At 41.7% G+C, this 57,671-nt stretch carries 46 protein-coding genes and 1 tRNA gene (1 of these 47 running past the window's edge); 19 read left to right on the top strand and 28 right to left on the bottom strand.

Annotated features, from left to right (window positions below; translation table 11 throughout):
* Positions 1-564, top strand: the 3' portion of a protein-coding gene (locus HMPREF9304_RS08895) for a glycoside hydrolase family 25 protein (RefSeq protein WP_036928297.1). The gene continues 120 nt to the left of window position 1, outside the view; 564 of the gene's 684 nt are visible here — the last part of the coding sequence; the start codon falls outside the window, past its left edge; the stop codon is at positions 562-564.
* Between the two features lie 73 nt (positions 565-637).
* On the opposite strand, the gene HMPREF9304_RS08890 is transcribed toward HMPREF9304_RS08895, so the two are convergent.
* The 7 genes from HMPREF9304_RS08890 to HMPREF9304_RS08860 all read right to left on the bottom strand — a co-directional run bounded on the left by HMPREF9304_RS08890 (position 638) and on the right by HMPREF9304_RS08860 (position 6,095).
* The gene (locus HMPREF9304_RS08890; RefSeq protein WP_036928295.1) at positions 638-1,387 is read right to left on the bottom strand and encodes an exodeoxyribonuclease III; all 750 of its coding nucleotides are present in this window, start codon (positions 1,385-1,387) and stop codon (positions 638-640) included.
* Between the two features lie 90 nt (positions 1,388-1,477).
* Entirely contained in the window at positions 1,478-2,071 is a 594-nt protein-coding gene (gene folE, locus HMPREF9304_RS08885) for a GTP cyclohydrolase I FolE (protein ID WP_008122827.1), read from the bottom strand.
* 21 nt (positions 2,072-2,092) lie between these two features.
* Positions 2,093-2,764, bottom strand: coding sequence for an SPOR domain-containing protein (locus HMPREF9304_RS08880; RefSeq protein WP_036928294.1), 672 nt, complete (start codon positions 2,762-2,764; stop codon positions 2,093-2,095).
* A gap of 84 nt (positions 2,765-2,848) precedes the next feature.
* A complete protein-coding gene (gene tpiA / locus HMPREF9304_RS08875) occupies positions 2,849-3,610 on the bottom strand; it encodes a triose-phosphate isomerase (RefSeq protein ID WP_036928293.1) in 762 nt (253 codons plus the stop codon).
* A 3-nt stretch (positions 3,611-3,613) separates the two neighbouring features.
* Entirely contained in the window at positions 3,614-4,960 is a 1,347-nt protein-coding gene (locus tag HMPREF9304_RS08870) for a BT_3928 family protein (protein WP_052046046.1), read from the bottom strand.
* On the bottom strand, positions 4,935-5,477 hold the full coding sequence (locus HMPREF9304_RS08865; RefSeq protein WP_036928291.1) for a DUF1599 domain-containing protein: 543 nt from the start codon (positions 5,475-5,477) through the stop codon (positions 4,935-4,937). The genes HMPREF9304_RS08870 and HMPREF9304_RS08865 overlap by 26 nt, the downstream gene beginning before the upstream one ends.
* Before the next feature lie 180 nt (positions 5,478-5,657).
* On the bottom strand, positions 5,658-6,095 hold the full coding sequence (locus HMPREF9304_RS08860; RefSeq protein WP_036928290.1) for a hypothetical protein: 438 nt from the start codon (positions 6,093-6,095) through the stop codon (positions 5,658-5,660).
* A gap of 181 nt (positions 6,096-6,276) precedes the next feature.
* On the opposite strand from HMPREF9304_RS08860, the gene HMPREF9304_RS08855 reads away from it, so the two are divergent.
* From HMPREF9304_RS08855 to lpxA, 5 genes are all read left to right on the top strand, one after another.
* Entirely contained in the window at positions 6,277-7,704 is a 1,428-nt protein-coding gene (locus HMPREF9304_RS08855) for a CCA tRNA nucleotidyltransferase (protein WP_036928289.1), read from the top strand.
* A 772-nt stretch (positions 7,705-8,476) separates the two neighbouring features.
* A complete protein-coding gene (locus HMPREF9304_RS08850; RefSeq protein WP_036928287.1) occupies positions 8,477-9,667 on the top strand; it encodes an efflux RND transporter periplasmic adaptor subunit in 1,191 nt (396 codons plus the stop codon).
* Positions 9,668-9,743: 76 nt separating this feature from the next.
* Positions 9,744-12,941 carry an efflux RND transporter permease subunit gene (locus tag HMPREF9304_RS08845; protein ID WP_036928285.1) on the top strand — a complete coding sequence of 1,066 codons (3,198 nt, stop codon included), beginning with the start codon at positions 9,744-9,746 and terminating at the stop codon, positions 12,939-12,941.
* Positions 12,942-12,954: 13 nt separating this feature from the next.
* Positions 12,955-14,346 carry an efflux transporter outer membrane subunit gene (locus HMPREF9304_RS08840; protein WP_036928284.1) on the top strand — a complete coding sequence of 464 codons (1,392 nt, stop codon included), beginning with the start codon at positions 12,955-12,957 and terminating at the stop codon, positions 14,344-14,346.
* An 83-nt stretch (positions 14,347-14,429) separates the two neighbouring features.
* On the top strand, positions 14,430-15,212 hold the full coding sequence (gene lpxA, locus HMPREF9304_RS08835; RefSeq protein WP_036928283.1) for an acyl-ACP--UDP-N-acetylglucosamine O-acyltransferase: 783 nt from the start codon (positions 14,430-14,432) through the stop codon (positions 15,210-15,212).
* A gap of 53 nt (positions 15,213-15,265) precedes the next feature.
* On the opposite strand, the gene pdxT is transcribed toward lpxA, so the two are convergent.
* The 3 genes from pdxT to HMPREF9304_RS08820 are packed head-to-tail and all read right to left on the bottom strand — an operon-like array spanning position 15,266 to position 17,791.
* Entirely contained in the window at positions 15,266-15,838 is a 573-nt protein-coding gene (gene pdxT / locus HMPREF9304_RS08830; protein WP_036928281.1) for a pyridoxal 5'-phosphate synthase glutaminase subunit PdxT, read from the bottom strand.
* Positions 15,839-15,842: 4 nt separating this feature from the next.
* A complete protein-coding gene (pdxS, locus tag HMPREF9304_RS08825; RefSeq protein WP_036928279.1) occupies positions 15,843-16,715 on the bottom strand; it encodes a pyridoxal 5'-phosphate synthase lyase subunit PdxS in 873 nt (290 codons plus the stop codon).
* An 8-nt stretch (positions 16,716-16,723) separates the two neighbouring features.
* Entirely contained in the window at positions 16,724-17,791 is a 1,068-nt protein-coding gene (locus HMPREF9304_RS08820; protein WP_036928277.1) for a hydroxymethylpyrimidine/phosphomethylpyrimidine kinase, read from the bottom strand.
* A gap of 534 nt (positions 17,792-18,325) precedes the next feature.
* On the opposite strand from HMPREF9304_RS08820, the gene HMPREF9304_RS08815 reads away from it, so the two are divergent.
* From HMPREF9304_RS08815 to folK, 6 genes are all read left to right on the top strand, one after another.
* Positions 18,326-19,207 carry a cell division protein FtsX gene (locus HMPREF9304_RS08815; RefSeq protein WP_036928276.1) on the top strand — a complete coding sequence of 294 codons (882 nt, stop codon included), beginning with the start codon at positions 18,326-18,328 and terminating at the stop codon, positions 19,205-19,207.
* A 75-nt stretch (positions 19,208-19,282) separates the two neighbouring features.
* The gene (locus HMPREF9304_RS08810) at positions 19,283-19,507 is read left to right on the top strand and encodes a DUF3098 domain-containing protein (protein ID WP_008122798.1); all 225 of its coding nucleotides are present in this window, start codon (positions 19,283-19,285) and stop codon (positions 19,505-19,507) included.
* A 15-nt stretch (positions 19,508-19,522) separates the two neighbouring features.
* A complete protein-coding gene (locus HMPREF9304_RS08805) occupies positions 19,523-20,374 on the top strand; it encodes an undecaprenyl-diphosphate phosphatase (RefSeq protein ID WP_008122796.1) in 852 nt (283 codons plus the stop codon).
* Between the two features lie 132 nt (positions 20,375-20,506).
* Positions 20,507-21,214 (top strand): tRNA pseudouridine(55) synthase TruB, encoded by a 708-nt coding sequence (gene truB, locus HMPREF9304_RS08800; RefSeq protein ID WP_036928275.1) that lies wholly within the window; start codon positions 20,507-20,509, stop codon positions 21,212-21,214.
* Between the two features lie 3 nt (positions 21,215-21,217).
* On the top strand, positions 21,218-22,384 hold the full coding sequence (gene queA, locus HMPREF9304_RS08795) for a tRNA preQ1(34) S-adenosylmethionine ribosyltransferase-isomerase QueA (RefSeq protein ID WP_008122793.1): 1,167 nt from the start codon (positions 21,218-21,220) through the stop codon (positions 22,382-22,384).
* A 20-nt stretch (positions 22,385-22,404) separates the two neighbouring features.
* On the top strand, positions 22,405-22,836 hold the full coding sequence (gene folK, locus HMPREF9304_RS08790) for a 2-amino-4-hydroxy-6-hydroxymethyldihydropteridine diphosphokinase (protein WP_036928274.1): 432 nt from the start codon (positions 22,405-22,407) through the stop codon (positions 22,834-22,836).
* Positions 22,837-22,921: 85 nt separating this feature from the next.
* On the opposite strand, the gene rpsO is transcribed toward folK, so the two are convergent.
* Both rpsO and HMPREF9304_RS14695 read right to left on the bottom strand, forming a co-directional pair.
* Positions 22,922-23,191, bottom strand: coding sequence for a 30S ribosomal protein S15 (rpsO, locus tag HMPREF9304_RS08785; protein ID WP_008122789.1), 270 nt, complete (start codon positions 23,189-23,191; stop codon positions 22,922-22,924).
* Between the two features lie 566 nt (positions 23,192-23,757).
* Complete coding sequence (locus HMPREF9304_RS14695) at positions 23,758-23,985, bottom strand: hypothetical protein (protein WP_036928273.1); 228 nt, start codon at positions 23,983-23,985, stop codon at positions 23,758-23,760.
* Positions 23,986-24,164: 179 nt separating this feature from the next.
* Between HMPREF9304_RS14695 and typA the strand changes: the two genes are divergently transcribed.
* Positions 24,165-25,967 (top strand): translational GTPase TypA, encoded by a 1,803-nt coding sequence (gene typA, locus HMPREF9304_RS08775; RefSeq protein WP_036928272.1) that lies wholly within the window; start codon positions 24,165-24,167, stop codon positions 25,965-25,967.
* Positions 25,968-26,182: 215 nt separating this feature from the next.
* Here typA and HMPREF9304_RS08770 read toward each other — a convergent pair whose 3' ends face one another.
* A complete protein-coding gene (locus tag HMPREF9304_RS08770; protein WP_036928270.1) occupies positions 26,183-26,989 on the bottom strand; it encodes a hypothetical protein in 807 nt (268 codons plus the stop codon).
* Between the two features lie 354 nt (positions 26,990-27,343).
* Between HMPREF9304_RS08770 and HMPREF9304_RS08765 the strand changes: the two genes are divergently transcribed.
* From HMPREF9304_RS08765 to HMPREF9304_RS08755, 3 genes are read left to right on the top strand one after another with little or no spacing between them, the layout of a single operon-like run.
* Positions 27,344-28,639 carry a replication-associated recombination protein A gene (locus HMPREF9304_RS08765; protein WP_036928269.1) on the top strand — a complete coding sequence of 432 codons (1,296 nt, stop codon included), beginning with the start codon at positions 27,344-27,346 and terminating at the stop codon, positions 28,637-28,639.
* 14 nt (positions 28,640-28,653) lie between these two features.
* Positions 28,654-29,640: a D-2-hydroxyacid dehydrogenase gene (locus HMPREF9304_RS08760; RefSeq protein WP_052046043.1), complete on the top strand. Its 987-nt coding sequence runs from the start codon at positions 28,654-28,656 to the stop codon at positions 29,638-29,640.
* Between the two features lie 60 nt (positions 29,641-29,700).
* Positions 29,701-30,354 carry a trimeric intracellular cation channel family protein gene (locus HMPREF9304_RS08755; protein WP_008122780.1) on the top strand — a complete coding sequence of 218 codons (654 nt, stop codon included), beginning with the start codon at positions 29,701-29,703 and terminating at the stop codon, positions 30,352-30,354.
* 76 nt (positions 30,355-30,430) lie between these two features.
* Here HMPREF9304_RS08755 and HMPREF9304_RS08750 read toward each other — a convergent pair whose 3' ends face one another.
* The 14 genes from HMPREF9304_RS08750 to HMPREF9304_RS08685 all read right to left on the bottom strand — a co-directional run bounded on the left by HMPREF9304_RS08750 (position 30,431) and on the right by HMPREF9304_RS08685 (position 52,561).
* Positions 30,431-31,054 carry an outer membrane beta-barrel protein gene (locus HMPREF9304_RS08750; RefSeq protein WP_036928266.1) on the bottom strand — a complete coding sequence of 208 codons (624 nt, stop codon included), beginning with the start codon at positions 31,052-31,054 and terminating at the stop codon, positions 30,431-30,433.
* 901 nt (positions 31,055-31,955) lie between these two features.
* Positions 31,956-32,029: transfer RNA gene (locus tag HMPREF9304_RS08745), tRNA-Arg, on the bottom strand.
* A 170-nt stretch (positions 32,030-32,199) separates the two neighbouring features.
* On the bottom strand, positions 32,200-34,254 hold the full coding sequence (gene htpG / locus HMPREF9304_RS08740; protein ID WP_036928265.1) for a molecular chaperone HtpG: 2,055 nt from the start codon (positions 34,252-34,254) through the stop codon (positions 32,200-32,202).
* A 162-nt stretch (positions 34,255-34,416) separates the two neighbouring features.
* Positions 34,417-35,721, bottom strand: coding sequence for a dihydrolipoyl dehydrogenase (lpdA, locus tag HMPREF9304_RS08735; protein WP_036928264.1), 1,305 nt, complete (start codon positions 35,719-35,721; stop codon positions 34,417-34,419).
* A complete protein-coding gene (gcvPB, locus tag HMPREF9304_RS08730; RefSeq protein ID WP_036928263.1) occupies positions 35,708-37,150 on the bottom strand; it encodes an aminomethyl-transferring glycine dehydrogenase subunit GcvPB in 1,443 nt (480 codons plus the stop codon). Before gcvPB ends, lpdA begins: the two co-directional genes overlap by 14 nt.
* Positions 37,147-38,463, bottom strand: coding sequence for an aminomethyl-transferring glycine dehydrogenase subunit GcvPA (gene gcvPA, locus HMPREF9304_RS08725; protein WP_036928366.1), 1,317 nt, complete (start codon positions 38,461-38,463; stop codon positions 37,147-37,149). The genes gcvPB and gcvPA overlap by 4 nt, the downstream gene beginning before the upstream one ends.
* Before the next feature lie 7 nt (positions 38,464-38,470).
* On the bottom strand, positions 38,471-38,851 hold the full coding sequence (gene gcvH, locus HMPREF9304_RS08720) for a glycine cleavage system protein GcvH (protein WP_008122768.1): 381 nt from the start codon (positions 38,849-38,851) through the stop codon (positions 38,471-38,473).
* A 104-nt stretch (positions 38,852-38,955) separates the two neighbouring features.
* Positions 38,956-40,038, bottom strand: a complete 1,083-nt coding sequence (gene gcvT / locus HMPREF9304_RS08715; RefSeq protein ID WP_036928261.1) for a glycine cleavage system aminomethyltransferase GcvT — start codon at positions 40,036-40,038, stop codon at positions 38,956-38,958.
* A gap of 63 nt (positions 40,039-40,101) precedes the next feature.
* Positions 40,102-41,085, bottom strand: coding sequence for a lipoate--protein ligase (gene lplA, locus HMPREF9304_RS08710; RefSeq protein WP_036928259.1), 984 nt, complete (start codon positions 41,083-41,085; stop codon positions 40,102-40,104).
* A gap of 168 nt (positions 41,086-41,253) precedes the next feature.
* Positions 41,254-43,689: a bifunctional aspartate kinase/homoserine dehydrogenase I gene (gene thrA / locus HMPREF9304_RS08705; RefSeq protein ID WP_036928257.1), complete on the bottom strand. Its 2,436-nt coding sequence runs from the start codon at positions 43,687-43,689 to the stop codon at positions 41,254-41,256.
* A 1,325-nt stretch (positions 43,690-45,014) separates the two neighbouring features.
* A complete protein-coding gene (locus HMPREF9304_RS08700) occupies positions 45,015-46,700 on the bottom strand; it encodes a C10 family peptidase (protein WP_231564503.1) in 1,686 nt (561 codons plus the stop codon).
* A 125-nt stretch (positions 46,701-46,825) separates the two neighbouring features.
* Positions 46,826-47,677 (bottom strand): hypothetical protein, encoded by an 852-nt coding sequence (locus tag HMPREF9304_RS08695; protein WP_036928255.1) that lies wholly within the window; start codon positions 47,675-47,677, stop codon positions 46,826-46,828.
* Positions 47,678-47,704: 27 nt separating this feature from the next.
* Positions 47,705-49,312, bottom strand: a complete 1,608-nt coding sequence (locus HMPREF9304_RS08690) for a RagB/SusD family nutrient uptake outer membrane protein (protein WP_036928253.1) — start codon at positions 49,310-49,312, stop codon at positions 47,705-47,707.
* 18 nt (positions 49,313-49,330) lie between these two features.
* Positions 49,331-52,561, bottom strand: a complete 3,231-nt coding sequence (locus HMPREF9304_RS08685) for a SusC/RagA family TonB-linked outer membrane protein (RefSeq protein ID WP_036928252.1) — start codon at positions 52,559-52,561, stop codon at positions 49,331-49,333.
* Positions 52,562-52,924: 363 nt separating this feature from the next.
* On the opposite strand from HMPREF9304_RS08685, the gene HMPREF9304_RS08675 reads away from it, so the two are divergent.
* Entirely contained in the window at positions 52,925-54,535 is a 1,611-nt protein-coding gene (locus HMPREF9304_RS08675; protein ID WP_036928249.1) for an NAD(P)/FAD-dependent oxidoreductase, read from the top strand.
* A 152-nt stretch (positions 54,536-54,687) separates the two neighbouring features.
* Here HMPREF9304_RS08675 and HMPREF9304_RS08670 read toward each other — a convergent pair whose 3' ends face one another.
* A complete protein-coding gene (locus HMPREF9304_RS08670; RefSeq protein ID WP_036928247.1) occupies positions 54,688-55,863 on the bottom strand; it encodes a hypothetical protein in 1,176 nt (391 codons plus the stop codon).
* Between the two features lie 366 nt (positions 55,864-56,229).
* Between HMPREF9304_RS08670 and HMPREF9304_RS08665 the strand changes: the two genes are divergently transcribed.
* Both HMPREF9304_RS08665 and HMPREF9304_RS08660 read left to right on the top strand, forming a co-directional pair.
* The gene (locus HMPREF9304_RS08665) at positions 56,230-56,568 is read left to right on the top strand and encodes a type II toxin-antitoxin system RelE/ParE family toxin (RefSeq protein ID WP_036928245.1); all 339 of its coding nucleotides are present in this window, start codon (positions 56,230-56,232) and stop codon (positions 56,566-56,568) included.
* A gap of 5 nt (positions 56,569-56,573) precedes the next feature.
* Positions 56,574-56,912, top strand: coding sequence for a helix-turn-helix domain-containing protein (locus HMPREF9304_RS08660; RefSeq protein WP_036928243.1), 339 nt, complete (start codon positions 56,574-56,576; stop codon positions 56,910-56,912).
* Positions 56,913-57,671: the final 759 nt, after the last annotated feature.

The raw sequence follows: 57,671 nt of genomic DNA, 5'->3' as shown, positions 1-57,671 counted from the left end.
GCAAGTGATACCTGTATTCAGTTTGTTTATGTCAAAGCAACAGAAGGGAGTACCCACGTAGATACGTTCTATCATCGCAATATGAGTGGTGCCAAGGAAGTGGGACTCCATGTTGGTTCTTATCATTTCCTTACTTCTACCAGTTCTGTGCATCGTCAGTTCAACCATTTTAAGGCTCATATGAGTCAACATCCGCAAGATTTACTGCCGATGGTTGATGTAGAATGGGCTGGAGTAAAAGGTTGGAGCAAGCAACAGCTGCAAGACAGTTTGGCGGTTTTTCTATGGTTGGTGAAGCAACATTATGGTCGTTATCCATTGTTGTATGCAGACTCGCGTTTTTATAATGCGCATCTATCGCCACGTTTTGACAAACTTCCTCTCTTTATAGCACGGTACAGCGAGGAAGCTCCGATAGTAAAAGGAGCACATCGGCACTTCATTTGGCAACGTGATCAGTATGGTTGGGTGGATGGCATCAATCATCAAGTGGATTTGAATGCCTTTGCGGTGGGAACAACCTTAGTCGACATTTTGCTTCCACCTACACCGGCAGGGCAGTGAATGAAGTGGAGCAATCGTACTGGAGACTGCTGCGGCTCCTTCTTTTAGCTTTTATTTCAGCACCAATTATCTTTTATTTCAGCTCCAATTCCACGGGGCAATGGTCGCTACCCATTATCTCGGTGTGAATCTTTGCATCGTGTAAGCGTTCTTTCAAGCGTTCTGAAATAAGGAAATAGTCGATACGCCAGCCTGCATTCTTTTCTCTTGCCCTGAATCTATACGACCACCATGAGTATGTAATCTGCTCTGGATAAAGGTAACGGAATGTGTCTACGAAGCCGTTGTCCAGCAATCTGGTCATCTTATCGCGTTCTTCGTCTGTAAAACCAGCATTGCGTTTGTTTGTCTTTGGGTTCTTCAAGTCAATCTCTTCATGCGCAACATTCAGGTCACCACAAATGATTACTGGCTTGATTTGGTCAAGTTGGGTAATATAAGCACGGAAATCATCCTCCCATTTCATGCGGTAATCCAGTCTTCTAAGTTCATCTTGTGAGTTCGGAACATATACGGTGATCAGGAAAAAATCTTCCATTTCAAGCGTAATCACACGTCCTTCTTGGTCGTGTTCCTCTATTCCCAAGCCATAGCTCACATGAATAGGTTTGTGTTTTGTGTAGATAGCCGTTCCTGAATAACCTTTCTTTTCGGCATAGTTCCAGTATGAAGTATAGCCCGGAAATTGCAAATCCAACTGTCCTTCCTGCATTTTTGTTTCTTGAAGGCAGAAGAAGTCAGCATCAAGTTGTTGGAAAGATTCTTGAAAATTCTTTTTTACGCAGGCTCTAAGACCATTTACATTCCAGGATATGAATTTCATAAAGTTACGTTTTTATAGTTTGTTGATAGGATGAATATTGTATTTCGTGGCTTGAGGTGTTCCACTCATCCTCCTCATCTGATTTCTTGATTAAATTTTCCTCGACTCTCCACGAAGAAGATTCATAAACTCTTCACGTGTTTTTGCTTGGTTAAAAGCACCAGAAAAGGCACTCGTTGTGGTGATAGAATTTTGTTTTTCGACTCCTCGCATCTGCATACACATGTGTTTTGCTTCGATGACAACCATCACGCCCAAAGGTTGCAATGCCTCTTGTATGCAATCTTTCACTTGTTGGGTGAGTCGTTCTTGCACCTGAAGTCTGTGACTGTATATGTCTACCACGCGTGCTACCTTGCTCAGTCCTGTGATATGTCCATGAGGAATGTAAGCTACGTGTGCCTTTCCATAAAAGGGCAGCATGTGATGTTCGCATAAAGAAAAGAAGTCTATATCTTTTACAATGACCATTTGATCATACTTTTCTTCAAACAGTGCATCCAATAACACTCGTTTAGGGTCTTGTGTATATCCCCGAGTGAGTACCTGCATTGCCTTTGCTACACGCATCGGTGTCTTTTCTAATCCTTCTCTATCTGGATTCTCACCTAATAATTGTAATATTTCTTGATAATGTGATGCGAGTTCATCCAAACCTTCGCGAAATTCATTTGTTTGATTCATGCGGATTGTGTGCTTCTATGATTAATATTGTACGGTAATTTTTCCTCGAACAATGCAAGCTTGTTTATACCCAAGTCCTTTGACTTGTTTTAGTATTCTTGCAGCTTCTTCGTAGCTACGATAGTTTCCAACACGGCAAATCCATCTTGGCGAGTAGAAATGTACATAGATCGGTTCGTTTGGAAGTACTTGTTTGATGTTGTCTCTGATGCTTTCAGCTCTAAGTCTGTCTGCTCGCGAGTTACCTCCAGCAAATGCTTGTACCCGATAGCCATTGATTTTATAGCTTTTGCGCATTACTTTTTTGCGCATATCTATGGTAGGAATGTCCAACTCAAAGGTAGACGTATCTTCTTTTGTAACTCGTCTTTCGGTGGCTTTGGCAGAACTTTCCTGCTTATTATTCCTGTCTTCTTTCGTCTTATCCGTAATCTTATCCTGCTTATGTGGTGTCAGAGGATGGATTGACGGCTTGTCATCTTGTTTCGATTTGCTCGTAGTTGGTGCTTGAGGTAGCGTAGTGATGGTGATTTTGACTTTTCCGTTAACCAATTCGTCTATATCTTTACTCTGGCTAACTTTCACAGACGCTTTTCCTGGCTCTTTCTTCTGTAAGTGATCCAAGAATGACTGTGCTTCGCTATGAATTGTAGCACATGTCAAAATAAACAATAAAGTGACGAATTTTTTCATGTGAGTTTTCCTTCAAATAAAAATGATGAAGCGAGACATAGCAATGAATTTGCTCACTTATGTCTCACTTCATGCTAAGCGTTTTTACTTCTTCCATGCATCGATGATGCCCTTAAAGTCAGCGCACTTCAATGATGCACCACCAATTAAGCCGCCATCTATATTCTCTTTAGCAAAGAGTTCGGGTGCATTACTTGCCTTGCAGCTGCCACCGTATAAGATAGTTGTGTCTTGTGCTACTTCGTTTCCGTATTTCTCTGCTACGATAGAACGAATGAAAGCGTGTATTTCTTCAGCTTGCTCTGCTGTAGCTGTCTTTCCTGTTCCAATCGCCCAGATAGGCTCATATGCAATAATGATGTTCTTAAACTCATCTGCGGAGAGATTGAATACCGAACCTTCAAGCTCTGCTTTCACTACTTCGTTCTGCTTGTTGCTTTCACGCTCCTCTAAAGTCTCACCAATACAGAATATAACTTTCAGTCCATTCTTCAAAGCCAGCAATACTTTTTCTTTCAAAATCTCTGGAGTTTCCTTATAATATTGACGTCTTTCAGAGTGCCCAAGAATTACATATTGTGCACCAGTGCTTTTCACCATCTCTGCTGAAACCTCACCTGTGTAGGCTCCCTTCTCTTTGTCAGCACAATTTTCTGCACCCAATGCAACCACATTTTGGTCTAATACTTCGGCTACACTTGCCAAGTGGATAAAGGGAGTGCAAACAATTACACCGCAATTAGGTTTTTCTGCCTTTAACACTTCATTAATTTCCTTTGCCAAGGCTACACCTTCTTGCAGGTTCAAATTCATTTTCCAGTTTCCTGCTACAATTTTTTTTCTCATATACTAATCATTGTTTAAAGTTGAAATACTATCTTCTGTTTTCTCTTGTGTCAGTTCTTTTTTCTTTTGCTTAAATCTTAACCATCTGCTCCATGCCCATAAACGGTCGGCAACTGTAAGTAATAATAAGGGAAGTACGAACCACAAAAAGATAATCATCATTCTTTTGGGAATGCTATTCTCTTCTATTGTACCTATTTTTGACAGATATAACGGCTTTTGAAGTTCTGCTTCCTGAGGCAAATCATGATGACTCCACTTCCTGATAATGATGCCCTTCTTCAGTAATATCAATCCAGGGTTACTGCGAATGATGGTTTTCAGTGTTGTTTCATCCGTTCTGCAAAACGGATATTCGGCTCCTGTTAAGTCTTGCCAATGTTGGATGTTTTCTTTCGTACTTGCCGTTAAACAGTAGAATGGATAGTCATAGGTTTGTGCATATTCGTAAATTCGGTCGATATTGCCAAAATTCAAGTCGCTTGCATTCTCCACATGTGGCGAAATGAGCAAGAAAGTATAGCTCGTATCTGCAAGAATTTCCTCTGTTAAATCTTCTCCTTCCAAGGTCTGAATGCTGAAGTCATGAATGGGAGGCACGTATCCTTCTGTTAATTGTGTTGTTTTACTGTCCACAAATTCCCATGTGGAGTCAGGGTAATTGTCAAGCGTAAACTCTTTTGTTTCTCCATTCTTCTTCAGCAAAAACGTTGTTTCAAACTTAGGTTGTTCTGCATCTTCTGGTATTTCCATACCCTTTGGAATGTTCGCTCCTATATGATAAGGACGGAAATCAAAGAAAGGTAATTTATATAAACAATACAAGCTGGAGGCGATGATGAAGAGAATGGTGTAGTTGAAGACAATCCATTGGTTTGTTTTGGAGATAAATCTCAACATGCGCAACGGCCATAACGCAATGATGATAGAGCACACCAGCAGCACAATGTTCTTGACTAAAGTCTCCATGTTGCTCAGATGAATGGCATCGCCAAAGCATCCGCAATCGCTAATGGGGTTGGCAATGACAAGCCAAAGCGTGACGATAGTCATTGCAACCATGAACGTCAGCGTTATCTTGGACACCAGTCGTCTGCGAATAGCCAACAGAATAAACACCCCAAGACAGAACTCTATGGCAGATAATCCCACGGAAGAAGCCAATGTTATCCAGTCTGGAACCATTCCTTGGCATGACAATGCTTCCAAATAGTCTTGTATCTTGTATTGAGTTCCTAATGGGTCAATGGCCTTTACATAACCCGAAAAGATGAAGGTTATGGCTAATACCAGTCGGCACACATTGGTCAAGATAGTCTTCACTTTATTCACTAAGCCTGATAACGCCAAAGACAGCGTAGTTGATAATATCCATTAAATTTGAGTCAATGCCTTCAGAAACGATTGCTTGTCCGTGAATATCCTCCAATTCTTTCATCCTTTGAATTTTTGTAAGAATGAAATCGGTGTAGCTACTCACACGCATCATTCGCCAAGCCTCATCATAATCATGATTTTTCTTGAGCATCAGTTCTAAAACTTCCTGTACATGTCGGTCGTATAGCGTCATGGCTTCCGTGGTGTTGATATCAACTTCGTTGACAAAGCCTTTCTCTAATTGTATCAATCCAATAATACCATAATTAATCAATGCCATGAATTCAGGTCGAATGCCTTCTTCTATCATGGCTTTCTTTTTCATTTCGATAGACCGAATACGCTTGGCTTTGATAAACAATTGGTCTGTCAATGAAGACGGACGCAGGATACGCCACGATGCACTGTAGTCGTGGAGCTTATTCTCAAACAGTGTCCGGCATTCTGCCAGTACATTCTTAAACTGCTCTTCTGTCTTTGTATGGTTCATATTATAGTGTGCAAATTTAATCAATTCTACTGGAATAGCCAAAGAATGTGACGAGTGAATTTTGTGTTTGTTATCGGGTAGAAGTTTTGAAGTGCGTAGATACAAAAAATGAAGAAAGCGTTAGGATGCCCTATTGATTAACAATCTTTCTTCAATTCGTATGATGTCTGGCAGAAATTGTTACTGGTCAGCTGCGTGCTGATATTCTTTTGTATCTTGTTTCTGCCTCATTCGTATCATTCTCACCACGCCACACATGGCTTCGTATCTGGCTTTTAGGGAGTCGCGCTCTACTCTCATCATGTTGGCTTTGTACAAGTTAGCTTCTTCAGGAATCTCTCTCAGGATAGCTTGTAGTGCAGAGTCGGTTTGCGCAATGTCGTGTTGCGCTAACTTCAGCGATGCTTGTTGCCAGAGGCGCAAGCTTTCTCTTCTGCTCTTTATCGCTTTTGGGAACTGCATTCTCAAAGCGGTAATAGAGTCGAGTGTTTGCATATATTCGCCTCGCTCATAGAGAGCCTTGATTTGAGCGAGCAAGTGGGCTGCCTGTTCGTCTTCAGATGGAGCGCACGAGACGATGGTCAAGGCGCACAATATCAACCATGTAAAAATCTTCATGTCGCAAAAATACTAATTTTCTGCATGAACGCATCCAAAACGTTGCTTATTTTTAGTAACTTTGCAGCCACTTAAGAAGTTTTATCATTCAAGACGGTTGTTGTCTGTCTTCATTATTAAAATTAAAATAACCTTGAGAGCTTCATCCCGAAAGTGATAGGGATAGTCTCTCGTTTGACTTATGCGAAATCTTTCGAATGCCGATTTGGCGCATCTTTTAGATAATGATATCTTTCATCAAATATCCGCTGTTGCCGACCATTTAGATGTAGAATGTTATGTGGTGGGTGGTTATGTTCGCGATCTTTTCTTGGAACGTCCATCCAATGACATTGACGTGGTTGTTGTCGGTAGTGGAATTGAGGTTGCAGCAGCTTTGAAACAAAAGTTAGGCAAACGTGCCTATCTCTCGGTGTTTCGCAATTTTGGTACAGCTCAGATTAAGTTCAAGGGGATGGAGATAGAGTTTGTGGGTGCCAGAAAGGAGAGCTACAGTCACGATTCGCGTAAGCCTGTGGTGGAAAATGGTACGTTAGAAGACGACCAGAATCGCCGAGATTTTACCATTAACGCCTTGGCGGTCTGTCTCAATCAGGCACGTTTTGGAGAGTTGGTAGACCCATTCGATGGATTGTTAGATTTAGAAGACGGACTGATACGCACACCTCTTGGGCCTGATATCACCTTCTCTGACGACCCTCTTCGTATGCTTCGATGTGTTCGTTTCTCCACCCAACTCAAGTTCTTTATTGAAGACGAAACCTTTGAAGCATTGAGGCGCAATGCCGAACGTATAAAGATTGTGAGTGGTGAACGCATTGCAGACGAGCTGAACAAAATCATGATGACCGATCATCCCAGTAGAGGATTCATAGAATTGTATCGCTGTGGTTTGTTAGAGTTAATCTTACCCGAGCTGGTGGCAATGGATCAAGTGGACACTAAAAATGGCAGAGCACACAAAAACAATTTTTATCACACGTTGGAGGTGGTGGATAATATCTGCCAGCACACCGACAAATTGTGGTTGCGTTGGGCTGCTTTGTTTCATGATATAGGCAAGCCACGCAGCAAGCGTTGGGATTCGTTGGTGGGGTGGACATTCCATAACCACAATTTTATTGGGGCTAAAATGGTTCCTGGCATTTTTAGACGACTTAAATTCCCGTTGGATGCCAAAATGAAATATGTGCAAAAGTTGGTGGATATGCACATGCGACCTATTGCAATTGCTGATGATGAGGTAACGGACAGTGCTGTGCGCCGGTTGATGAATGATGCCGCAGACGATATAGATGATTTGATGACTTTGTGCGAAGCCGATATTACCAGCAAGAATTCACAGCGCAAAAAACGCTTTTTGGATAATTTCAGAATTGTTAGAGCAAAGCTTGATGACTTGAAGGAGCGTGACTACAAACGCTTGCTGCAACCTTGTATTGACGGAAATGAAATCATGGAGCTGTTTCATCTCAAGCCTTCTCAAGAGGTGGGAGCGCTGAAGCAGGCGTTAAAGGATGCGGTGTTAGATAACAAAGTGCCTAACGAACGCGAACCCTTGATGAAACTTCTTTTAGAAAAAGCCAAAAAGATGGGGCTTGAGAAGTAATGCTTTTCAAGCGGTTGTGAACTGTCTGCTATGATTTTTTATGCGAGCAGGTCTTTATTAGGCGCTTTTTCATCTGCTTTTTGTGTAGATTTTTGACGAGAAGGAAATTTTAATTTTGTAAATCTTTTTGGTAGTTTTCAATTCTGCAAAATAGAATTTTTGAAGGTGTCTCAAAGCTTCAAAAGGACTGTTTTTTAGCTCTTGTGTTGTTAACTCAATGAGGTAGTCTCTCTAAAGACACACTCTAAGGTCCTTATGAACATACTTTAGTGGGCTTGAAGTAATGAGTTAAAAGGGCTAAAGCATGTCTTCAATTCAAGAAAATGCGGCGTTGTTTTTATAATCTATTGAGGTTTAAGGAGTTGTAAAATTCGCGTATTTGCGAGCAAAGGCGTACCTGTTTCCAAATATGCGAGTATTTGGCAAGCAAATCAAGATTTTTTACCATTTTTGTGAACTATAATGAAGTCCTTTTGTCCTATTTTTTACAACTTCAAAAGATAGGTTGGTTGGCGGATAAAACTCACTATTTGTCTTCTCGTTCAATGCTATTAGATAATCATGTAGCAAGGAGCAATCATGTATAAAACTGTTCGCTTTTTTATCAGAATCAATGCAATATTTGTTAAAAATACCCTATGGGTACGGCATTTCTCATAAAAAACAAGTACTTTTGCAAAGTAAAAACTTGAATACATATTAGAGTTTTCTATTGTATTCAATTCAGGATGACAAAGATAGAAACGAAGAAATAATAAAAAATACATAGGATATGAGACGAAAAAACGTGTTTTTGTTGGCTGCTTTTGCTGCGCTTTTAGCCGCCTGTGGAGGTAAGCCGAATCTGAAGTTTGGCGACAACGAATTTCCAGTACAAACGGTTGAAAGTACAGGTTCATCCACTCAGACCACTTATCCTGCGGTCATTAAGGGCATTCAGGATGTGGAGATTCGCCCTAAAGTTTCTGGTTTCATCACGAAGTTGCTCGTACAAGAGGGACAAACCGTGAAGGCCGGGCAACTATTGTTCGTGATAGATAACAGTACTTTCCAAGCTTCAGTGCGCCAAGCTCAGGCAGCGGTCAACTCTGCAAAGTCGCAACTGCGGACCGCAAAGCTAACGTATGAGAATAGTGAGCAACTGTTTAAGCGTAATGTCATAGGGCAGTACGAGTTGCAATCTGCACAGAACACGTACGAAACGGCAAAGAGTGCGGTGGCTCAAGCACAAGCAAGTTTAGCCTCTGCTAAGGAGATGCTCAACTTCTGTTATGTGAAAAGTCCTGCGGCAGGAGTGGTTGGTAGCCTACCTTTTAAACAAGGGGCCTTGGTGAGTGCGTCCAGTCCACAGCCGTTGACAACGGTTTCTAATATTAGTACTGTGGAAGTGTACTTCTCGATGACCGAAAAAGATGTTTTAGAGATGACAAAAACTGCTGGCAACGTGTCAGCAGCAATAGCTTCCATGCCTACGGTAAAGTTACAACTGGCAGACGGTACGATTTACAATCAGCGGGGTAAGGTGGTAAAGATGAGCGGTGTCATCGATCAAGCGACAGGAACACTGTCTATGATAGCACGCTTTCCCAACCCTGACAAACTGTTGAAGAGTGGTGGGGCAGGCTCTATTGTTGTGCCAAAGGTGAGCCAAGGTGCCATTGTCATTCCACAGTCTTACACCGCAGAGGTACAAGACAAGGTATTTGTGTACACGGTGGGTAAGGACAACAAAGTGAAGTATCAGGAGATTAAGGTTGCTCCACAGAATGATGGGAAGAACTTTATTGTCACTGGAGGTTTGAAAGTGGGCGACCGAATCGTTACCCATGGTATTACGAAGCTAACCGATAGCATGGAGATTAAGCCCATTACCGAAGCACAGTATGCAAAGAAAATAGCTGAAGCCGAGAAGTTGGGGGAGATACAAGGCGACTATGGTAAGATGAAGGAGGCTTTCAAATAAAGATGTTTCAAGTGCCGTGTTTCGTTGACAAGGCAAAAATGTTGGCTATCAAGCCAACGACAACATACTATAAATTATGACATTAACAAGATTTATTAAGCGGCCAGTTCTTTCAACGGTTATCTCGGTGGTAATCGTTATCTTGGGATTTATTGGATTGGCAACGCTTCCTATAGAGCAATATCCAGACATTGCTCCTCCTACCATTTCGGTATGGACCACTTATATTGGCGCAGATGCTGAAACAGTGAAAAACTCTGTCTTGGCTCCTCTTGAGGAGAGTATCAACGGAGTGGAGAACATGGAGTACATGACTTCATCGGCTACCAATGCAGGAAGTGCACAAATTACCATCTACTTCCGACAGGGAACTAATCCCGACATGTGTGCCGTCAATGTTCAAAACCGTGTTTCGCAAGCCCAGGGACTATTGCCCGCAGAAGTGAACCGTGTCGGTGTAACGGTTTCTAAACGCCAAACCTCGCAGGTGATTATGTACACGCTCACCTCAGAAGACGGTAAATATGATGACAGGTTTTTGACCAATTATAACAATATCAATATTGTTCCTGCCATTAAGCGTATCCAAGGAGTCGGCGATGTGCAGAGTCCAGGCATGAAAACCTATTCTATGCGTATATGGTTAAAGCCAGATGTCATGAAGCAATACGGCTTAATTCCAACCGATATTGCAGGTGCATTGGCAGAACAGAATATCGAAGCGGCACCTGGTTCATTTGGTGAGCAAAGCGATATGGCGTACGAATATGTGATGCGCTATAAAGGTAGACTGAAGACAGCAGAGGAGTTTGGCAATATTATCTTGCATAGTACACAGACAGGACAAACCTTAAAGCTGAAAGATGTTGCAAAGATTGAACTCGGAGGACTGACGTATGCGGTCAGTATGCGTAACAACAACAACCCTTCATCTATGGGTATGGTGCAACAAATTGCGGGGTCGAATGCCAATGTCATTGCTAAAGCGGTGAAAGAAGAATTAGACAAGCAGGCTAAAAACTTCCCTCCGGGCATGGAATATAAGATAAATTATGACGTAACCGAGTTTTTGTACGCCTCCATTGAAGAAGTTGTCAAGACACTTGTTATCACTTTGTTGCTCGTTTTCTTGGTGGTGTACATCTTCTTGCAAGACTTCCGCTCGACCATCATCCCAATGATAGCAGTTCCAGTGTCATTAATTGGTGCTTTCTTCTTCTTGAAGATGTTTGGCTTTTCTATCAATCTGCTCACCTTGTCGGCACTGTTACTGGCTATCGCCATTGTGGTTGACGATGCCATTGTGGTGGTAGAGGCGGTCCATGCCAAGTTGGATTTGGGCTATAAGAGTACTATGACTGCCAGTGTTGATGCCATGAGCGAGATAGCAGGTGCCATTATATCCATTACGTTGGTAATGGCTGCTGTGTTTGTCCCCGTTTCTTTTATCGGTGGAACGTCAGGTACGTTCTATCGAGAGTTTGGAGTTACCATGGCAGTATCTATCTTTATTTCTGCCCTCAATGCGCTGACGCTGTCACCAGCTCTATGTGCCATTTTCCTCAAGCCCAAGAATGAGGATGGGTCGGAACGTAAGATGAGCAGGATAGACCGCTTCCATACGTCGTTTAATACGAGTTATGACAAGGTTTTGGGTAAGTATAAAAACAGGGTAGAAAAGCTGGTCAGAAAACCTATCCTTACAGGAGTGTTTGTTTTGGTGGGTGCCATTGCCCTGTTCTTAACGATGAAAACCACTAAAACAGGATTGGTTCCTAATGAGGATACGGGTACACTGTTCTGTACGGTGTCTATGCCTCCTGCAACAAGTGCAGTGCGAACACAAGAGATAGTAGACCAAATTGATGCAATGCTGGCAAGTAATCCTGCCATTCAGAGTCGTGAACAATTGCAAGGATTTAACTTCATTGCAGGACAAGGCTCTGACCAAGCCACGTTTATCATTAAGTTGAAGCCTTTTAAGGATCGCAACATGGGGCAGAGTGCCATGGCTGTTTTGGGTATGATATATAAGCAAACGGCTCAAATAAAAGATGCACAAATCTTGGCATTTGCGCCTCCAATGATACCGGGTTTCTCTCTTAGTAATGGTGTATCGTTGGTTTTGCAGGATAAGACAGGTGGAGATTTGAGCAAGTTCTTTGACATTACGAAGCAATACTTGGCAGAATTGAACAAGCGCCCAGAGATACAAATGGCGATGACCTCATACAATCCTAATTATCCTCAATATATGATTGATGTTGATGTGGCTAAATGTAAACAGGTAGGTATATCACCAGCCACGGTGTTAAGCACGCTTCAGGGGTATTATGGAGGTATGTACGTGTCTAACTTCAATGCTTATGGCAAGTTATATCGTGTGATGATACAAGGAGACGTGGATAGTCGTGCACGACCAGAGGGCATGAATGACATCTTTGTGCGTACTCCAGCTGGCATGGCTCCTATCAATGGATTCTGTTCTATCAAGCGAGTGTATGGCCCGTCCAATGTGAATCGCTTCAATATGTTTACCAGTATCAACGCAACCGTAACCGTCAATGACGGTTATTCTTCGGGTGAAGCCATCGAAGCCATTAAAGAGGTGGCGGCTACTACCTTACCGCAAGGATATGGATATGATTTTTCTGGCTTGTCAAGGTCTGAAAACAGCTCCAGTAACTCAACGGTGATGATCTTTGGTTTGTGTCTGTTGTTTGTTTATCTCATTTTGGCGGCACAGTACGAGAGTTATCTTTTGCCCTTCGCTGTCATCCTTTCCATTCCTTTTGGCTTGGCAGGAGCGTTCCTGTTTACCCAACTGTTTGGGCATAACAATGATATCTATATGCAGATTTCCTTGATTATGTTGATAGGATTGTTAGCAAAGAATGCCATTCTGATTGTGCAGTTTGCACTGGAAAGGCGACAAACAGGTATGGCTATCACATGGGCTTCTATTCTTGGTGCAGGTGCACGTTTGCGCCCAATCTTGATGACATCTTTGGCAATGGTGATAGGTTTGCTCCCTATGATGTTTGCCATGGGCGTTGGTAAGAATGGTAATCAAACCTTAGGAGCGGCAGCTGTGGGCGGTATGTTGATAGGAACGTTCTGCCAGTTGTTTGTAGTTCCAGTCCTGTTTGTCATCTTCCAAGCTCTTCAAGAGAAGATAAAGCCATTAAAATTTGATGATGAAGAAAATTTGGAAGCGGCAGCTGAGCTGCGTCAATATGCACGGAAACCTTTGCCAGAACAAGTTGAAGCGTAAAAAATAGATAGATATGAAAATACAAAATATCCTCTTGATTGCTATTTCTGCAATGAGTTTGACAGGCTGTAAAAGTCTCTATGGGGTGTACGAGCGACCAGCTGTGAAGACCGAAGGACTGGTGCGTGACGTTCAATCTCCAACAGATACATTGGTAGTGACCGATACTTTGAGTTTCGGCTACATGCCATGGCGACAAGTGTTTACAGATGTTCAACTACAAAAACATATAGAGCAGGCACTTGCCAATAACTTAGATTTGCTCAATGCAGCACAGAATGTGAAAATGGCAGAAGCCCAGCTCAAGGCTGCGAAATTGTCTTTTCTGCCCTCGTTCACCTTCGCACCCCAAGGAACTATCGCGTCATGGGATGGTGGAAGTGCTACAACAACCTATCAACTGCCCATTGCTGCGAGTTGGAATGTCGACCTTTTCGGAAATCTTTTAAGTCAGAAGCGTTCCTCTCAGGTTGCCTTGTTGGCGTCACAAGATTATCAGAAATTGGTTCGGATTAACATCATCAGTGGTGTTGCCAATCTCTATTACACCTTGTTGATGCTGGATAGGCAGCTTGCTATTGTGGATGACATGCACGGTTTGACGAAAGAAACGTGGGAAAAAATGAAGGTGTTGATGGATTTAGGGCGTGGAATCCGATCTACTGGCGTACAGAGTGCCGAGGCAAATTATTATGCTGTTGAAGCAAAGCGTGCGGATTTGTTGCGACAAATACGAGAGACAGAAAATGCGTTGTCACTCCTCATGGGGCAACCTGCACAGAGTATTGTGCGTGGAAAGCTCGAAAATCAAGCCTTACCGCAGCGTTTTTCCACAGGGATAGCTGTCCAGTTGCTCAATAATCGTCCTGATGTTCATGCGGCGGAGATGCAATTAGCTCAATGTTTCTATAACGTGCAGACGGCTCGTAGCAGATTTTATCCCAGTCTAACCATCTCACCTACAGGCGTTTTTACCAATAGTATGGGCGGCATGGTGGTGAATCCAGGCAAATGGTTGCTATCGGCTGTGGGTAGTTTGGTACAGCCTATCTTCCAACAAGGGAAGATAGTAGCGGGCTTGCGTGTTGCCAATGCACAATACGAAAAAGCCTATAACACGTGGCAAAACAGTATTCTAAAGGCAGGAAACGAGGTAAGCAATGCCCTTGTGCTTTATCATTCTTCCGATGAAAAGAGCAAGATAGAGGCGAAACAAATAGAGGTGTTGCAAAAAAATGTAGAAGATACCAAACTTCTGTTGCATCAATCAAGCAGTACCTACCTTGAGGTAATAACAGCGCAGCAAGCACTCTTAAATGCTCAAACAGCGAAGATTAGAGACGACTTCAATAAGATGCAAGCCATTGTAAATCTCTACCAGGCTCTTGGAGGTGGTGTACAATAGCGGTTTACGATGACAAAAGGCAAAAAGTGAATGTTTCATGAGCCTTATCAATTTATTTATTCATTCAATTATCATTAACAGATATGGCAAGCGACATCAGTGAAAAAGCGCAAATAGCACAAGGTGCAAAGATAGGGAACAATTGTAAGATATATCCATTTGCATATATCGAGGATGACGTGGTGATAGGTGACAACTGCGTGGTATATCCCTTTGTGAGTATTATGCATGGAACTCGTATGGGTAATGATAATCAGGTTTATCAAGGTTCCGTGTTAGGAGCGGTTCCACAAGACTTTGAATTCAAAGGCGATGATACCGAATTGCGCATTGGCGACCATAATATCATTCGAGAAAATGTAGTGATCAACCGAGCTACTCATCAAGGTGGACAAACCATTATCGGTCATGAAAACTTCCTCATGGAAGGCTCGCATATCTCTCATGACACCAAAATGGGAAATCAGTGTGTGTTGGGATATGGAACAAAGATATCAGGCAACTGCGAAATAGGGAATGGGGTGATCTTTAGTTCAAGCGTCATCGAAAGCGAAAATACACGCATTGGCGATTATGCAATGATACAAGCAGGCACTACTCTCTATCAAGATGTTCCACCATATATTATTGCTGGTGGCATACCTGCTAAATATGCTGGACTGAACAGTATGATGTTACAAAGCTATGGCATCTCAGAAAGGGTGCAAAAGCACATAGCCAATGCTTATAGATTGGTGTTTCATGGCCAGACAAGCGTGTTCGATGCCGTTCTACAAGTACAAGAGCAGGTGCCAAATGGTGAGGAAATTAATGAGATAGTGCGCTTTATTCAAGCGACAAAGGCTGGGATTATTGGAAAATTGTAACAGCCCTAAGAGAGCTGTTACAATTTTATGCGGTGGATAAGCGAGTTGCTGACCTACCTTTTCAGAATGCTATTCAAGAAATAAGCGTGAACTCTGGTGTCATTATCCAGTTCTGGATGAAAGGCTGTTACCATTTGGTGATGCTGCCTTGCTGCGACAATATTTCCATCAACACTTGCCAATATTTCTGCGTCTCCAAATACTTCATTGATATAAGGTGCGCGGATAAAGGTCATAGGTATCGTTCCTTCGATTCCCTTGAAAGCTTCTTCTGTATGGAAACTCCCTAATTGTCTGCCATAGGCATTTCTACAAACGTCGATATCCATGGTAGAAAGTCGGTTTGATGGCTTTCCGTTCTCTTTGCGAGCCAGCATGATCAATCCTGCACAAGTACCAAATACGGGCAATCCTTGGTTGATTTCTTCCTGAATAGGTAACAGTAAATCCAACTCATTCAAGAGTTTTGTCATGGTTGTACTCTCTCCTCCGGGGAGAATAAGTCCATCTTTGGGCTTTTCCCAATCGCATTTGTTTCGCACTTGGAATGTTTCTACCCCCAAAGAGTGAAGCATTTGCTGGTGTTCAGCAAATGCTCCTTGTAAAGCTAATACGGCTATTCTCATTACTCTATTTACCCCTTTCTGCCATCAACACTTCTATTTCGTGTTCGTTGATGCCAACCATGGCTTCGCCTAAGTTCTCGGATAACTCAGCTAACCGCTTCGGATCGTTGTAGTTGGTTACTGCTTGAACAATGGCAGCTGCCCGTTTAACAGGGTCGCCAGACTTGAATATGCCCGATCCAACAAAGACTCCTTCGGCTCCAAGTTGCATCATCAAGGCGGCATCTGCTGGTGTGGCTACGCCTCCTGCAGCAAAATTAACGACAGGTAACTTACCGTTTTCATGAACATACTTTATTAGTTCGTAGGGAACTTGCAATTGTTTGGCAGCTTCAAACAACTCGTCTTCAGCCATAGCCTTTATTCTTCTCATCTCTGATTGCATCATGCGCATGTGCGTTACCGCCTGTACAACGTCTCCAGTACCAGGTTCGCCCTTGGTTCTAATCATAGTTGCGCCTTCTGCAATGCGTCGCAAAGCTTCTCCTAAGTTCTTGGCACCACAAACAAAAGGTACTTCGAATTGGGTTTTATCAATGTGGTAAACATTGTCAGCGGGTGACAAAACTTCGCTCTCATCAATATAATCAATTTCAATTGCTTGTAAAATTTGCGCCTCTGCAAAGTGTCCGATACGGCATTTTGCCATTACAGGAATGCTAACCGTCTCTTGTATGCTCTTAATCATGTGTGGATCGCTCATGCGCGACACGCCTCCTGCAGCACGAATATCAGCGGGAATACGCTCAAGTGCCATTACTGCACAGGCTCCTGCATCTTCTGCAATGTGAGCTTGTTCGGGAGTTGTAACGTCCATGATAACTCCTCCTTTGAGCATCTGGGCTAAGTTTCGATTTAAAATTTGTCTTTCTGTCATTTTGTTTATTATTTATTGATTCGATATATACTCGGTGTAATTCCTTCAGCCTTCTTAAAGAATTTGCTAAAGTGTGACTGCGAATGAAATCCTAATGCGTATGCAACTTCTTGAACAGTCTTACTGGTGGTGTCTAAGAGTAATTTACTCTTGGTCAATAGATGCTCATCAATAAGACTCTTGGGCGTTTTTTGCCCAATTCGTTTGGTGACCTGTGCTAAATATCGACTGCTTACGCCCAATTGATGGGCATAAAATTGTACATCATTATTGGTGGTACAATGAAGTTCTATGGCTTGTATAAATTCGTTGTACAGCTCACTGCTTCGACCTTTTAAGGCTCCAAAGTGACTCAACTGTTGTTGGATATAACTTTTTCCCTCGCATACTGCTTCATGAATATCTGTTGAAACAGATAGGTAATAGGCTATTGCGGAAGATAGACTGCTACCCAGTCCGTGTGAATTTGTGAGGTTTAATGTTGGAAATTCATGCTGGTTGATTTTCTCACCTGAACGCCATATCAGCGTGTCGTTCATGTTTCCACTATGTAACATGACCCCTTTGCAACCTAAATTCAGAAATTGTGTCATTCCTGCTTTCATGGTTTCTTTTGTCACTTCGGCACTATTGATGAACACAGCAGCATCCTCTTGTTTCATAATTACCAATGAACAGAGTGGGAAGAGGCGATCTTTCACGGCATGAATCATGTCGGGTGTCATCAATGGCTCACCCTGGCTGGAGGTTACAATGGGGTCGTAAATAATGGTGGAAGCGTGATGCTGATGTAACATCTCAATGATAGCATCCAGCGTTTTGCTATTGCGAACCATTCCAATCTTAATAACTGCGGGTTCAAGGTCGTCAATCAATGCTGTTAACTGTCCTGCTACAATGTCAGCAGGAATATCGTAAAAGCTCTGAATGCCCAAGGTGTTTTGAATCGTGATAGAAGTAATTACCGACACAGCATATCCACCCAAAGCCGTAATAGTCTTGATATCGGCTTGTACTCCTGCACCTCCAGTTCCGTCCGAACCTGTAATCGTTAGTATGGTATGTCGATTTTTCATTGCTAATTATTCTCAACGAGCAGACTTGACAGTTTGATAAGCTGCCATTTTCTGCTCGTACAAAGGAAATGAAAAAATATGAATGCCACAAATATAATTCGCAAATTTACAATGAATAGGTACTTTTATATAAGCTGCGACATGGAACACGAGGCTTGCAAGCAGGATGTTTATTAGTCTATCCAACTCATGAAAAAAGGTTGATGAAAAGGAAAAGGTCTAATAGGGCGATAACCTACAGAAATTGGAGCATCGCTTTAGTCTCCTTCATCTCTATGGGTAATGCGGTTGAAGTAAGGACTTCTTATTGAACCTAACGACGAACTTGTTTCAAATGTTTGGCATGAAAGAACCTATGTGGTGATCATCGTTAAGATAAGGTGTTACAACCTTCACTCTTATATGAACAAAATCGATCAGGAATGTAGGCGATATTTTTATTGAGCAATCACGTTAATAGTAGTTAAAGCATCGTTTTATCCCTAATTTTTTTGTTACTTTGCGAGAAATTTGGTGCATTATATCCATAAAAGAATGGGAAAGAAACAAAATAAGACCAGTAATCATCATGGATTACAGGCTATTACTCTTTGTATAAGCACAGCTTTGGTACTCATCTTGTTGGGGTTAGTTGTATTCTCAACCTTAACAGGAAGAAACCTTTCCTCTTATGTAAAAGAGAATTTAGTTGTGCAGTTGATATTAGAAAATGAGATGACAAATTCTGAAGCACAGCGAATGTGTGCGGTGATTCAGAAGCGTCCATATATCAAACAGCTCAAATATATTAGTAAGGAACAAGCTCTGAAGGAGATTACATCCGCTATGGGGAGCGACCCATCGGAGTTTACAGATGGTGAAAATCCTTGTCCTGCATCTATCGAAGTAACCTTAAAGTCGGTTTATGCGAACAACGATTCTCTGAAATGGATAGTGAGTGAGTTTGAAAAATATCCACAAATCAACCAAATTAATTACCAGAAAGAATTAGTAGACAGCGTGAACCGCAATCTTGCCAAAATAGGTTTGGTGATGTTAGTGTTGGCACTGTTGCTTACCTTTGTATCTTTCTCCCTCATCAACAACACTGTACGATTGGATATTTATGCCCGAAGATTTTCCATACACACGATGAAATTGGTTGGTGCTTCATGGGGATTTATCCGCAGACCCTTTGTAAGCAGAGCCGTTTGGACAGGTTTGATAGCTGGTTTGATAGCCAATTTAGTGTTGGCGGGTTGTATTTATGCGTTGTATCTATCCGAGCCTGGTATCTTGACCGTTGTGACTTGGCGCGACATGGTCATTACTGGTGCAGCCGTATTCTTGTTCGGACTCGTGATAACGGCTATTTGCGCCCACATTTCGGTGAACAAATTCTTGCGAATGAAGGCAGGAGATTTATATAAAATTTAAGAAAATAACGTTGAAAATCAATTCAGAACTCCACCTTATTATATATAGGTAAGTTCGAATAAACAAATCTATCAGATGGATAAAAGAAATTTTGCGTTCGATAAAGTCAACTTTATGTTATTGGCGATTGGTGTCGTTGTCGTGATTATCGGATTTCTGTTGATGAGTGGAAGTGGCTCGACGGAGACAGCATACAATCCTGACATCTTTAGTGTGCGACGTATCAAAGTAGCTCCAGTAGTATGTTTCTTGGGCTTTGTATCTATCATTTTTGCAATTATCAGAAAGCCAAAAGACTAATACGTTGTGTGATTTATGAGCTTACTTGAGACCATTATTCTGGCAATCGTTGAGGGTTTGACCGAGTTTCTGCCTGTTTCTTCGACAGGACACATGATTATTACCCGCGACTTGTTAGGCATGCAGGCAGACGATCCGTTTATCAATGCCTTTATTGTCATTATCCAGTTTGGTGCTATCCTTTCGGTGGTGACACTTTATTGGAAGCGTTTTTTTCGCTTAGATAACACTCCTGTGCCTGAAGGAACGCCAGCCGTGAAAGCATTTATTCATCGTTGGAATTTCTATTGGAAGCTATTGGTGGCTTTTATTCCTGCTGCTGTTATCGGATTGTTAGCCAATCATTTGATTGAAAAAATGCTGGGGAGTGTCATTGTCGTGGCAGTGATGTTGGTAGTTGGTGGCATCTTTATGCTTTTCTGCGATAGAATCTTTAATCATGGTCAAGAGTCGACCTCGTTGACAGATAAGAAAGCCTTTATGATAGGTGTATTCCAATGCATTGCCATGATACCGGGAGTGTCGAGGTCAATGGCAACTATCGTAGGAGGTATGGCACAAGGACTAACCAGAAAGCGTGCAGCGGAGTTCTCATTCTTCTTAGCTGTGCCCACCATGTTTGCAGCTACTTGTCTTGATGTATTCAAACTCATCAAAAACGGAGGCGTAGATGCCTTGTCGTCTCATGTCCCCACCTTGCTGTTGGGTAGCGCTGTTGCCTTTGTAGTTGCGCTATTGGCAATGAAGTGGTTTGTTAATTTCTTGACGAAATATGGCTTTAAGGTCTTTGGAGTTTATCGAATCATCGTCGGAGGCTTCATCTTGATTTGGCTCATGATGGGACATAGTTTGGCAATGGTCGATTAAGTCCTTAAGTTGAGGGGCTTTTTAGTAAAATTGTTTTGTACACATGAATGAATGGAGTTGTTTACTTTGGAGAACGCTTACATGCTGATGAGTTGAAAAACTCACCCACTTGTCAACTCAAAAACGCACAACATGAACTTTTATAAAGGAGAGATATTTGCAATAGATAAGCCGTACGGTATGACAAGCTTTGGGGCATTGGCACACGTTCGCTATGTCATATCTCGAAAGTTGGGCATCAAGCGCATTAAGATAGGGCATGCAGGAACACTCGATCCATTAGCAACAGGCGTTTTAGTGCTGTGCACGGGGAAGGCTACCAAACAAATAGAGCAGTTACAAGCGCATACAAAAGAGTACGTATGTACGATACAATTGGGGGCTACTACTGCCAGTTACGATTGCGAACATCCTGTAAATGCTACCTATCCTACTGAGCATATCACGCTTGAGCGCATAGAGCAGGTATTAAAACTCTTTGTTGGAGAGATTCAGCAAACTCCTCCAACCTATAGCGCATGCAAGGTTGCTGGTGAGAGAGCATACAATTTAAGGCGAGCAGGCGAAGAGGTAGCACTACAAGCGAAAACGGTGCGTATTGATGAAATAGAGCTTATTCATTTCGACTCCAATACCATGCAGCTACAACTGCGCATCGTTTGCGGAAAAGGAACATATATTAGAGCACTTGCGCGTGATCTTGGACGCACTTTGGACAGTGGTGCGTATCTGATACAACTACGAAGAACCCGCGTTGGTGCATTGACAATAGAGAATAGTATTAATTTCGACCACTTCAAAGAGTGGCTGAATGAACAAGAAATAGATGAAGGACATTAATCAATGAAGCTATCACAATTCAAATTTAATTTGCCAGAAGAGCTCATTGCTCTTTACCCTCATAGTGTTTATCATGAGATAAAGAATGCTCACGGCAAGAAAGAAATCTCGCGAATGACACGTCGTGACGAATCTCGATTGATGGTGTTACACCGAAAATCACAGACCATTGATATGTTTCAAAAGGACAAAAAAGGGAAAGATATCAAGGGGCAGTATCTTGAGTTTAGACATGTACTTGATTATTTTGATGAAGGTGATACTTTTATCTTTAATGACACAAAAGTATTTCCTGCTCGATTATATGGTACAAAGGAAAAGACAGATGCTAAGATTGAAGTATTCTTGCTTCGTGAACTCAATCAGGAAATGCGTCTTTGGGATGTGTTAGTAGAGCCTGCCCGTAAGATTCGTATTGGGAATAAGCTCTTCTTTGATGAGAGCGGCACGATGGTGGCGGAAGTAATCGATAACACAACGAGTCGTGGTCGTACACTCCGATTTCTTTACGATTGCCCGCATGATGAGTTCAAGCATGAACTTTTTGCGCTCGGCGAAACTCCTTTGCCACGTTACATCATCAATCGACGTGAAGTACCTCATGCAGATGCGCATGATCAGGAAGACTATCAAACCATTTTTGCAAAGCATGAAGGGGCTGTCAGAGCACCTTCTACAGGGCTTCATTTCAGTAGAGAAATGCTCAAGCGTATGGAGATTAAAGGGATACATGACACTTATATCACGCTTCACTGCAGCTTGAGTGCGTTTAATAGCATTGAGGTGGAAGACTTGACCAAGCATAAAATGGATTCGGAACAAATGAAGATTGATGCCAAAGTCTGTGAAATCGTTAACCGAACCAAACAGGAGGGGCATCATGTCTGTGCCGTTGGGACAAGTGTTGTCAAGGCTACAGAGACGGCAGTTGGCACTGATGGACTGCTGAAAGAATATGACGGCTGGACCAGTAAATTTATTTTCCCGCCTTATGATTTTGGTTTGGCAGACACGATGATAGCCAATTTCTATCACAGCATGTCACCTTTGCTCATGGAAACGGCAGCTTTCGGTGGATACGAATTAGTGATGGAGGCTTATGACTTGGCTGTTAAGAACGGTTATAAGTTCGGTTGTTATGGCGATTCGATGCTGATATTGAACGATTAGTCATCGAAAATCTGCGCTCTATGTCCACAGAACACATTGTATATTTAGGGCTTGGGTCTAATTTGGGGCGCCGAGAAGAAGCTATCCAACAAGCGATAGAGCAGATAAAACTATCGATAGGTACTGTCGACCGTTGCTCTTCGTTATACGAAACAAAGCCTTGGGGCTTTTCGTCCGACCATCTCTTCATGAATGCTTGCATTCGTTGTCGTACCTTCTTGAGTCCTGAAGAGGTGTTAGAAGCAACCCAGAAGATAGAGACGGCTATGGGGCGAACCGAAAAATCGTACAATGGAGTCTACGAAGATCGTGTTATTGATATTGATATCTTGTTGTATGACAACCTGCATATCCACACGCCAGCGCTAACAATTCCACACCCTTTCATGCATGAACGAGAGTTTGTGATGAAGCCTCTATTGGAGATTTTAGACGAAAGTGATGTAATTTGAATGTTTGATACATAAAAAAACTCCTCTGTAATCCATTGTTACAGAGGAGTTTTTAATTTTCCTTAAGCTTAAATGCACTTGATAATTATCGACGTAAGCCAAGAGCTTTGATGATAGAACGGTAACGCTCAATGTCATTATCATAGAGATAATCGAGCAAAGCGCGACGCTTACCTACCAACATCGTCAATGAACGTGCAGTGTTATGATCTTTACGGTTCTTCTTAAGGTGTTCCGTCAAGTGGGAAATACGGTATGAGAACAATGCTATCTGGCTCTCTGGTGAACCAGTATCAGAGTTAGACTTTCCGTATTTGCCAAAGATCTCTTCTTTTTTTGCTTTGTCTAAATACATAGAACTTGTTGTTAAAAATTAATGATAATGCAATAATGCGGTGCAAAGGTAATACTTTTTATTCATACTCCAACTTTTGTCATTCATATTTTCTCCGAAAGCAGTCGCTTTTTAACATTTAATTACTCTTATTCTACGCCTCTTTCATGGAATGATAATTTACGACTAAAAGCAACAACAATACAGCAGCTGTAAAATTGCTGGCACGCTACACGGACTAAAAATTAATGCTGAATTATCTTTACAAAGTGCCTCTCAAAACTCGCGTATAAATCATCAACAGCAAAGTTGGTCGCAAATACGCTAAAAACGAGCGAGGTTTGTAATTTGTTGTTATTTAATGTGTTGTGCTTATCACGCATCTTTTTATTCCCTTTTTTACCCTTTCTTGGTTGCTAACCCATTGAGTTAAGCTAACAATTTGCATGCTTTAATGCTGTTGAAGCATGTGAATAACACCTCTATTGTATGTTTCCAAGACCGTTAAATGAATGTTCTAACTTGAAAAGACATCTTTTTTGGTAAAATCAGCCCATTTTTGTAGAGCGTTTGCCTATTAAATTTTTCTATTTTGAAGATTTTAGATGGTCGATTTTTGGTAAAATAATAGGACAAAAGCAACAGATGTCTTTGCCGCTGATGGTCATGTGATAAGCGATGTAGTTCTTTCTTTGAAAGGTCATTGTTGTTACCACAAACAAAGCAAATGAGGTAAGCAATGATTGCAACCCATGTGAATCGATTTCAGCTTTACATTTTTTTGTTGAAACAAAAGAGCCAAGGTTCTTTTTCATTTCTAATCACCTTTCTTAATTGTAAGAACCGTGTCCTCATGCAATTCCTGTATGGCACTTTCTGAACATTAAAAAAATAGAAAAAATATGTTGCAGCAGTTATAAATATGAATGATGAAATAAGAATTATGAATTAAAAGCATTACCTTTGCACGGAATAACGTTTTAAGGATTAAAACATGCAAGACATTAGAAATATTGCAATCATTGCTCATGTCGACCACGGTAAAACAACGTTGGTAGATAAGATGATGTTAGCAGGAAAATTGTTCCGTGATGGACAGGATAACAGTGGACAGGTATTAGACTCAAACGATTTGGAACGTGAACGAGGTATCACGATTCTCTCCAAGAACGTTTCTATCAACTGGAAAGGTGTAAAAATTAATATTATAGATACTCCCGGTCACTCTGATTTTGGTGGTGAAGTGGAACGTGTACTCAATATGGCAGACGGCTGTATTCTGTTGGTGGATGCTTTCGAAGGACCGATGCCACAGACTCGGTTTGTGCTGCAAAAGGCATTGGAGATTGGTCTAAAACCCATCGTGGTAGTAAACAAGGTGGACAAACCGAATTGTCGTCCCGATGAAGTATATGAGATGGTATTCGATTTGATGTTCTCTTTGAATGCGACAGAAGATCAATTAGATTTCCCAGTTGTTTACGGTTCTGCCAAAAACGGATGGATGTCTGAAGATTGGAAACAGCCCACAGACAACATCGAATATCTGTTAGATAAGATTGTAGAAGTTATTCCAGCACCGAAGCAGCTTGAGGGAACACCGCAAATGCTGATTACCAGCTTAGATTATTCCAATTATACAGGGCGTATTGCTGTAGGTAGAGTGCACAGAGGTGTACTCACTGGCGGGATGAACGTTACCATTTGTCACCGTGACGGGACGCAAGAACGCACAAAAATTAAAGAACTTCACACCTTTGAGGGTATGTCTCACGTGAAGACCGACCATGTGGACAGCGGTGATATTTGTGCAGTTATAGGTCTTGAGAAATTCGAAATTGGCGACACGATTTGCGACTTTGAAAATCCAGAACCATTACCTCCCATCGCTATTGATGAACCAACGATGAGCATGTTGTTCACTATTAACGATTCGCCATTCTTTGGGAAGGAAGGAAAATACGTTACTTCGCGCCACATCAACGACCGCCTAAACAAGGAATTGGAAAAGAACTTGGCACTTCGGGTACGTCCCTTCGAGGATGCAACCGATAAGTGGATTGTGAGCGGACGTGGCGTTTTGCACCTTAGTGTGCTGGTAGAAACCATGCGACGCGAGGGGTATGAACTGCAAGTGGGGCAACCACAGGTTATTTACAAGGAGATAGAAGGGAAGTGTTACGAACCTATTGAAGAGTTAACCATTAATGTTCCGGAAGAATTCTCCAGTAAAATGATTGACATGGTGACGCGTCGAAAGGGAGAAATGACATCGATGGAAAGCCAAGGAGGACGTACAAATTTAGAATTTGACATACCCTCAAGAGGCATCATGGGACTTCGCACCAATGTGTTGACAGCCTCACAAGGCGAAGCTATTATGGCACATCGCTTTAAGGAGTATCAACCTTTCAAGGGCGAGATTACACGTCGTGTCAATGGAAGTATGATTGCTATGGAGACAGGTACGGCATACGCTTATTCTATTGATAAGCTTCAAGACCGTGGTAAGTTCTTTATCGACCCAGGAGAAGAGGTATATGCGGGTCAAGTAGTAGGCGAACATGTACATGATAACGACTTGGTGATCAATGTAACCAAAGCCAAACAGCTTACCAACGTGCGTGCCAGCGGTTCTGATGACAAGGCTCGTGTGATACCTAAGGTGGAGATGAGCTTGGAAGAATGTCTTGAATATATCAAGGCTGACGAACTTTTGGAGGTAACACCCAAGAGTATGCGTATGCGAAAAACTACACTCGACCATACTGAGCGCAAACGACTCAACAAAGATTAGGGAACATTCAACGCTCAACTTATAGGAACTCTTACCCCGAAAAGGTAAGAGTTTTTTGCGTTAGATATTCTTCTGCCATTTGTCTTGAATGAAAATTACGGTTTAACCTTGCTATTTATTGATGTCACTCCCTTAGAATCAAGTAAAAAAAAAGAAGATGTATCTATCGATACACCTTCTCATAATAATTTGTTGTGTGTATAAAAAGTTAAGATTTAGAATTCTTCATCGTCTGCTACATCTTCAGCTTCTAAGTCTAAGTCTTCTGGTTCTGAATCAAATGTGGTGCGATAGCTTTCTTCGGTAAGCTTGTCTTCGTCGAACGTGTCGTCATCATCTTCCTCGTTGTCCTCTATGTCTTTTCCTTCGTCCAATGCTCTCTTTTCATTGAAGTCGAATTCATCGTCCGAATCAGATTTTGCAGAAGATAATTTTGAAGATTTCTTTTCCATCTCTGGTTTCGCTTTAGCAAAGATCGCTTCTACCCATGCTCCCTTTGCAATCTCTAAGACTTCAAAGCCGTCATTTACTTTTTTCTCATACATTCCTCCTGCGTTATGCAGTCTATTCTGTGGCAATGTGGTTGTACTGATGTCGAATCCGCTTTCAATAATATCCTTAATGCTTTGCGATAACGAGTCCCATCCACCGCCAAAGTTACGGTCGAGTACCTCTAAAAGTTTGCTGGCTGTGATATGTCTAATGTTTTCGTAACTCAAATCTGTTACGCGCAAAATAGCTTTCTTCTTGATAGCGTATTTTTGCTTATTAGCTCCATCAATGCGAAGAGCCTTAACCTTAAAGCCTCTCTCTTCATATTTTTTGATGATTACGGGCTTATCAATCTTTACCTCTTCGATTTCAAATGCACTTCGAATCACATCTAAGTAATGACGCATGTTATCCTTGAGGTCCGCATCCTTTTCTGCTGCCTCCCACAATCTGAAAACATCATTTTCTTGAATATCCCATACACTACTCTTGGTCAGTGTCTTAAGTGATAATGCATCTTTTTGTTTCATAAATCTTAAAGTCGTCGTTCAATTGTTATTTACAATGTTCTAAAATACGAAAGCTATTGATTACTAATCAATCTATTGGTTAGAAGGTGGTGATAGCTTTTTGGATTACGCTATTTTACTCATCCTATTGCGCTACCAATCCTCCTCATTTCTCACGCTGCAAAAATATATACTTAATTTATATTTGACAAACTTTTCCTACGATTTTTTGAATGAAGCCAAAAAAACATAGTTTATGCTTTTCGTTCATGAAAGTTTTCGTATCTTTGCGATAATGGAGATGTGCTTTTAGTAGCCAAAGACAGCCATTGATAAAGACCCTTTTAAGAGGACTAATGAAGAAGGAAAGACGATATGAGTGAACCCTTAGCAGAACGAATGCGGCCCCGTACGCTTGATGAATATGTTGGGCAACAACACTTGGTGGGGAAGGATGCCGTTCTACGCAAGATGATAGAATCTGGTCACGTCTCTTCTTTTATTCTGTGGGGACCACCTGGTGTTGGTAAAACCACACTTGCACAGATTGTCGCAAACAAGTTAGAAACCCCTTTTTATACCCTTAGTGCAGTGACCAGTGGTGTGAAGGACGTGCGACAGGTCATTGAACGAGCAAAGGGTAATCATTTCTTTCAAACCGCTTCACCTATCTTGTTTATTGATGAGATTCATCGATTTAGCAAGTCGCAGCAAGACTCTTTGTTGGGTGCTGTGGAGAGAGGAATCGTTACGCTGATAGGGGCAACGACTGAAAATCCGTCTTTTGAAGTGATTCGACCTTTGCTTTCACGTTGTCAACTGTATCTACTCAAACCTTTAGGCAAAGAAGATCTCTTGAAACTATTGCATCGCGCAGTGAATGAGGATGTCATATTGAAGAACCGAAGCATAGAACTTCAAGAGACAGGTGCATTACTTCGCTATAGTGGGGGTGATGCTCGGAAGCTACTTAACATTTTAGAATTAGTCGTTAGTGCTGCCGAAACCGAAAAAGTGGTGGTGACCGATCAAATTGTGGAGCATCAGCTGCAGCAGAATCCCTTGGCTTATGATAAGGGAGGTGAAATGCATTATGATATTATTTCTGCCTTTATCAAAAGCATTCGTGGTAGTGATCCCGATGCAGCGCTGTATTGGATGGCTCGAATGATAGAGGGAGGAGAGGACCCTCAGTTTATTGCACGCCGATTAGTGATTAGTGCTGCAGAAGACATAGGATTGGCTAATCCCAATGCCTTGCTGTTGGCAAATGCGGCTTTCGATGCAGTGATGAAAATTGGGTGGCCTGAAGGTCGGATTCCTTTAGCTGAAGCAGTGGTGTATTTAGCTACCAGTCCTAAAAGTAATTCAGCCTATTTGGGCATTGATAAGGCTTTGTCAATCGTTCGGGAAACGGGGAATTTGCCTGTTCCATTGCCATTGAGGAATGCTCCCACACAACTAATGAAGGATTTGGGCTATCATGATGGCTATCTGTATAGCCATGATTATCCCGGACATTTCGTTCAACAACAGTATTTACCAGATGCTTTGCAGCATCATAGAATATGGCATGGGCAACACAGTCCTGCCGAAGAGAAATTATATCAATGGATGCTTCAATGCTGGGGCGACAGATATAAAGACGCATCCACATCAGAAAACAAATGATTAAAACATAGTAAATGATGGATTCAAAACAACAACAGAGAAAATATAACATTGTAATTTTAGATGGTCATTGCGCTAATCCTGGGGATTTATCTTGGGAGGAGCTTAATGAGTTTGGACAATTGAAGGTATATGATCGTACTTCACAAGAGCAAGTCGTAGAGCGTTCCATAGATGCTGACATTTTGTTGGTGAACAAAACAAAAATAACAGCGAACGAACTCCAACAGCTACCACAATTAAAATATATCGGTGTGTTAGCAACGGGCTTTAATCATATTGACATTGAAGCAGCACGCAAACAAAATGTTGTGGTGAGCAACATACCCTCTTATAGCACTTACAGTGTTGCGCAGATGGTGTTTGCAAGCATTTTTGCGATTTCAAATCGTGTGGAACATTATGCACAGCAGACTCGAGAGGGTAGGTGGACCCAAAATCCTGATTTTTGTTACTGGGATACTCCTTTGATAGAAGTCGCAGGGAAGACATTGGGAATCGTTGGTTTGGGACATATTGGCACCAAAGTCGCACACATTGCGCGGGAATTTGGCATGGAAGTTTATGCTTTCACCAGTAAGAATGCGGTCGATTTACCCGAAGGAATCCAGAAAACAACGTTGGATGGGCTGCTTTCAGTGAGTGACATCCTAACTCTTCATTGTCCGTTGACGCCAGAAACTCGTGAGTTAATCAATGCAGAGAGTTTGAAAAAGATGAAAAAGGGAGCCATCTTAATCAACACAGGTCGTGGACCTTTGGTGAATGAGGCGGATGTTGCTGCGGCACTTCAATCAGGGAAGTTAGCTGCCTATGGTGCTGACGTGATGTGTCAAGAACCTCCAGCAGCTGATAATCCTCTACTTCAGCAGCCCAATGCGTTTATCACGCCCCATATAGCTTGGGCGACACAGGAGGCAAGAAAGCGATTGGTCAACATTGCCATTAACAATGTGAGGGCTTTCGTGCAGGGAGAACCGATCAATGTGGTGAACAAATAACTTCATTTTTAGTCTTTTATAATTGCAAGATTTCAAGAATATTATACCTCTTTTGATAATATGTATTCTCCTGAATTATTTTTCAGACGTCCTGAATTTATTCATTCACTTCAGCAAGTAATAGAGTTTTTGGGAACTTTTGCATTTGCTATTTCTGGTATTCGTCACGCTGCCGCCAAGAAGTTCGACTGGTTTGGAGGCTTTGTGTGTGGCATTGCCGTAGCGATTGGTGGTGGTACGATTCGTGATGTCATGTTGGGAGTTACTCCTTTTTGGATGACTTCCTCTATTTATATGATATGTACGATATTCGCCCAAGTATTTGTGATTGTATTTTCCAAGTCTTTGAAGCGATTGGATAATACATGGTTTGCTTTCGATACCCTTGGATTGGCGTTGTTTACCATTGCAGGAATGCAAAAAACGTTAGCTTGTGGTTTCCCTTTTTGGATAGCTATCATCATGGGGTGTATGACAGGTTGTGCCGGTGGTGTTATTCGAGATGTGTTGTTGAATAACATTCCCGTGATTTTCCACAAAGAAATTTATGCCTTGGCGAGTATCGTTGGCGGTGTGACTTATTGGGTGATGTATTCTTTGGGCATAGATGTGAGTGTCACTGTCGTTACTGTATTCTCGGTTGTTTGTGTCATTCGCTATCTTGCAGTTAGATTTCATATCTCGCTCCCACAACTGCCAACAGAAGATGAATAGAACTTTAGAAAATAGCAGGATGATTCGCAGAACAAGAATCTGAATGCTATTTTTCCTGTTTTAGCCAAGACAATCTTTAGAAAATTTTGAATTGGTAGCCTAAACTCACCATGATGGAGTTGTTTTTTGCAGGTCCTAAAAGTTCTTTCGCTTTGGTGGTCTCGGCTATTTTCTTGATAGGAATGTTGTAACGAGCATCTAAACTCAAGTTTTTCCACGTCACTGATGCGCCAACAGGAATAGCAAAATCGTTGGTATTGAGTTCCGACTTGATAGTTTTCCCATTACATTTCATGGATATTGCTTTCCCCGTATGAAAGCCAGAATATATGCTAAAATGATTACCGATGTACTGTTTTAGCAGAAAGTCAATGTAGATGAAATTAAATTGGTAATTAAATTTTTCCGTTGGGGCATCTTTCTTGAACGGTTTTGCGCTGTTTGCTCCCTGATGTGCAAACATGAATTCGGGTTGAACAGAGAAGTGCTTGGTCAGGAAAGATTCTGCAAAAAGACCTCCAAACCCCGTAATCTTCGGACTATTTTTAATATTTGTCAACTTGCAATACATGACGCCACCCTTTGCACCAATATATGTGTCCCATGGATTGCGTTCTGACTTATACTTAAATGTAGATTGTGCCAAACAGGTATTGCAGCATGCAACAACTCCCAATATTATGATAAAAAACTTTTTCATATACGCATTCACTTTAGATGCGGTAAAATTAATGTTTTTTTATGAATTTACAAAGCGTTTTCTTTGATTAAAAAATTAAAGCGTTGGTAAGCACATGAAATCTCCTATTCACTCAGAAGTTTTCCATATTTACATTTTCTTATATCTTTCTATATATCAATGAGTTGTGATTTCTTAATAACATACGAAAACTGTTTCATGGATGTAAGCCTCTGATCTCATTGGAATAATAAAACGCACGCAGATTTACCGAGGAATGAGGTGAGAGGATCAACATAGTAATATCAGGTGAACAAACTTAAAAAGAGTGGGTACAAAGTAGCTGATTGGATGTGAGATGGAAGTTAATCGGGAAACCCTGTGCCAGTGAATATATCCAAGCCGCCTTCTTGTTTCGTATCATTTTTGGTCATAGTATTCCTCGTTTTTGTCCTATTATTTTACCAAAAAACGGTCATCTAAAATCTTCAAAATAGAAAAAAATAATAGGCAAACGACATGCAAAAATGCGCTGATTTGAACAAAATAATCGTCTTTTTAGGCTGAAACATTGACTTTACGGGCTTGAAAACATGTATTAAAGGTGTTATTCACATACTTCAGGAGCATTAAAGTATGCAAATAGCAGGCTTATCTCAATGCTTCAATCGCCAAAAAGTGGTAAAAACACGAAAGAAAAGAGGCGATGTAAGCATAATGCCTTTAACAACAGTGAGTTATAAAAGTTGTTCAAAACTTGCGTATTTGCGACCAACTTTGCCGTTGGTTGTTTTCACGCGAGTTTTGAGAGACACTTTGTAAAGAAAATTCAGCATTTATTATCATTCAATTCAGCGTACGGAAATCCATGTTGTCGAGGGGAAAAAAGAAAAGGATGTGTTGAAAAACACATCCTTGATAGTGACTCCCGCGGGATTCAAACCCACAACCTTCTGATCCGTAGTCAGATGCTCTATTCAGTTGAGCCAGGGAGCCGAAGTGCATTACTTTTGTAATTGCGTTTGCAAAGGTATGGAGTTTTTGCGATAACGCCAAACATTTTCCAAACTTTTTTTCGAAGAAATAAAAAAACGCCACTGCAGTGAGTGGCGTTGAATACATATAAATGGTTTTTCAGCACTATGTTTTAAGCCTTGAAAAACTTCTTATCGAATTAAATCAATACTACGCTTTAAGAATTTATCGAGACCAGCTCCCTTCAACATGCCATTTTGTAACAAAGCCAAGTCTATGAGTTGGTGTACGATTTTATTGTCTTTAGCCGCATTGGCAATGATGTCTGCTTTCTTTTGTTTCTGCTCATCGATTGCTTTTTGCGTATTTTCGACATCTTGTTTTTCTTCTTGTGTTATTTCTTCTGGCTTCTTTTTCTGTTGATTCTGATGCAGGGCTGCCAACCTTGCTTCTTGTCCTTTGAGTTCACTCTCAATGGGTTTCAAGGCATCGGCGGTAGTTTTGCTGCAATTGTCGAGTACATTTTGAATCAGTTTGTGATCACTGTTCAATACTAATGTAAACATATCGGGCATACTCCCATAGAAGCCCATGCCAGCTTGATACTTGCTCATCTCCTTCATACGACGCATATATTCGCTCTGGGTAATGATGAGTGGCATGGCTGATTCGCCTAAAGCTTGCACCTCTACATTAAATTCAGCCTGATTGATTTTAGGCAGCTGTGATTTGAAAACTTGTGACAAATTGTCACGATCGTTCTTGTCTAACTTCGACTCCTTGGTCTCTTCTTTTACAATGATACGATCGATGATGTCTCCGTCTACACGACTAAATCGGCTCTTTTCAAACTTTTGTTCAAACATGGATACCGTTGCAACATCCAATTGTCCGTCAAAGAGTAGGACGCTGTAGCCCTTGTTCTTTGCTGACTCTATGTACGTGTATTGTTCATCCTTGTTGGTTGCGTAAAGATAGATGAGTTGTCCGTCTTTATCTGTTTGGTTATCCTTAATAAGGGTGCGGTATTCATCAAAGGTAAAGTATTTGCCATCTACGTCCTTGAATAGGGCAAAGTCTTTAGCACGGTCATAGAAATCTTCTTGAGAGAGCATGCCGTAGTTGATAAATATCTTGAGGTCGTCCCACTTCTCTTCGTAATTTTTACGGTCTTCTTTGAAGATAGATTGCAAGCGATCGGCTACTTTCTTGGTGATATAGGTTGAAATCTTTTTTACGTTAGCATCACTTTGAAGATAGCTGCGGCTCACATTCAATGGAATGTCGGGAGAATCGATAACGCCATGCAACAGGGTAAGGAACTGTGGTACAATACCTTCTACCTGATCTGTGACGAAGACCTGATTGCTGTACAATTGTATTTTGTTGGGTTGCAGCTCAATGTTCGACTTTACCTTTGGGAAATAAAGGATACCAGTGAGGTTAAACGGATAATCCACATTGAGGTGTATCCAGAACAGTGGTTCGTCCTGCATGGGGTAGAGGGTGCGATAAAAATTCTTATAGTCCTCGTCCTTTAATGTAGAAGGAGCTTTTGTCCACAATGGTTCGGTATCATTAATGACATTGTCTTCTGCGGTTTCAACCTGTTTGCCGTCTTTCCACTCTGTTTTTTTGCCAAAAGCTATTGGAATAGGCAAGAACTTACAATACTTGTTGAGTAGTGTTTGGATGCGCTGTTCTTCCAAAAAATCTTTGCAGTCGTCATCGATATAAAGCACGATATCGCTTCCACGGTCAGCCTTTTCAGTCTCTTCTATGGTATATTCTGGGCTGCCGTCGCAACTCCATTTCACAGCTTTCTCTTTTTCCCTATGGCTTTTGGTAATAATTTCTACTTTCTTACTAACCATAAAGGCAGAGTAGAAACCTAATCCGAAGTGTCCAATAATGCCATTGGCATTCTCTTTATACTTCTCCATGAAGTCGTTTACACCCGAAAAAGCTATTTGGTTGATGTATTTGTCTATTTCCTCAGCGTTCATACCAATACCACGATCGCTGATTGTTAATGTGCCTTTTTCTTTGTCTAACTTAATGTGAATGGTCAAATCTCCTTCTTCGCCTTTGAAATCTCCTTGTTTTGAAAGAGTTTTCAACTTTTGAGTAGCGTCAACGGCATTGCTCACTAACTCTCGAAGAAATATCTCGTGATCAGAATAGAGAAACTTTTTAATAACGGGGAAGATATTCTCTGTTGTAACCCCAATATTACCTTTTTGCATTGTATAATAATGTTTTTATGAATTCGCATAAAAGATAATGCAAATAATGTGCCAAATAAAAAAGTTGGAAGGATGTGGATTAGCTGGGCTATCATCAATAGGCGATAGCCCAACTATGCAACACAATCTTCCAACTTTGTAAAGATATTCGTGACAAGGCTTTTAGCCTATTGCGATATCTTGCAAGATTTCACCCAAAGTGGGGTGGGTGTGAATAATATCCTTCAGCTGATTGAGCTTGATATTCAAGTTCATCAACGCCGAAACTTCTTGAACAAGTTCTGCTGCATGAGCACCATAGACATGGCATCCAATAATCTTGTCCTCCTCATCTGTGATGAGTTTCACCATTCCTTCGGTTTCTTCAATAGAAAGCGCACGACCGTTTGCACGATAGTAGCCTTTCTTAGTCTTGTATGCTATGTTCTCTGCCTTGCATGAATCTTCGGTCTTGCCTACGCAAGCGGCTTCAGGATAGGTGAATACGGCAGCGGGCATGATGTCGAATCGAATGTTATCGTCTTTGCCAAGTATGTGATTGATGGCTCTCATTCCTTGGAATGTGGCAGCGTGTGCTAACATTTGTCGTCCATTCACATCGCCAATGGCATAAATACCACTGACGGATGTTTCCATATTGTCATTGACTAAAATGCCTTTTCTGTCGTAGGCAATCCCAGCGGCATCAAGGTTTAGCCCTTCGATATTGGCTGCCCGTCCAGTTGCAATAAGGATAGTATCCGCTTCTACACTTTGCTCTTTTCCTTTTTGTTCAAAGTATATTTTGCCATTTTCTACTTTCTTCACTGCGGCTTGCAAATAGAACTGAATGCCTGTCTTTGCCAAACATTTTCTTAATCGCTTTGCAATATCGCTGTCTAATGTCGGTAAGCATTCCTTCATGAATTCGACTACCGTTACCTGACTGCCGAACTGTGCGAAGGCAGAGGCAAACTCCATACCAATGACACCAGCTCCTACGATACACAACTTTTCAGGGATGTGATCGATGGAAAGCAATTCTGTAGAGGTAAGGACATTAGAATTTCCGTGAGGATTGTAAACAATACCCTCGATAGGCGGTACTTTTGCTTGCGATCCAGAGGCTATGATGACGTATTTTGCGGCATATTCCTCTCCGTTGGCAACAATGGTTTTAGCGTCCTTAAAAGAAGCCTTGGCGTGCACCAATGTAATGTTAGGCTGGGAAAGCAATGTCTCTACTCCTGCTTTCAATTGCTGGATAGCTTCATTTTTTCTTGCCATCACCTGTTCGAAGGCAGGTTTTTCTTCTTTAGAGGCATCGTGTGCTAAACATTTGGTTGGGATACATCCAAAATTAAGACACGTCCCGCCCGCTTCTAAGGCTTCGAAGATGATGACCTGAAGGCCATTCTTCGCAGCATAATCAGCTGCGCGATAGCCTCCAGGACCACTTCCAATGATGATTAAATCAGTTGTTGTCATCGATCAATTGCTTAAAGGTAAGTATAGGATGCTTGGCTGCTTCCACATCGTTCACACGCTTAATAGGTGTTTCTTGGGGTGCACTTTTCACGATTTCAGGGTCGTTCTTTGCCTCGTCGGCAATCTTGCGCATCACCTCTATGAATGCATCCAGCGTTTCCTTGCTTTCGTTTTCGGTAGGTTCTATCATCATTGCCTCGTGGAAAAGCAATGGGAAATAGATCGTCGGAGCATGGAAACCATGGTCTAATAAACGCTTAGCAACGTCCATCGTGGTTACTCCTGTGCTCTTGTCCATAAGGCCATCAAACACAAACTCATGCTTGCAAATGGTGTCTATGGGAAGTTTGTAAACGTCTTTCAAGCATTCTTTGATGTAGTTGGCGTTCAATGTGGCATAAGGTCCTACCATCTTGATATTTTCCTTGCCTAAGGTGAGGATGTAAGTGTAGGCTCTCATATAGGTGAGGAAATGTCCGTGATAAGGATGAACCGTAATGGTAAAATGCCCTTTTGCATTGGTCGCACAATTATTGGTGGGTAAGAAATCTACCAATTTCTCGCAAACACCCACAGGACCAGAGCCTGGACCGCCGCCTCCATGTGGGGTAGAGAATGTCTTATGCAAGTTGATGTGCATCACATCAAATCCCATATCGCCTGGTCTACATTCACCCAGCAGCGGATTAAGATTTGCTCCATCGTAGTACATCAAACCACCGCAGTCATGAATGAGTTTGGTAATCTCTGGAATATGTGTCTCGAAGAGTCCCAAAGTGTTGGGGTTCGTCATCATCATTCCAGCAATGTCATCTCCTAAGAGTGTCTTGAGGTGCTCTACATCCACTAATCCATCGGCGGTACTCTTTACCTCTACCACTTCTAATCCACATACCGCAGCCGATGCGGGATTTGTTCCGTGGGCAGAATCGGGTACGATAATCTTGGTACGCTTCGTGTCGTTGTTTGCTTGGTGATATGCACTGATAATCATGAGTCCCGTTAATTCTCCATGAGCTCCCGCACATGGATTAAGCGTAAAGCGAGACAATCCTGTTAAAGCGCATAAGGCTTGTTGCAAATTCTCATACACTTCTTTTGCGCCTTGCACTGTTTCAGCAGGTTGAAGTGGATGCAAATTGACAAATGCAGGGTGTGCTGCCATCTCTTCATTGATAGTTGGATTGTACTTCATGGTACACGATCCCAGCGGATAAAAGCCGTTGTCAACGCCAAAGTTGTTCTCACTATGGTTGGTATAGTGGCGCACTACTGTCAGTTCATCACACTCTGGAAGCTCGGCATCGACAGTCCTTTTTAATGTGGCAGGTATTTCATGTCGCCCAAATTCATTCTTAGGAAGCGTATATCCACGTCTTCCAGGGTGAGAAAGTTCAAATATTAAGTTATGATATAGTTGATGGTTCATGGCACGAGTTCTATTAGTTGATCAATTTCGTCCTTTGTTCTCTTTTCGGTTACAGCCAACATGAGCATGTCATCACCAACTTGTATACCACCAAAGATGCCATTTTCAATGAATCGTTGTTGAAGTTCTTGGATGTTACCGTCATACTTCACGCAAAATTCATTGAAGAAAGGCTGATTGTAAGCCAATGTGAAATGTCCTGTTTTCAATAACTGTTCACATAGATAATGTGCACCGTCATAAGACAATTGTGCAGCTTCTTTCAATCCTTCTTTACCCATTAAAGAAAGGTATATCGTTGCCCAAAGTGCCATTAATGATTGATTCGAACAGATATTTGATGTTGCTTTCTGTCGGCGGATGTGTTGTTCGCGTGCTTGTAGCGTGAGGACAAACACACGTTGACCTTCTTCATCGATGGTTTTCCCAACGATACGTCCTGGCATCTTGCGCACAAGTTTATCCGTACAGCACATATATCCTACATACGGACCACCCCATCCCATGGGAATACCCAACGATTGAGCTTCGCCAACAGCGATGTCTGCGCCCAATTCTCCTGGTGTTTTGAGCAATGCCAAATCAGAAGGATTGCTGTTCATGATGAACAATGCCTTTTGTTCATGGCACTTGTCTGCTACACCTGTATAATCTTCTACAATGCCATAGTAATTGGGATATTGTACAACCACACCAGCAACGCCACCTTCAGCTAATTTCTGTTCCAAATCTTCTTGGTCGGTAATGCCTTCCCGTTCTGCTATCATTTCAATATCTATCTGTTGAAAATGTGCATAAGTCTTGATAACAGAAAGAATTTTTGGGTCTACTGTTTCAGAAATGAGTACTTTATTTGCCTTTTTATGGTTCGCTTTCGCCATCACCACAGCTTCTGCTGTGGCAGTAGAACCGTCGTACATAGACGCATTGGATACATCCATACCCGTCAACTCTGCCATCATACTTTGAAATTCAAAGATATAATGAAGTGTTCCTTGTGATACTTCTGCTTGATAAGGGGTATAGCTGGTTAAAAATTCTGAGCGACTCACCAAGGATGGAACTGCCGATGGTGTGTAATGATCGTACACGCCAGCACCAGCAAAGCAAGTGAGTCGTTGGTTTTTTGCTCCTAATTGATTAAAAAACTGGCGAATCTCTATTTCACTTTTTGCTCCAGGAATGTCGTATTCACCACGAAAACGCACTTCTTCTGGAATTTCTTTGAATAAGTCTTCAAGAGATTTTACACCAATTTTATCCAACATATCAGAAACATTCTCTTCTGTATGTGGAAAAAACTTGTAATTCATAGCTATATTACTTTTTACAGAATTCTTCATAAGCCTTGGCATCCATCAAGCTCTCCAATTCGGATTTGTCAGACAGCTCCAATTTCATAATCCAAGTTTCAAAGGCGTCTTCGTTAATTTTCTCTGGTGTATCTTCAAGTTCTTCATTCACTTCAACCACCGTTCCACTTACTGGGCTTTCCAAATCGCTTGCAGCTTTCACGCTCTCTACAGCGCCAAAGTCGTCGCCAGCTTCAATTTCATCATCCACTTCTGGAAGATCTACATAAACAATGTTGCCCAAAGCTTGCTGTGCATAGTCTGTGATACCAACATAACCAATATTACCTTCTACTCTTACATACTCGTGCGACTCGCTGTAATAGAGTCCTTCAATTACTTTTGCCATATTTTTTTGATTTATTTTTTGATGATTTTTTGTTATTTATTACATTCGATGAAACATGCTGTGATAGTCATCGTCACAGATTTTCATTAAACGTATTCGCTTTTCTAATGTTTGTTGAGAAATCTCTTCTTGACAACTACACAGGGGAATGTTTTCTTTCTAATTTGAACTTCCAGTTCTGTACCAAGTTTAGAATGTTCCAAATCTACTAAGGCAAATGCCAAACTTTTATCCAAGCTGATAGAGTGATAGCCTGTAGTGATAACACCTACCTGCTTTCCGTCTTTCATAACGGGATACCCATGGCGAGGAATGGCTTTCCCCTCTAATTCCAGTCCAATGACTTTTTGCTTTGGTTTTTCTTCTTTTTGCTTGGCGATAGTTTCCTTTCCTATGAATTCGGGCTTATCTAACTTGCAGAACATGCTTAGTCCTGACATTACTGGTGTGATGTCCTTAGATAACTCCATTCCGTAGAGAGGAAGACCTGCCTCAAAGCGCAAAGTGTCACGACAGCCCAAACCGCAAGGTGTACAACGTTTGCTCTCCATTAAAGCATCCCATGCCCGAACGATATAAGCTTGTGAACCATATATCTCGAAGCCGTCTTCTCCTGTATAACCAGTGCGACTTACAATAATTTGCTCACCATTGACGTCTATTGTCTTTGCTTCGTAAAACGCCAAATCTTTGCAAGACAGGTGTAATACTTCTTCCACAACGCTTTCTGCCTCTGGTCCTTGAATTGCCAACTGACTGTAATAGTCTGAGCAATGGTCAATGGTTATATCGTAACCTTCTGCGTGCTGACGTATCCATTCTACGTCTTTGTCGGTGTTGGCGGCATTGATGACTAAGAAAAATTCGTTTTCGCCCATCTTGTAAACCAACAAGTCGTCTACGGTTCCTCCGTCAGGATAGAGCATCATTCCATAAAAGATGCTGTTTAGGGGAGCATTAGTGACATCATTGGTAAAGATGTAGTTCACATATTTTTCTGCATCTTTCCCTGTAATGTAAACTTCGCCCATGTGGGAAACATCGAAAACGCCACAGTGTTGGCGCACAGCATTATGCTCTTCAATGATAGATGAATACTGGATAGGCATGTCGTAGCCACCAAATGGCTGCATTAAAGCACCCAAGGCTACATGTCTGTCATGCAGACAAGTTCGTTTATTTTCCATATTTTATAAATTTAGGTTTATACATAGATTTATTATTAGCGGTTAAAAAGTGCCATTCTATTGTTATTGTTTTGGCGGATCTACAATCAAGTTGACCAATTGTGCCTTGTTCAAGTTTCTAATGATGTGGTTCACTTGCTCGGGTAAAGCCGCTTCTACGGCTTGCTTGGTGTATGGGATGTTTTGCAATGGTTTCAAGATAGCATTGTCAAGATCGCCCGTCAGGAAATAATCTCCCATGATGTTCACGTGCTTGATAACGTTGTTCTTGAGTTCCATAAGCACCTCCAATTCGCCCACATTCTCAATGCGCTGCTTTTTGGTCATGGTGTAGCGCGGGTTGTTGCCATAGGTGAACTCATCCGACAGGTAGTCTTGCTCTATCTCTTCAATGCCCTTGATGTCCTTCTCTGTAAGGGTGAGGGAGGAGGTGCATAGAAACTCCTTCGTTTGACGCTTCACTTCTTCTATGGAGAGTGTGGTATAATCTTTGAGCAAGGCAATATGTTGGCGAACGCTTTGCACGCCTTTACTGTTTAACTTCTGTTGACTTGGCGTGATACTTGCCACCATATTCTGAAGATTGGTGTCGTAGAGCATGGTGCCATGTACGATGCTCCACTGGGGAACATGATAGAAAGCATTTCCCGAAACCTTCTTCCCATCAATCAAAATGTCGTTTCTGCCTCCTGCTTCGGCATTTATTCCAAGTTGTCGTAGCATTTGCACAATGCGGTCGATGTACTGGGTGAAAACAAGATTTACTTGATCATTGTGAGTAATATACGAGAACAGCAAGCAACCCTCGTCTACATAAATACATCCTCCACCACTCTTACGCCGAAGAAGATGAATACCTTTTTCTCGGCAATAAGGTAAATTTATTTCGTTGTCTATTAACTGGTTACGTCCAACCATCACAGTAGGAGGGACTTGCCAAATAAAGAAATAATCTTCGTTATCGGCAATATGTCGTGCTACATATTCTTCGGTGGCAAGGTAAAAACTGGTTAACCTATTCTTCTCTGGAACATCAATATAAATCATTGATTGCTTTTCATTTTAGATTGTTTGACTACAAATATAATGATTTGTCATCGATTACACCAAAAAATCAATGTTTTTTTTGTAATCTTCACATGAATGCGTTTCAGAGTTCCTCTTCGGCAATGTTTCTTCATAGTTTTGTTCATCATCCTCAGTCCACCTTATATATTATATATTGGCTATCGACATGATATTGGCAAACACGCCTGCGGCGGTGACATCGGCACCTGCACCATATCCCTGTATTTGCATGGGGTAGGCTTTGTAACGTTCGGTGGTGAGCAACACGATGTTGTTGCTACCTTCGAGGTTATAGAAGGGATGCGACTGTGCTACTGCTTGCAGACCGACTTTCATTTTGCCATGCTCCATAGAGGCTACGAATCGCCACCGCTCACCTTGCTGTTCGAGGGTGCGACGACGTTTCTCGAAGTCGTCGTCCAATTGTGGTAGCCGCTTCCAAAATTCGTCCACACTGCCTTCAAAATATTCATCAGGCACAAACAGGTGTTTCTCCACCTCTTCTTGTTCTGCCTTGTAGCCAGCCTCGCGTGTGAGGATGACCAGCTTGCGGATCACATCCTTTCCGCTCAAGTCGATGCGTGGGTCGGGCTCACTATACCCCTCTTCTTTGGCACGGTGTACAGTTTCCGAAAATGGCACATCGGCTGTCAGCTCGTTGAAGATGAAGTTGAGCGTGCCACTAAGCACGGCTTCAATCTTCAGAATCTTGTCTCCAGAGTTGCGCAGGTCGTTGATAGTGCCGATAATGGGCAGTCCTGCTCCCACGTTGGTTTCGTATCTGAACTTTACTCCTCGTGTCACGGCGGTTTGTTTCAATCGCATATATTCGTCGTAAGGCGATGAGGCGGCTATCTTGTTGGCTGCCACCACACTGATGTTATGTTCTAAGAGCGGTTGATAGAGGGCGGCAATCTCGCCACTTGCCGTACAGTCTACAAATACAGAGTTAAAGATGTTCATGCCGATGACGGTTTCACACAATTTCTGTGGTGAACTGAGTTCTGATGCTTGCAGCTCTTCTCGGTAGGTCTGCAAATCTAAACCGTCACGGTTGTATATGGCATGCTTGGATGAGGCGATGCCTACCACGTTGAGTTTGAGTCGGGAATGTTCCTTCAGTTCATCGTACTGCGACCGTATCTGCTCTATGAGTTTGCCTCCTACGGTGCCAATGCCACAGATGAAGAGGTTGAGCACCTTGTATTCGGACAGGAAGAACGAGTCGTGCAGCACGTTCAGGGCTTTGCGTAGGTAGGCAGCTTCTATGACAACGGAGATGTTGGTCTCACTGGACCCCTGTGCAAAAGCAATGACACTGATGCCCGAACGCCCTAATGTTTCAAACAGTTTGGCGGCTATTCCTGGCAGGTGACGCATGTTCTCACCCACAATGGCAATGGTGGCAAGCCCACTTTGTGCCTTCATGGGGAACATAGCACCCGTTTCTATCTCTTTGGCAAACTCTTCGTTGAGTACAGCTACCGCAGCATCTGCATCCTGTTCGCGCACACCAATACTGGTAGAGTTCTCCGAAGACGCCTGACTTACCATGAATACCGATATGCCATGGTTCGCCAAGGCGGTGAAGATGCGACGGTTGACACCAATGACACCCACCATGGACAGTCCTGCCACGTTGATAAGTGTGGTTCCCTTAATACTTGAGATGCCTTTGATAGGCTTGCCATCGTTTTTGATTTTTGCCTTAATCATGGTTCCCTCACCGTCGGGATCGAACGTGTTTTTCACCTGTATAGGGATGTTTTTCACACATACGGGGTAGATAGTGGGCGGATATACCACCTTGGCACCAAAGTTGCACAGCTCCATCGCCTCAATGTAACTGAGTTCATGAATCGTGTAGGCAGCCTTGATTACCTTGGGATCGGCTGTCATAAAGCCATTTACATCTGTCCATATTTCCAGAATGTCGGCATCGAGTGCGGCGGCAATGATAGACGCGGTATAGTCTGATCCGCCTCTTCCCAAGTTGGTAGTCTCGTGTGTATCTTTGTCCTGACTGATGAATCCCGGCACCAAGGTAATGGTGTGCTGATGCGAAAAGGCGTCCCTTACCAACTGCTGAGTGAGCGTGCTGTCCAATACATGCTTGTTGTGTTTGCGCTCGGTCTTGATGAATGTGCGGGCATCTATCCAGCGGGCATTCTCTACTAAGGTGGCAACGATGTGCGAACTTAGTCGCTCGCCATAGCTCACGATGGTGTCTTCTGTCTTATGACTCAGATCGTGGATGAGAAATACACCGAAATAGATGGAACGGAGCTGTTCGAACAGCGTGTCTACCTTGTGATATAGTTCGCTGTGCTTGATGTTGTCAGTGATAACGGAATCAATGAGTTGGTGGTGTCTCTCCACCATATTGTCGAAGGAGTCTTTCCAAGTTTCATTGCCCGACAGTGCCAATTGCGCTGTGTTCAGCAGTTGGTCGGTGATGCCTCCCAATGCGCTTACTACCACAACAACGGGTTGTCGTTGGGCTTCTCTCTCGACAATCCTCTTCAGTGAGAGGATGCTTTCCACGGAACCAACGGATGTTCCGCCAAACTTCAATACTTTCATGTAGTGTTCTTTTTATCTTGTTGTGCCGCAATGTAGCCCAAATCGGAGGTGCGTCACAATAGAGTTATTCTCTCTTATAGCAGGGTGGAATTTTCACCTCGCTTACTTTCCGTCGGTGGGATTTTTTCTCAAAGGCGGTTCATCTATTGCGTCCATCTGGACTTAGATAAGGGCAAATGTACAAAATTTCTTGAAATCAGCCTTTATTTTCATCCATATAATTTGCAAAGCAATGCTTGTATCTCCCTGCTCTCATGGCTCTTTCATTTAAGAACACCTCCGTTGTTAAAATCATTCACTCTTTGGTTACATGTCTCTCAAATCGTAAATGATATGAATATAATATCTTGCGCACCAGCAGAAAAGTATCAATGTACCTCATTCTTTAACAACGAAAGACGCAAAAGAAACTAAAAAAACATTGCCGCACAAAACATTTGACGAAAGAACGTCCCGTTCTATCTAAAAGAACGAAAAACATTGTTGCAACCTTTCACTTATGAAACGAAATAGTTGAGAGTGAGCATCTCATTTCTTTTCGTTCATTTCGCCAGAACGTCTACGTTCTTTGGGTTCTTTATATTACACTTACATTTTTGTTTTTTCTGCTTATTTCGTTGTTAATTTCTTCTACGCTGTTTACAATAACAAAATATATCATTTCTAAATGAAAGAATCGTGTCCTGCTCTTTTATTGAAGAGTGATATTTTCTACTGCGAAAAGACACAAAATAAATAGCGTAGATAATATGGATGATACGCTACAAGGAAGAAAAATAAATGCTGAATTTTCTTTACAAAGTGCCTCTCAAAACTCGCGTGAAAACAACCAACGGCAAAGTTGGTCGCAAATACGCTAAAAATGAGCGATGTTCATAACTTGTTGTTATTTAATATGTTGCGATTAAGCATTCGCTTTTAGCACCATTTTTTACCCTTTCTTGGCGGTTAAAGCATTGTTCTAAGCTTGTTATTTGCATGCTTTAATGTCGTTGAAGCATGTGAATAACACCTCTAATACATGTTTCCAAGGGCGTAAAGTCAATGTTCCTGCTTGAAAAGATGTTTAATTTGGTAAAATCAGCCCATTTTTGCAGCTCGTTTGCCTATTGATTTTTTCTATTTCAGAGATTTTCAATGGTCGATTTTTGGTAAAATTACAGGACAAAAATATACTTTTGGAAGTGCTTTCGTTGGTTCTGATATGAACCCAATACTAAAAATAAGAAAAAAATAGAGCATTGGATAAATGTTGCAATCCAATGCTCTAAAAGTTATATTTCAATGAGTCAAGGCTGTTAACCCGTTGAGTTGTGCTTTGTGGGTTATCTGACCACCTTTGTCGTCTTTGTTCCTTGCTTTATAATAAAGATGCCATGTGTGGGAAGTTGGCTTATTGAGAAAGCGGCTGCGGGTAGTTGTAATAGCTTGTGACCTTGCAAGTTGTACACGCTGATGGGTGCTTCGGCATCGCTGACCGTTGGTGTCTCAATGGCTGTTACCCAGTCGTAATTGGTGCGCTTGTCCTTGATAGCGACGGCGTCATTGGTAACATGAATTATTACACTGTTCTTCTTGCCGTATTCTGCCCTTACTATTTGCCAATCAGTATCCCGATCGTCTTTGAACCGTGGGTAGATTTGATAATCGCCATCGGGCAGGTCTTTAGGAATGAGGATTTTTTGCCATGGGTAAGATATACTGTAACTGTCTTTTGCCGTGTAGTCAATTGAGACCAAGTTGCGCAAGATGCCATTCCCCTCGATGACGAGTTGGAATTCGCCATTAAGCGTGGAGCTGCTCACGTTCCACAATTGGATTTCAGCCACGGAAATGGATCTCTTACCAAACTTATCTATTGTTAGCTCATTGCCATAGTATAATGTGAGGTGACTCCTCCACGCTCCTTGCTGCTCTGGCTGAATGCCAACAATCATGTCTTGGTAGTAACTGTAGTCGCCGCTATTCTCTGGTGTCAAAATACCAATGTCGAAGTAGCCGTCTTCATAGCCTCCCCAGCCCCAATTGACATATACTTTGCCTTCTGCGTTATAACCATCGATTACAAAAGCGTGACCGTTTTTCCCTTTCGAGTCGTTGCCCGAATAATAAATGGGGCGTTGCTCAGACAATTCCTTATACACCATGTCCATCCATTCTTGTTCAGAATAGTAGTTGCGAGTGTAGCGATTCATGTTGGGATTGTAGCCGAAATTGTTAATCAATGCGTTTTGTGCAGATTTTGTGTACGAGGAACTGAAGTTAGGTTTATAATCCATATTGACGGAAATGCCCACCTGTCGCATCAACTCTGACACAGCTTTCGCCTCTTCGTCAGTGTATTTTCCTTTTTCATAGATAGGCAACATCTTGTCCCACTGATAAGGAGATGCGGAAAAGTCGGCAGTGAGCGTCTCACCGTTCATGGAATAGGTGTTCGAACCTTTGCCCTTTGCAGGATACTTGTAATAGCGCATAATCTGCGTCATGGCGATTGCCACGCATCCCACAAGATAGGGGTTGCCGTTAGCATCCTTTTGCACATCGTTGTTAAACGGTGCTTTTTGTTGCCATTTCGTTTCAATGAGTGGATCTACATGGTCGGGTAGGGGTGCCGCTGGGGCAATGGCAGCACTGTAATGTTGTCCGTTTGCTATGCGATTGGCTATGGCTGCGTTGGCTGCCCGTAAGTACCATTGAAAGGCAGGATTGATGTTTGTGTCGTTGGTATATGGCTTGTTCGATACACCGACAACGGCTTCAATGGCGTCATCGTTTGCCAATACCACGAAACCCACATGGTGATTGCCAATCACGATCAAGTCTGACAATTGTTGAAGCGTTTCCATGTTGCTAATACTTGTGCCTCTCGTATTTTCGACTGTCGTAGATACAGAAAGTTCTCGAGCAGCGATGGCCTTGAGTTGTGCCATGGTGCGAGGTCTTGCCGATGCCGAGAGGGTGAGCAACAAGATAAGGAAAAAAGTAGTAAATAATCTTAGTCTCATCATAAATATTTTTGTTTCAGTAGATAGAAAAACCCAATGGGCATTGGCGAGAGTTCTCCCACCACCCATTGGGTTGTAATTGATGATAACACAGCGTGTGTTATCTTTTTATTGTTCGCTCATTTTTTTTAGTCCAAAAGCGCAATCCATTCCGGATTCTGATTGTTGACCCACCAACCGAAATCGGGGGAGTACCAGTGGAACCATAACTCGAAGGTGTCGTCTTCTGGATGATATTTGCCACATTCATCCTTGGTCAAAGCGTCAATGTCTGCCTTCTTCCAAAGCTGCTCGCTATCACCGAATAAACCTACAATCCAAAAATCTTTTAATCCAGCATCTTTCCAATTCTGTCGATGAATATATTGTGGCTTCATGTGTAACAATCCTTTTTCATCTTTCCAAAATGTAATGTTGCCCAAATCACTGTCAATCCATTCAGCCTTGAAATGTTGCCCTCTGATAGTGAACATATCTTTAGGACATTCCATGATTTCTATGTCTTCGAATGTGTAACCATAGAACCAACTTTGCCAATTTGCACTATGTTTTGTGTACCTATTGACCGTTATATTCACCTTTGTACTTGCATAATTATAGGCATTTTCATCCGCCACTTTGATGGTTACTTGTTCAGATGTTGTAGGTTTCATGTCAAAGTTTATCTTGACAAGTTTAGATTTTTCACCAGCCTTAAAGTCAATACTCTGTGGTACTTTGAATTTATCGTTATCTGAAACAAGTTTTATAGAACCAGCTGCAGATTTATCAGGTCGTACAACGTTCACTTCTAATGTTTGTGGCATACTGTTTTCTAAGTATATGACATTAGAATTTGTTAATAAAAAAGCTTGTTCAGTTTCTGGCTTTCCTGCGGTTAATGTTGCAGGCTCGTATTCATACTCTTCTACACAGGATGCGCACAATGTAACGCATACAAATAGGAGTATGGCTCTTAACGTATGATATGTCTTTTTCATAATTGCTATAATTTTGTATTGATGGCGTTATTCTCCAATCCAAGGACTGTATTTTTCTGATGGATCTGGATTGTTTTGATCTCGTAAAATAGGATTGGACATAATCTCTTGGTCAACGATAACAAAGTTCATCCATGCAGGTCTACCTTTGCTGTTCAATCTTACTTCGGGTACAAAGTTAGTACCAGGATAGCCTCTTGTTACAGAATAGTTCAATCGCTTGATGTCGAAGAATGATTGTCCTTCGCCCCAAAGTTCAACACGCTTTTGGAAAACAATTTCTTCTACAAGGTCATCTTGTGTCTTTGCTTTGCATTCGTATTTGTCATTACGTGTCTTCATGAATTGTTCTAACAGCTTTTTACCTTCTGCAAGGTTTTGGTGTGCAGCTGCTTCTGCTTCGATGAAATACATTTCTTCTACGCGCATCATAGGATATGCTGAGGCTTGTCCTACCTTAAAGCTTTTATCATCACCTTTGTTGGGACGGAATTTTAAGGAAGCATAGGCAGGGAGTTTCTCTTTGTATGTTGCATTTAGAAATGGAACTTTATCGTAAAGCGGTGAGCCTTCTGGAGCCTTAAATTCCAGTTTGCGCCAGTCGTTGTCGCTAATGCGATCGTAAACACTTCTGCCAATCATTTGGGTTGCACCCTTTGCGGTGTATCCATATTGCACTTCGTTCGACATCCAACAGGTCCAATTAGCCCATTCACTTTTCAAACCTGCATCTTGATCTGTATATTGCACACCCCACATCCATTTGGAAATGTCATTGAAACCCTTGTTGATGTCCAAGCAATCTTCTTTTGTCATGATAGGTACACCACTTTTATCTATGGCTAATCGTGCATACTTCTTGGCATTAGGATAGTCTTCAAGCCACATGTAAAGACGTGCGCGCAGACCTTCAACACATGCCATGTTTGGGAACGTGTTTCCTTTGGTGTCGGTTACATATTTCATGTATTTTTCGGCTTGGTCTAAATCTTCTTTGATAAACTTCACCATGTCTTCTTTCTTCGCACGTGGATTGTTTGCCATTTGCTGTTGATCCATTCCTGCTTTTACGATAGGAACAGTGAGACCTGTAATATCTTTGCCAGTGTCACTTTTACCTACTGTTTTATCATTGGGTAAAAACTCGTACATTCGTGCTAAATCCAAGTAAATCATTGCTCGGTTTGCATAAGCTATGGCTAAAGCACCCTTTTGGAAATCGGTAGCCTTTTCGGGATCTACCAGTCCAATAACATTGTTTGTAGTGAGTACATATTGGTATTGCCATTCCCATATAAATTGTGTTACAGCCCATGGAGCACCAATTTCTTTGCAATCGGTCCAAAACCAGAACCAATCCCAGTTTTGGTAGGATAAGGTTGCTATGTCAGCTGTCATTACGTCTCTAACGTGCATAACTGCACCATATCCCCATGAATATGGATCGCTGTAGATACTCTTAGCTTGAGTTGTAATGGCACCCACAAGGTTTTCAGTTGCATTTGCTGAACTCTGTACCTGCTTCTGTGTTGCCACATCTGTAGGAAATGTTTCTTGTAAACATCCAGATAGCAGTGTGCTACTTGCTATTGCTCCAATAATAGGAGCAATTTTCAATATATTTTTCATTTTCATAGTTCTTAGGTTTTATTATTAGAAGGTTATAGAAACACCACCAGATATTGTACGAATAGGCGAATAACTTGCATTACCAGCACCACCATCAATGTATTGACGTGGATCTAATCCTTGGCGTTTTGACCACAACCAAATATTGTCGCCAACAGCATATATTCTCATCTTCTCTAATCCCAATAGAGTAGTAATTCTATTTGGCAGTGTGTAGCCTAATGTGATGTTTTGCAAGCATAAATAGCTACCATTTATCAAGAATCTGTCGGATAATTTATTTGCATTTACGTCACCGTATTGTAGTCGTGGAATATCTGTATTTTTATTTTGAGGCGTCCAAGCGTTCAGCAAATCGGCATGCATTTGTGCGCCACGGTTCATATTCATTGCGCTAATATAAGCACCGTCTAATACGTTTCCACCAATTTGATAGTTGAAGTCGATAGAGAGATCAAAGCCATAAGCATTCAAGCTGGTTCCAAAACCGCCATAGGCATCAGGCAAACTGGTGCCACATGTGTAGTACGATGCTTCTCCTGCATTGGTTGTCGTAATTTCTTTTTCTACAATATCGTTACCGTTTGCGTCTTTTACAATTTGATTTTTATCATCAGTCTTGTATATCTTCTTGTAATATAGAGCCTCACCTGTATTCTGATCTACGCCAGCATATTTATAAAGTCGCCAAGTGTAGATAGGCAATCCCTCACCATAAAAATAGGATCCGTCGTTATATCCCCGAACACCATCAATCTCGCTATTCTTTCGGTTGTCTGCTAAACGCGTAATCTTATTTTTATAAGTTGTAAAGTTCACATTGGCACTCCATGTAATGTCCTTTGTGCGAACGATGTCTCCGTTAAGGTCAATTTCTAAACCGCTATTGCGCATGTCGCCCACGTTATTGTAATAACCAGCAAAACCTGTGGAGCCTGGAGTCTTTACCCATGATAGCATATCGGTTGTGGTGCGATAGAAATATTCGATATCACCATTAAGTCTCCCATTCCAAAGCGAAAACTCAATACCAGTGTTCATATTTCCACCCTTTTCCCATGTAATCTTGTCATTACCTAAAGAGTTTGGAGTTAAAGAAACTTCACCATTCGAATTTTCTATATTGTATGTCGTTGTGTAACGGAATGCGCCAATACGATCGTTACCTTGCTCGCCGTAAGAAATCTTAAATTTAAGTAAGTCAACGATTTTACTATCAAACCATTTTTCTTGATTGATATTCCATGCGCCACCAAGTGACCAAAAGTTACCCCAGCGATGATCGGGATGGAAACGTGAAGAGCCGTCACGGCGATAAGAAACCGATGTGAAGTATCTTCCTTCGTAGTTATATTGTGCGCGTCCAAACCAGCCTTCTGTATTATAATCGCTGGCATATGAACCACTTTGACCTACCTGTACTGCTTGATCGAGTTCTACGCTCTCGTTAGAGAATGTTTTGAGCTTGTCTGCGCTCAACTCTTCATAATGACTTCTAAAGTACTCATGTCCCAGCATTACTTCTACATCGTGTGCATCAAACACATGATGATAATTCAATAGCTGTTGCAAGTTGTACGTCCATGTACGATCGTGTTTCTTAAATATATGTCCTTTTTGCGATGCAGTTTCACCAAACCAGGGATTGTATGTTGTAGTGCCTCGGTATTCACCGATTAAAGCACTATTAGACGATGTGAACTTAAAATCTTTCAAGAATCTAATTTCGGCTGTTCCCGCAGCAGTAGCGTTGTGTCCAATACCGCCATTATGGTTAATTTGGCTATCGTTCAAAGGGTTACCGTCTTTCATAAACTGTCTGGTAAGTCCAAGTACAGCTCCGTTACCATAGTCAACTTCTGGTAAATTTGTATTTTGATTAATAAGAATGTTGCCTTCAGCGTCGCGGATATACAATGGATAAATAGGTGCCATTTGTGCCATTGCAAACAGGTTGGTAGGTGTGTTGCTTTTACCATCGTTTCGCAAAGAGTTCGTTTCATAGTGTGAGTAGCTGAAGTTTCCAAACAATTTCAGCCAAGTTTTCATTTGATAGTCTGCTTTCAAACGAGATGAGAAACGAGAATAATCAGAACCTGGTGTAATGCCATCAATCTTTAGGTAGCTGGCTGAGCCGAAGAAACTACTCTTATCAGTGGAACCGTTGGCTGTCATAGAATATTCTTGTCGAACACCTGTTCTAAATGATTCTTTCATCCAATCATCAGGCATCAACATATATTTTTTTCCATTGTTCTCAATAACTCTGCCCAAGGTGGCATGTGGATTTAATTTAAGGTTTCGTCCTATCATCCATTCTCCTTCAGGAACGTTATAAACATTGTATCCCAAGCTGTATGAGTTATCAGGATTTGGATCAACAAGGTTTTGGTTTGCCCAACCAAGCGCCTGATCTTGACTCATGTTAAGCTTGTTTACTGCATAATTGTAAAGTCCATTAAAATAAAGCTCGTAATATCCAGCAGGATTGTTTACGTAATTGTGAAGTGGCATTTGTTTGCTGTTTGCTCCTACTTTTGCGTCAACAGTAATGGAGGAGCGTCCTTTGCGCCCATTCTTAGTGGTGATAAGTATCACACCATTGGCACCACGAGCGCCATACAAAGCAGCGGATGCAGCATCTTTCAGTACCGTTTGGCTTTCTATTTCTTGTGGGTTGATTAAGTTAAGATTGCCATCGTAGGGCGCACCATCTAAAATAATTAATGGGGCATTGCCTGCATTAATGGAGCTGATACCACGTATGCGAATGGCTGACGTGCTACCTGGTGCACCTGAGCTGCTAACCATCTGTACACCTGCAACTTTTCCTTTCATGGCTTCAATAGGGTTCGTGCTTTGAACCTTGGTAAGGTCATCGCTTTCTAATACTTTAGCCGAACCAGTAAAGGCTGATTTCTTAGCAGTACCATACGCCACAACAATCACTTCGTCAATGCTTTTCTGTACAGGAATCATGACAATGCGCATGTTACTTTTCGCAGTTACATCTTGTGACTCCATTCCAACGTACGAGATACGTAGCGTCTTTCTGCCTTGTGGCAGGGTTAGCTTAAACTTACCGTCAATGTCCGAGATAGCTCCTGTGCCAGAACCAACAACTTGAATGGTAGCTCCCACAATGGGTTGTCCATCCTCTTTTGAAATAATGGTTCCTGACACATCTGTTTGTGCAAATGCAGTTCCTATCATGAAGAGAAGGAACGACATCATCAAGAATAATCGTCTTTTCATATTTATAGAATTAGGTTAAAACATTAATTTGTTTCAGTTTTGCCTGCATCGTTATAGCAGGGTGTGCGTAGTTCACGATAGTCTATTTGTTTTCGTCAACCAATAGCACCGATGTCTTCTTCATAGTTTTTTTGAAAAAATCTCTGCAAATATATCAATTCTATTTTAAGAAACCAAATAAATAAAAGGAAAATATTTATGTTATTTTCATCAAAGTCATGTATTCCATTGAGCTTCACGAGCTTTTTGTGTCTTCTTATCACATCAATTATAAAGAAATGTACGTCAACTCTGCCCAAAAAGCTAAAAAAAGGTTACTTTTGTCAATGAACTTTTGTCATTAAACATTTTATATCAGCCGTTATGATTCAAGAATATCAAATAAGAATATTGCCACACCTTGCCGCTTCTCAAGAGTCTATCATTGGATTTTTGGCTAAAGATAAAGGTATAGACGCCCGAACAATTAAACATGTACGTGTATTGAAGCGCTCTATTGATGCTCGTCAGCGTACAGTTTTTGTCAATCTGAAGGTGCGTGTCTTTATCAATGAAGAGCCTGAAGAGGAAGATTTTGTTCGAACCAACTATCCTGATGTTTCGCAACGTCCACGGGTTGTCGTGGTGGGAGCAGGACCTGGAGGACTATTCGCTGCTTTAAGACTCATAGAAGAAGGATTGTGTCCAATCGTTTTGGAGCGTGGGAAAGATGTTCGTGAACGTAAAAAAGACTTGGCACAGATTGCCAAAACACAACAGGTGGATGCCGAAAGTAATTATTGTTTTGGTGAAGGAGGAGCTGGAGCTTATTCGGACGGCAAGCTATATACACGGTCAAAGAAGCGCGGAAGTGTTGATAAGATTTTGAATGTTTTTTGCCAGCATGGTGCTTCTACTGCCATATTGGCTGATGCTCATCCACATATTGGTACGGACAAGTTGCCCAAGGTGATTGAAAACATGCGCCATACTATTTTGAAAAGTGGGGGAGAAGTGCATTTTCAAACGAAGATGACATCGTTACAAGTCTCTCCGCACGATAGTCAAGTCGTTGGTGTTGAAGCCATCGACCTGCCAACTGGTCGGCAACTCACTTTTCAAGGACCTGTAATTTTGGCGACAGGGCATAGCGCACGTGATGTGTATCGCTATTTAGACAAGCAGCACATAGGGATAGAACCTAAGGCTTTGGCTGTGGGTGTGCGGTTGGAACATCCGTCAATGCTCATCGATCAGATACAATATCACCAAAAACAAGGCAGGGGAAAATATCTACCAGCTGCCGAATATTCATTTGTGTGCCAAGCACAAGAGCGCGGTGTATATTCATTTTGTATGTGTCCCGGTGGCTTTGTGATACCCGCAGCGACGGGACCACAGCAAATCGTGGTGAATGGGATGAGTCCCAGCAATCGAGGTACTAAATGGTCTAACTCGGGGATGGTGGTAGAATTGCATCCAGAAGATGTGAAGAGTCATGATATGCTTACGCCTATGGACGATGAGCCCATCTCTGATAAGCTCATCATGATGCAATTTCAGGAGCAATTGGAACGACATTGTTGGCAGCAAGGCAATATGAAGCAAACCGCTCCTGCACAGCGAATGGCAGACTTTGTCAACAACAGACTGTCGTTTGATTTGCCTTCATCGAGCTATGCGCCTGGACTCATCAGTAGTCCGTTGCACTTTTGGATGCCGCCTTTCATCGTGAAGCGTTTGCAAGAAGCTTTCCGAGTGTTTGGCAAGCGTAGCCATGGATTCTTAACAAATGAGGCTGTGTTGATAGCTACAGAAACTCGAACCTCATCGCCTGTCCGCATTCTGCGTCATCCCGATAGCTTGCAGCATGTGCGCATGCAAGGCTTGTTCCCTTGTGGCGAGGGTGCAGGATATGCAGGTGGCATTGTCTCGGCTGCCATTGATGGCGAGCGATGTGCAGAGCAATGTGCGGAAATGCTGCGTAACGCATAGGTCATAGTGTTCCTACAGTTCACCTTTCACGAGACATAGATGATAGCAAGTTCTCTCCTGAACCACTCATGGAGAGTTGATGAAAATATAAAGCGACAGCCCTGTCACGATTTGTTGGCAGGGCTGTCTATCATATATATAAGGTGTAAAGGTTATCGATTGATAAACTTCTTTCCGTTTTGTATCACAACGCCCTTATATTCCTTGCCAACACGCTGTCCAGCCAAGTTGTACATAGGCGCATTGTCGTTGATAGCACTGTCGATTTGGTTCACGGTGTCAATGCCCGTAGTTGTTTCAATGTTGATGATATAGATTTGTGGTTGACCACTGTACATGCTTACAATACCCTTTACGGTTTGATTCTGCATGCCCTCAAACGGAGAAAGATCATTGTAGGCATCCAAGTGAAAACCGTTATACAGTTGAATCTTTTGATCTCCAACGTGGGCGTAGTAGTTGGTGTACTTTCCAGATTTTTCGCTCTGTATGGTCACTCCTTCTACTTGTACCAATTCAGATAGGTTCTCGCTTGCCTTGTCGGGCGTGATGACCTTTGGTTTTGCTGGTGTACCATCTGTGATGGTCAACCCGTCAGCGTTGGTTTTATCGGTTTTCTTACCTTCGGGCAGTCCATTATGGTCTGTCAGTTTCAAGGTTACTTCACCGTTCAATATCTTGTTTTCTTCGAGGGTTAGCCCACAGTCGAACAACAACAAGGCACCTGTAGTGTCATGGATGTAAGTGCTGGTGTGGCCTTTGTTGCTGGTCCATGTGTAGAGTACCTGTGCATTATTCAATTTTAATTGAGCGGTAGTACCGTCAGATAATGCCTTAAACGCAGCTATGTTATCTACTGTTTGTACTTCAGGGGTAGGAGTAACGGCTCCACCTTCTAAGGTAACCACTACTTTATAGGCGCGTACTTGTTTCGAAGCCTTAAAAGTGATAGAAGTAGCTTTACCTGTCCATGTAGCTGTTTCTTTGGCTATTACCAAACCTTCATGTGCTGCAAAGTTGGATGCCGCATATCTTTTATCGCCTGAGCAGGTCATCTCTACTTTTACAATATTTTTGTCAGCCGCAGATAGGGTTACGCTTGAACCTTTATAGAAACGGTATTCGCCTTTCTTTGTATTGTAATTAACGGCTGCAAGTGCAGCATCTGTACACGAAAGAGTGACACCGTCTTTGCTTACTTGGTCAGGTTTTCCATTTCCTGTTTGTGTTCCTTTGTCTACATTTGCGTCAAATGTCACTTGTGCAAAGGTGATGCTGCTTATCAAAGCGAGCAAACTCATTACTGAAATGCGTAAAATTTTGTTCATACTATTATGTTTTAAATGGATAATAAAAAGTTCTTATCGCAAAGATACTAAATATTGTCCTACGTTTTAAGATTGCAATGTTAAATCTTTGTGACAATTCTGTATGTTTTTTAAGTAAAAACACGAGTATGTTAAATTTTGTAGTTTTTTCGTTCAAAAATTTGTTTTTATCAATTATAAAAGGTATATTTGTCTCATATTTTTAGATTTCGAATTTTACGAAATCATCCCTCGAGGTTGGTAGCATCCTGCACCAACCTCTTTTTGAATGGGTAAAAATGATACGCTGCCGTACAAAATACGTTAGAAATGTTTCTTGTTTTGTAAACAAAATACTATCTTTGCATTTGCAAATAACCAACATGTATGGTAACATTTCAACTTGTTTTATTAGAAGAAGCAAAGAAATTTCTCCAAAATCTACCAAAACCAGCGTATAGAAAGATAATCTATAACGTGGATAGAGTATTAGGAGGAGAAAGGAACAGCGAACTTTTCAAGAAGTTAGATAACTCTGATATTTGGGAATTTCGCACTCTTTATAACGGGATAGCTTACCGTCTGTTTGCCTTTTGGGACACAGATACACAGACGTTAGTAATAGTTACACACGGAATAATAAAGAAAACACAAAAGACTCCAAAAAAGGAGATTGCGAAGGCGGAAGCCATAATGAAACAATACTTTGAACTTAAAAACAAATAGACGGTATGAAACAGATAGGTAACATGAAACTTTATTCCTTCGAGGAAGTGAAAGACGAACTTTTAGGTAAGAAAGGAACTCCTGAAAGAGACGAACACGAACGCAAGGTAGAGAATGCCTTACATGCTCACAGAATTGGGGAAGCGATAAAGAAAGCAAGGGTTGAACAGAATCTCACCCAAGAAGAATTGGGAGAGCGAATAGGTGTGAAGCGTGCTCAAATTTCAAGATTGGAGAAAGGCTACAGTATCAGTATACCAACCATGAGCAAGGTGTTCAAGGCTCTTGGAGTATCAACAGCCTCACTTGATTTAGGGAAAATTGGCAAGATTGCTCTTTGGTAAATATGGTATGAAAACAATTCGCTCCACCTTTCGTGATATAAAGCCTGTTTGACGGCTTTTCCTCATCTCTTTCCTGACACAACAGCATCTTGAAATTCTGATGTGGAATACACTACTATTGCATTTTTCGCATGATCGGAAGTTATAGGATATTCATTGTTTTCACAGAGTTAGATGTTAATGTCTCATTGATGCTTGATACAGTCTTTGTGCTTCTTGAATCGTTTCTACATGAAATTAGTGTTAGAAATAGTACAGATAATAGATACTCTATTTTTTATTGTTTTGTTAGTCGTTAACCACGTAGTGGTAGGAAATGATATTTTTAAAAAAGAATCGCAAGATGGCTTACAATGTATTGATTCGTGTGCTTCATAGGACACTTCTTTTTCCTTTTGGCTCTTCCATTGAAGAGTGATATTTTGACAACTAAAAACGCTAATCAAGTAGCGTATGTAGCATCGGTGGTGCGCTACAAGTAAGACATATAAATGCTGAATTTTCTTTACAAAGTGCCTCTCATAACTCGCGTAAAAACAACCAACGGCAAAGTTGGTCGCAAATACGCAAGTTATGAGCGATGTTTATAATCTATTGTTATTGAGCATGTTACGCCTATTCCGCATCTTTTCATACTCTTCTTTATCCTTTTTTGGCAGCTAACCCATTAAGATAAGCTTACTATTTGCATGCTTTAATGCTGCTGAAGCATGTGAATAACACCTCTATTGTATGTTTCCAAGACCGTTAAGTCAATGT

It is taken from the genome of Hoylesella timonensis S9-PR14 (genome assembly GCF_000762405.1).
GTDB classification, from domain to species: Bacteria; Bacteroidota; Bacteroidia; order Bacteroidales; family Bacteroidaceae; genus Prevotella; species Prevotella timonensis_A.
This window is presented reverse-complemented; position numbering and strand designations above follow the sequence as displayed.

Coding starts and splice junctions, on each gene's coding strand:
- gcvT (WP_036928261.1), bottom strand. CDS start 40,038: ATGGAAAATAAACGAACTTGTCTGCATGACAGACATGTAGCCTTGGGT.
- gcvPA (WP_036928366.1), bottom strand. CDS start 38,463: ATGAATTACAAGTTTTTTCCACATACAGAAGAGAATGTTTCTGATATG.
- HMPREF9304_RS08750 (WP_036928266.1), bottom strand. CDS start 31,054: ATGAAAAAGTTTTTTATCATAATATTGGGAGTTGTTGCATGCTGCAAT.
- queA (WP_008122793.1), top strand. CDS start 21,218: ATGAAGCTATCACAATTCAAATTTAATTTGCCAGAAGAGCTCATTGCT.
- HMPREF9304_RS08850 (WP_036928287.1), top strand. CDS start 8,477: ATGAGACGAAAAAACGTGTTTTTGTTGGCTGCTTTTGCTGCGCTTTTA.
- HMPREF9304_RS08860 (WP_036928290.1), bottom strand. CDS start 6,095: ATGAAGATTTTTACATGGTTGATATTGTGCGCCTTGACCATCGTCTCG.
- pdxS (WP_036928279.1), bottom strand. CDS start 16,715: ATGACAGAAAGACAAATTTTAAATCGAAACTTAGCCCAGATGCTCAAA.
- HMPREF9304_RS08805 (WP_008122796.1), top strand. CDS start 19,523: ATGAGCTTACTTGAGACCATTATTCTGGCAATCGTTGAGGGTTTGACC.
- htpG (WP_036928265.1), bottom strand. CDS start 34,254: ATGCAAAAAGGTAATATTGGGGTTACAACAGAGAATATCTTCCCCGTT.
- HMPREF9304_RS08840 (WP_036928284.1), top strand. CDS start 12,955: ATGAAAATACAAAATATCCTCTTGATTGCTATTTCTGCAATGAGTTTG.
- HMPREF9304_RS08815 (WP_036928276.1), top strand. CDS start 18,326: ATGGGAAAGAAACAAAATAAGACCAGTAATCATCATGGATTACAGGCT.
- HMPREF9304_RS08820 (WP_036928277.1), bottom strand. CDS start 17,791: ATGAAAAATCGACATACCATACTAACGATTACAGGTTCGGACGGAACT.
- lpdA (WP_036928264.1), bottom strand. CDS start 35,721: ATGACAACAACTGATTTAATCATCATTGGAAGTGGTCCTGGAGGCTAT.
- HMPREF9304_RS08810 (WP_008122798.1), top strand. CDS start 19,283: ATGGATAAAAGAAATTTTGCGTTCGATAAAGTCAACTTTATGTTATTG.
- HMPREF9304_RS14695 (WP_036928273.1), bottom strand. CDS start 23,985: ATGAAAAAGAACCTTGGCTCTTTTGTTTCAACAAAAAAATGTAAAGCT.
- HMPREF9304_RS08845 (WP_036928285.1), top strand. CDS start 9,744: ATGACATTAACAAGATTTATTAAGCGGCCAGTTCTTTCAACGGTTATC.
- gcvPB (WP_036928263.1), bottom strand. CDS start 37,150: ATGAACCATCAACTATATCATAACTTAATATTTGAACTTTCTCACCCT.
- tpiA (WP_036928293.1), bottom strand. CDS start 3,610: ATGAGAAAAAAAATTGTAGCAGGAAACTGGAAAATGAATTTGAACCTG.
- rpsO (WP_008122789.1), bottom strand. CDS start 23,191: ATGTATTTAGACAAAGCAAAAAAAGAAGAGATCTTTGGCAAATACGGA.
- pdxT (WP_036928281.1), bottom strand. CDS start 15,838: ATGAGAATAGCCGTATTAGCTTTACAAGGAGCATTTGCTGAACACCAG.
- HMPREF9304_RS08675 (WP_036928249.1), top strand. CDS start 52,925: ATGATTCAAGAATATCAAATAAGAATATTGCCACACCTTGCCGCTTCT.
- HMPREF9304_RS08890 (WP_036928295.1), bottom strand. CDS start 1,387: ATGAAATTCATATCCTGGAATGTAAATGGTCTTAGAGCCTGCGTAAAA.
- HMPREF9304_RS08765 (WP_036928269.1), top strand. CDS start 27,344: ATGAGTGAACCCTTAGCAGAACGAATGCGGCCCCGTACGCTTGATGAA.
- HMPREF9304_RS08660 (WP_036928243.1), top strand. CDS start 56,574: ATGAAACAGATAGGTAACATGAAACTTTATTCCTTCGAGGAAGTGAAA.
- gcvH (WP_008122768.1), bottom strand. CDS start 38,851: ATGGCAAAAGTAATTGAAGGACTCTATTACAGCGAGTCGCACGAGTAT.
- HMPREF9304_RS08855 (WP_036928289.1), top strand. CDS start 6,277: ATGCGAAATCTTTCGAATGCCGATTTGGCGCATCTTTTAGATAATGAT.
- HMPREF9304_RS08700 (WP_231564503.1), bottom strand. CDS start 46,700: ATGATGAGACTAAGATTATTTACTACTTTTTTCCTTATCTTGTTGCTC.
- lplA (WP_036928259.1), bottom strand. CDS start 41,085: ATGATTTATATTGATGTTCCAGAGAAGAATAGGTTAACCAGTTTTTAC.
- HMPREF9304_RS08760 (WP_052046043.1), top strand. CDS start 28,654: ATGATGGATTCAAAACAACAACAGAGAAAATATAACATTGTAATTTTA.
- HMPREF9304_RS08755 (WP_008122780.1), top strand. CDS start 29,701: ATGTATTCTCCTGAATTATTTTTCAGACGTCCTGAATTTATTCATTCA.
- thrA (WP_036928257.1), bottom strand. CDS start 43,689: ATGAAAGTATTGAAGTTTGGCGGAACATCCGTTGGTTCCGTGGAAAGC.
- HMPREF9304_RS08670 (WP_036928247.1), bottom strand. CDS start 55,863: ATGAACAAAATTTTACGCATTTCAGTAATGAGTTTGCTCGCTTTGATA.
- lpxA (WP_036928283.1), top strand. CDS start 14,430: ATGGCAAGCGACATCAGTGAAAAAGCGCAAATAGCACAAGGTGCAAAG.
- HMPREF9304_RS08665 (WP_036928245.1), top strand. CDS start 56,230: ATGGTAACATTTCAACTTGTTTTATTAGAAGAAGCAAAGAAATTTCTC.
- folK (WP_036928274.1), top strand. CDS start 22,405: ATGTCCACAGAACACATTGTATATTTAGGGCTTGGGTCTAATTTGGGG.
- HMPREF9304_RS08880 (WP_036928294.1), bottom strand. CDS start 2,764: ATGAAAAAATTCGTCACTTTATTGTTTATTTTGACATGTGCTACAATT.
- HMPREF9304_RS08685 (WP_036928252.1), bottom strand. CDS start 52,561: ATGAAAAGACGATTATTCTTGATGATGTCGTTCCTTCTCTTCATGATA.
- typA (WP_036928272.1), top strand. CDS start 24,165: ATGCAAGACATTAGAAATATTGCAATCATTGCTCATGTCGACCACGGT.
- HMPREF9304_RS08690 (WP_036928253.1), bottom strand. CDS start 49,312: ATGAAAATGAAAAATATATTGAAAATTGCTCCTATTATTGGAGCAATA.
- HMPREF9304_RS08770 (WP_036928270.1), bottom strand. CDS start 26,989: ATGAAACAAAAAGATGCATTATCACTTAAGACACTGACCAAGAGTAGT.
- HMPREF9304_RS08865 (WP_036928291.1), bottom strand. CDS start 5,477: ATGAACCATACAAAGACAGAAGAGCAGTTTAAGAATGTACTGGCAGAA.
- HMPREF9304_RS08695 (WP_036928255.1), bottom strand. CDS start 47,677: ATGAAAAAGACATATCATACGTTAAGAGCCATACTCCTATTTGTATGC.
- folE (WP_008122827.1), bottom strand. CDS start 2,071: ATGAATCAAACAAATGAATTTCGCGAAGGTTTGGATGAACTCGCATCA.
- truB (WP_036928275.1), top strand. CDS start 20,507: ATGAACTTTTATAAAGGAGAGATATTTGCAATAGATAAGCCGTACGGT.